This window comes from Mesorhizobium sp. B3-1-7, from assembly GCF_006439385.1.
Taxonomy (GTDB): Bacteria; Pseudomonadota; Alphaproteobacteria; order Rhizobiales; family Rhizobiaceae; genus Mesorhizobium.
In genome coordinates, this window is record NZ_VFTL01000002.1 from 165,949 (window position 1) to 221,778 (window position 55,830).

The window sequence follows — 55,830 nt, forward strand, 5'->3', positions numbered from 1 at the left end:
CGCCGGCTCGCGGAACGGGTAGACCCAGCGCTCGAACCAGCGATAGACGCCCTTCATCATTCGGCGGCTTCACCTTTCGTCGCCAGATCGTCGGCGACCGGTTTTTCCTCCAGCAGGAACCCGCCCGACTGGCGCCGCCAGAGCTGGGCGTAGAGCCCGCCCCTGGCGATCAGCGCCTCATGCGAGCCGTCCTCGACGATGCGGCCCTTGTCCATGACGACGAGCCGGTCCATCGCCGCGATGGTCGACAGGCGGTGAGCGATGGCGATGACGGTCTTGCCCTGCATGAGCTTGTAGAGGTTCTCCTGGATGGCGGCTTCCACTTCTGAATCGAGCGCGGACGTGGCCTCGTCGAGAATGAGGATCGGCGCGTCCTTCAGCATAACGCGGGCAATTGCGATGCGTTGCCGCTGGCCGCCGGACAGCTTCACGCCGCGCTCGCCGACAAGCGCCTCATAGCCGCTCTGCCCATGGGGATCGGTCAGCCCCGCGATCACATCGTCGATCTGGGCGGCTTTGGCGGCGCTGAACATCGCCTCGTCGCTAGCCGTCTGGCGCCCATATTTGAGGTTCTCGCGAACGGATCGATGCAAGAGCGAAGTGTCCTGGTTGACGAAGCCTATCGCCGTCCGAACGCTTTCCTGCGAGACGTTGCGGATGTCCTGCCCGTCGATCAGCACCTTGCCGTCTTGGACGTCGAACAGCCGCAGCACGAGATTGACCAGCGTCGACTTGCCGGCTCCCGAACGGCCGATCAGGCCGACCCGCTCGCCCGGCGCGATCTTCAGCGACAGATTGTCGATGACCCCGCCTTTGCCGTCCTTGCGCCAGTAATTGAAGTTCACCCGGTCGAACTCGATGCTGCCGGCGGTCACGACGAGGGCCGGTGCGTCGGGCTGGTCCTGCATGACGATCGGCCGCGCGATCGTCGTCATCGAGTTGCTGGCGACGCCGATCTGCCGGAAGACGTTGGCGCCGACGTCGAGGATCCTGCCGGAGATGTTGGCGATCTGCAGCGCGAACGGTATCGCGGTCGCGACGGCCGCGGTGGTCAAGGCGCCGGCGTTCCAGCCGACGAGCGCCAGCCAACTCACGGCAATGAGCAGCGCCGCGTTGAGGACGAACAGGGCCGACCACATCAGCGTGAAAACGCGCATCAGCTGGTAGAATGTGTCGGCGTGCTCGACGACTGCCTGCGAGACATATTTGTCTTCGTGCTCGCCGGTCGAGAATGTCTTGAGCGTCAGGATGTTGGTGTAGCTGTCGACCATGCGGCCGCTCACCTGCGACCACCGCTCCGACAGTTGGGACGAGCGTTGCGTGATCCTGGGCATCGCGGACCAGAAGATCAGGCAATAGAACACCAGCCACACCGCCACGACCGTCAGGAGAAGCGGATCGAGCCGCGCCAGCACGACGATGGCGACCGCAACGAAGACCAGCGCATACCAGACGGCATCGACGGTGAGGTTGACGCTCATCTCCATCGAATCGCCGCTTTGCATAACCTTGGTTCCGATGCGGCCGGCGAAGTCGTTCTGGAAGAACGACCAGTCCTGGCGCACGACATGCCAATGGCTCTGCCAGCGGATGAGGTCGATGAGGTTTGGCGCGATGGCATGGTTGCGGATAAGCGCGTCGATGACCATCGACAGCGGGCGCAGCAGCACGACGAACGCCATCAGCACGAGCAGCGGCCCATGGGCGGCGAAGAAGTCTCCCGGCCTGGTGCTGGAGAGCAGGCCCACGATCAGGCCGACGAAAATCGGCAGCATCGCGTCCACGATTGCCGCGACCGCAACGATGACGATGCGCAGCCAATAGGCGGTGCGAAACTGCCTTATGAAATACCAGTAGAACCGCCAAAGCCCCATTGGCGGCTGCCTGTCTTCGGCCAGCGCCACCGGCGAATAACGGCTTTCGAACCAGGTGAAGATGCGGTCGAGCATTTTTCTCTCATAGACGCCGGAAACTGCAATCGCGATCGCGTTACTCCGCTGCCATCTCGGATTCCGGCGCCTTGGCATCAACCTCGGTTGGCGCGTCATCGAGCAGGAAGCCGCCGGACTGGCGCTGCCAGAGCTGTGCATAGAGCCCGCCCTTGGCGACGAGTTCCTCATGCGAGCCTTCCTCGATGATGCGACCCTTGTCCATGACGACGAGCCGGTCCATCGCCGCGATGGTCGACAGACGGTGCGCGATGGCAATGACGGTCTTGCCCTGCATCAGCTTGTAGAGGTTCTCCTGGATCGCCGCCTCGGCTTCCGAATCGAGCGCCGAGGTCGCCTCGTCGAGGATCAGGATCGGGGCGTCCTTCAGCATGACGCGGGCGATCGCGACGCGCTGGCGCTGGCCGCCGGACAGCTTGACGCCGCGGTCGCCGACATGGGCGTCGAAGCCCTTGCGGCCGTTGTGGTCCGAAAGCCCGCCGATGAAATCGAGCGCCTCCGCCCGACGCGCCGCTTCGGTGAGCATCTCGTCGGTCGCGTCGGGCCGGCCGTAGAGGATGTTCTCCCTCACCGAGCGATGCAGCAGCGAGGTGTCCTGCGTCACCATGCCGATCTGCGCGCGCAGCGAATCCTGCGTCACCGCCGCGATCTCCTGGCCGTCGACGAGGATCCTGCCGCTTTCCAGGTCGTAGAAACGCAGCAGCAGATTGACCAGCGTCGACTTGCCGGCGCCCGAGCGGCCGACGATGCCGACCTTCTCGCCGGGCTTCACGGTAAGCGACAAGTTCTCGATGACGCCCTTCTGCTTGCCATAGTGGAAGCGGATGTCGTCAAAGCGGATCTCGCCCTGGCTGACACTGATGTCCTTGGCGCCCGGCCTGTCCTCGACCAGGCGCGGCAGCGAGATCGACTGGATGCCGTCCTGCACCGTGCCGATATTCTCGAACAGCCCGGACATCTCCCACATGATCCATTGCGACATGCCCCACATTCGCAGGACAAGGCCGATGACCACGGCGACGGCGCCAATCGTCACCGCCTGCCCCAGCCAAAGCCACAGCGAGATTGCCGTGACGGAGAACAGAAGCAGCGAATTCAGGATGTAGAGCAAGCCGTAGAGCACCGTCACCAGCCGCATCGAGCGGTAGACAGTGTCGAGGAAGCTCGCCATGCCTTCCCTGGCGAAGGTTGCCTCGCGCCGTGCATGCGAAAACAGCTTCACCGTCTGGATGTTGGTGTAGCTGTCGACGACGCGGCCGGTCATGGTCGAGCGCGCATTGGCCTGCTCCTCGCCGACCTTGCCGAGCCGTGGAATGAAAAAGCGCAAGAGCCCGATATAGCCGACCAGCCAGACGGCGAGCGGTGCGGCCAGCCGCCAGTCGGCCGCGCCGACAATGAAAAACATGCCGAGGAAGTAGACGATGACGTAGTTCAGCACGTCGATCAGCTTGATCACGCATTCGCGCACGGCGAGCGCCGTCTGCATCAGCTTGGTGGCGATGCGGCCGGCGAACTCGTCCTGGTAGAAGGCCATCGACTGCTTGAGCAGATAGCGATGCACCTGCCAGCGGATGCGCATGGGATAATTGCCCATCAGCGTCTGCTGGTTGAGCAGCGAATGCAGCCATACCGTGCCCGGCAGCGCGAACAGCACGACGAAAGCCATGCCGGCGAGCTTCCAGATCTCCGTCTGCAGGAAGGTTTCGCGGTTCTGCGCCGACAGCCAGTCGACGATGCGGCCGAGGAAGCCGAACATCCAGACTTCGGTGAAGGCGATCGCCGTCACCAGCACCGCATCGACGACGATGTAGGGCCAGGCGCCGCGCGTGTAGTGCACGCAAAACGCGATCAGCGTCCTCGGCGGCTCGACCGGCTCCGCGGCGGGAAACGGATCGAGCCTGTTTTCAAACCAGCGGAACATTCCAGGCACTCGACTTATCTGTGCGCTCACGCGGCGCGGGATTGATGGGCAAGGCTTTGCGGCCGCGCGGCATTGCGGGCCGGCGATACGGAATCATCCGCGTCGCCGGCCCTGTCCCGCGCAATATAGGGTTTCGCCGGCATTTCGCCGACAGGCTCGTTTGACGTCCCTGACGGCCCGGAACTTCCGGACGAAAGGGCGGAACCTGCCCGGCTCCTGTCGCCCGGCCGGATCATATGGATGATCCGGCGCACCAGCGTGGGCCGGCTGTGATCGGGCACCGCGCGCGAGAAATCGACGTCCGGCAGCATGCCGCGATGCGGCCTGCGCCGTTCCTCGGCATGTACCGCCGACGAATAGGTCTCGCCGATCAGCAGCGCCCAGGTAGCCACCTTGCGTTCATGCAGGCTTCTTGACCCCGGTATCTTGTAGGGATCGAACATTGGTCCGTCCTCCATATGCAAATGCGTTAAAAAGGGTGATGCGTCCTCGACCACCGGCATTCGGCCGAAGGCGCGGATCGAATCGGCCGGGACACGACTAGCGTCGGTCCCGACACGCTCAGCTGGGGCACGACGAACCTTTGGCAGTTTGAAAAACATCGCAAGATTCCTTCGAAGGCCGACAACTGGGTTCGGCGGGAATCGGTGCGATGAGGACTTAAAGTGTCAGAAGAATCGTCGTACCGAAACCGCCGGTGGGCATAGGGGTGCCCCGGAGAGGAGCTGGAAGTGCATGGTCATCATGTGGTCCCCCTCCTTCGGTTCGGGTTGACGATGGTGAGCATATACTCGACTTCGCAGAAAATGGCCACCCGCCAGTCCAGAAATCGCCGAAAGCCGCAGGCGCCTGTGGCCGATCTGCCACTTATTAGCAGGATACGGAAATGAACGATCGTCTCCGCATCGCGCTCTACCAGCCGGATATCGCCGGCAACACCGGGACAATCCTGCGCTTCGCCGCCTGCCTCGATATCGGCGTCGATATCATCGAGCCGGCTGGTTTCCCGCTCTCCGACCGGGCGCTGAAACGGGCCGGCATGGACTACCTCGAAATGGCGGCGCTTTCCCGCCATGCCGACTGGCACGCCTTCGAGGAGTGGCGAAAGACCGGCGCGCGCCGCCTCGTGCTGCTCACCACCAAAGCCACGGCCGCGTACACCGACTTTGCTTTCGCTGCCGGCGACATCCTTCTGTTCGGCCGCGAATCCGCCGGCGTGCCGGATCAGGTCCACCAGGCGGCGGACGCGCGACTGACCATTCCGATGCGGCCGGGCGCGCGCAGCATCAATGTCGCGCTGTCCGTCGCCATGGTCGCGGGCGAAGCTCTTCGCCAGCTCAGCTAGTAGCTTTTGCGCTTCCTCGCCATCGCGGGCTGTTGCCCCTTCCGCCGTCATTCTTGCCCAGGCGCACATCGCCTTCTCCTGCATTTGCCATATCGTCACTCTTTCGCTACAAGCTCAACTTAACTTGAGGTCAAGCGGGAATTTGAGAATGGCTCCGGTGAGGGAATTGACGGTCGGCCAGGTGGCGGTGCGCAGCGGCGTGGCGGTATCGGCGCTGCATTTCTACGAGGCGCGCGGGCTGATCCGCAGCCATCGCACTTCGGGCAACCAGCGGCGCTACAGCCGGGACGTGCTGCGCCGCGTGGCGATAATCCGCGTCGCCCAGGAAGTCGGCATCTCGCTTGCCGGGATCGCCCAGGCGTTCCAGTCCCTGCCCGAAGAGCGCACGCCGACGCGCGAGGACTGGAACCTGCTTTCAACGGCCTGGCGCGACGATCTCGACCAGAAGATCGCCCAGCTCAAGAAATTGCGCGACGGCCTGACCGACTGCATCGGCTGCGGCTGCATGTCGATCGACAAGTGCCCGCTGAGGAACAAGGAAGACCGGCTGGCCCGGGAGGGGACGGGGGCGAGAAGGCTGGCGGTGCGCTGACAGTCTGTCGCCAAGGTGCATTGAGATTCAGGTCAGGCCGAGCCGGAGTCGAAGACGGGCGCGAAGCGACCAAACTAGGTGACTTCCGAGAACCGGAGCGGAGCGTACTTAAAGTACGTGAGCACCGGAAGCGCAGGAAGCCGCCGTTTGCAGGCCGGCCTCACCTGAATATCAATGCACCTTAATCGGCCGCCGGCAACCGCCGCATGGTGAACTCGATCACGTCGCCTGGACGTTCGAACCAGCTTTCGATCTCGGTCCAGTAGGCCTGCTTCGGAAAACGCTCGAACCACTCCTTGGCCTTGAGGCGCGCATCCGGGCGCGGCAGCACGAAGGTTTCGCGCAAGAAACCGTCGCGCGGCTGGTTTTCGCGCTCAGCCCGTGAGCGCTCCAGCCTCTTCTTCAAGCCATCCAGCGGCGGTCTTGCCGGGGTGCGCACGAAGGAACTCCTTTGCACCTGGATCAGACAGGACTTGACCCTTGTCCTCAAGAGATTAGGGATCGCGCGCAGAAAAAACGAGTCATTTGTCAGGCAAGTGAAGCCTGTGACTGGAGACCGAATTGGAAAGACCTGATCTTCCGATGGGCCTGCCGGCCGATATCGAGCAGAAGAAGATGAAGGCCCGCCTCTGGTTCGAGGCCTTGCGCGAGCGCATCTGCGTCACCTTCGAGCAGATCGAGCAGGAGCTCACCGGCCCGCAAGCATCATGGTCGCCCGGCCATTTCGATAAGACCCCCTGGGAGCGCGACGAAGGCCGTGGCGGCGGCGGCACCATGTCGATGATGCGCGGTCGCGTCTTCGAGAAGGTCGGCGTTCACACCTCGACCGTCCATGGCGAATTCTCGCCCGAGTTCAGGAAGCAGATTCCCGGCGCCGAGGAAGACCCGCGTTTCTGGGCGAGCGGCATCTCGTTGATCGCCCACCCCTGGAACCCCAACGTGCCGGCCGTGCACATGAACACGCGCATGGTCGTCACCACGCGCCAGTGGTTCGGTGGCGGCGCCGATCTGACGCCGGTGCTCGACCGTCGCCGAACCCAGGACGATCCCGACACGATTGCCTTCCATCGCGCCATGCAGTTCGCCTGCGAGAAGAACGCCGCCGTCGCCGACTATCCCAAATTCAAAGCCTGGTGCGACGAGTACTTCTTCCTGCCGCACCGCAACGAGGCGCGCGGCATCGGCGGCATCTTCTTCGACTGGCTGCATTCGGACGAGGACAGGGGCGGCTGGAATGCCGATCTCAATTTCGTCCAGGATGTCGGACGCTCCTTCCTTGTCGTCTATGCCCATCTGGTGCGGGGCAACTTCAACCAGGACTGGACCGACGGCGAGCGCGACGAACAGCTGATCCGGCGCGGCCGCTACGTCGAATTCAACTTGCTTCACGATCGCGGCACCATCTTCGGCCTGAAGACCGGCGGCAATGTCGCCTCGATCCTGTCCAGCCTGCCGCCCGAGGTAAAATGGCCGTAACGATCCGGTGAGCCCCGCTCATGGCCGCATTGCTGTCCCATTCGCTGAATCTTGGCGGGCAATGTGGCAGGGGCGATATCTTTTTCGTCTAATATCCTTTTGAAAAAATTGATCTATTTAGGGTCGTCGGGTCGGGAAGCGCCGGCGGTCGAAGCGGAGATCACCTGTCTCCGCCGGCCGTGACTCGACGCGACTTGACGGCCCTGACCAGGAGGGTGCCTGACCAAACGGGTGCCCTTGTTTCCAGGAGAGTATGCCATGCGCAAGCTTATCGTGACGGCAGCAGCCGCCGCCTTTCTCGCCTCCGGTGGCGCCGCGTTCGCGGCGGTGAAGCACACCACCGGCACCGTCAAGAGCTTTGATGGAACGGCCATGAGCCTTGTTCTGGACGATGGGTCGACATTCAAGCTGTCCAAGGCCTTCAAGGATCCCGGCGTTCAGGCCGGCGAGAAGGTCCGCGTGTCCTGGGACATGAGCGGCAAGAACAAAATCGCCGAGGCCGTCAAGATCATGAAGTAACGACCTTGCTCTGAAGGTCCAGTTCTCAGGCAGCGGGGAAAGGCGGGGCATAGTGCTCCGCCTTTCCTTCCATTCCGGGATTGGGGACTTTCGATGCAACCGAACCGTCCGACACGTGTTATGGTAGTCCGGCAGAGCAACCGGAAGAGGCGCGCCGCCGTTTCCCTCCCGGACTGCCAAGAAAAAATCAGGGGCGGCCGGCCGGCCAAGGTCGAACCACCCGCGCTAGGAAAGGAAGAGTCATGAAGGAATTCCAATGCGGATCGCTGGTTCCCGGCTGTGACTGGCACACGCGCGCCGACGAGGAAGCGGAGGTCATGCGCCGCGCCGTCGAGCATATGCGCGAGACGCATGGCGAAACCGTTATTCGCGAGACCATGATCGAGGCGATCCGCTCGCGCATCCAGAAAGTTCGCGACGCCGCCTGATCGGGCCAGATCGCAGGCTTCCAAACGTCACCGGCCGACAGGCGCGATGGCGGGTCGTTGCTTCCGGCGCATCCCGCCCTTTTCGCCGGCGATCCTCCGATCGCCGGCGAAGTCATAGTTTATGCGTAATTCCAACGAATTCTTATATTCGTAACAGCTTAGATAACCTGGCGGTAACGATCTGCGTGCGATTCTCCCGCGCATGATCCGGCCAGAGGCGGCTGCCCGAGAAGCCCTTCGCCATCAAGGCGCTGTCCGGAATGGTGGGGCGAGGTGCTTCGCGCATGCGCGAGCGATCCGACATCCGAGGCGGTCTCTGCACGGCGGTGCTCCTGTCGTGCGCCTTCCTCTTGGCGTCCGCTGCGACAGCGCAGGAATGGACCACCTCGCTCGTCGATATCCATCAGGGTTCTCCGCTCAGCGACCGCGCCAGGGGCCTCGGCAACGGCGGCTATGAGCTGCAGAGCGGAAGCTGGATCTCCTTCAGCCGTTGGTATCACGCGAGCTGGGTCGACATGCATGTCGATCTTCTTACCCAGATCACGCCCGATACCGGCTTTCTTTGGGGATTTGGCACTGGGGAACAAGGCGAGAAATACAGCATCGAGCCCAGTCTCAAGCTTGGTTTTCTCACTCAGGTCCATCCCAATCCGAACAGCACCCTGTCCCTGTCGGTCACCTCGGTCATCGGCGGCAACCTGACCGAAAAGCCCTGCGAGGCCGACTACGGCGAGTTCGGAACCTACAGCGTCAACTGCCGGCTGGCGGCGGGCGAGACGGCGCCCGAGGAAACGCTGAAATATCTGGTCAGCGCGAAGCCGGAGAGCATGCATCTCTGGCTGAACTACCGTCTCACTTTCTGATCGGAGGGGCCGCGGATGAAATCATCTTGTCCCGAAATTCACGATCGTCCGTCCTGGTTCTGTCTGACTGGAGAATGAACATGTCGGTTAAGTCCTTGAAGTTCGGCCTCGCCGCTGCCCTTGCCATCCTTTCGGCACCGATGGCATCGGCGCAGGAAGCTCTCAGCCCGGACGAAATGGCTGCACTCTGCCATGGCGGCGGGTCGATCTGCGTGAGCGCAACGATCCCGGCCGCGCGGACGACGCAAGCCGTGCAGAGCTGGATGAGCCCCGACGTCGGCGCCGCGTGGGCAGCCGGCTACAAGGGCAAGGGCGTCACCATCACCATGGTCGACGACTTCAGCAGTTCGTCGCGCTTTTCCGGCAATTTCGGCATCGGCGTGCAGACCCAGCGGCACGGTGAATGGACGCGCGAGGAGGCCGGCATGATCGCTCCCGCGGCGACCATCCGCTCCAAGGATTTCTCGACGGGCACGGCCGTCCCGCTGGCCGCCGGCCGCAACGTGCTCAACCTCAGCTACGGCATGTACACCACCGCGGGTTACGGCGTGAACCAGATCGGCTGGGCCCCGGAGGAGGCGTCGATCATCTCCTATGCAACCAAAGGCTCTGCCATCGTCTCGAAGGCGGCCGGCAACGACGCGGTCGCTGTCGGTGGAGTCACGGGCGGGCAGCAGGACTACCTCGACCTTGCCCTGATCGGCAAATCGACGGCGATCTTCGTCGGCGCGCTTTCGACCAACGGCACGACGGCCAACAAGGCTCAGCTAGCCTGGTATTCCGACTATGCCGGCTCCAACACGGCTGTGCAGAGCCACTTCCTGGTGGTCGGCGTCGAGGGCAACAAGACCGGTCTTTACGGAACTTCGTTCGCCGCGCCGATCATCTCGGGCTACGCCGCGATCATCGGCAGCAAGTTCACCAAGGCAACGCCGGTTCAGATCACCAACGACCTGCTCAACACGGCCCGCACCGACACGCTGGTCAATTACGACCCGTCCATCTACGGCAAAGGCGAGGCAAGCCTCGCGCGCGCCCTGGCTCCCGTGGCGATACGTTGACGGGCGCCGGCGCTCCGGCCGTCTAAAGCTCCAGCGCCTGCGCGGCGCGTTCCATCAGCGCGCCGCGTTCCAGGGTGAAGCCTGACTCCATCCATTCCTTCTCGAGGTTCTTCAGCGTGGCGCCGAGCTTGGGCCCCGGCGACGCGCCAAGCTCGGTCAGGTCGGCGCCTTTGATCGGGAACACCGGCTTTTCCCACTTGAGCGTGAAATTGAGCAGGCGTGAAAAGCCGCCGGCTTCCATCATCGCCTGATTGTCCTCGACGGCACGCGTCCGCGCGGCGGCAAGCGCCAGACGAATACGGTCGAGATAGCTGTCGCGATCGCCGTAATAGAGTTTCTTGGCCAGTTCGGTCTCGGTCGCCTTGGCATCCGGCGCAACGGTCAGCGCCCAATGCCGCAGGCGATCGGCATCCTCGTTCGAAAGTCGCAGCCTCTCGCCAAGCGTCTTCATACGCACGGCATCGGGCGGGACGATCGCCTCCAGCCTCAGCACCGGATCGGCGATCCAGCCGAGATCCTCTCCAGCCTTGATCAGGCCATGGATGGCGTCGATGCCCCATTTCTCGCTTTCCGGCAGCACGGCGGTGAGCACGCCAGCCTGGCGCATCCACAAGAGCGCGCGCGAGGGATCCGGAGCCGACAAGAGCTTCTTCAGTTCGGACCAGACGCGTTCGGCTGAAAGCCGCGCAAGCCCATCCTTCAGCCTGGCGCAGGCCTTCAGCCCTTCCGCGTCCGGCCGTCCTTCGCCATACCAGGCAAAGAAGCGGAAAAAGCGCAGGATGCGCAGATAATCCTCGCGGATGCGCGCCTCCGCGTCGCCGATGAAACGCAGCCGCCGCGCTTCGATGTCGGCGATGCCGCCGACCAGGTCGATGACCGTGCCGTCCGCTTCGGCATAGAGGGCGTTGATGGTAAAGTCGCGCCGCTCGGCGTCGGCTTTCCAGTCACGTCCGAAAATCACTTTTGCCCGTCGCCCGTCGGTCTCAATATCGGCGCGCAGCGTCGTCACCTCATAGGGCTTGCCGCCCGCGACCACTGTGACCGTGCCATGATCGATGCCTGTCGGCACCGTCTTGAAGCCGACGGCCTTGGCGCGTCTGATCGTTTCCTCGGGCACCGTGGTCGTGGCGATGTCGACATCGGCGACCCGTTGGCCGATCAGCGTGTTGCGCACCGCGCCGCCGGCGATACGCGCTTCCTCGCCGCCCTCCTTCAGCGCGGCAAGCAGCTTCTGCAGATGCTTTTCGGCCAGCCAATCGGCCCTGCCCGAGAGAGACACCTCAGCGCTCACGCATAGAGCCTTTCATAGAGCGTGCGGACGATGCCGGCGGTGACGCCCCAGATGCGCTGGCCGCCATAGGGCATATCGTAGAAGAACCATTCGAGGTCGTTCCAGAAACGGCTGTCGCGCGCGTGGTTGGCGGGGTCCATCAGGAAACTCAGGGGCACCTCGAAGGCCGCATCGACCTCGTCGGCATTGAGCGTCAGCGAAAAACCCGGCCGCACGATGGCAAGCACCGGCACGATGCGGTAGCCGCTGCCGGAGACGTAGTCGGGCATGCGGCCGATGATCTCGATGAAATCCGGCTCGAGGCCGATCTCCTCGAAGGTCTCGCGCAGCGCCGTGGCCTCGGGGCCGGGATCGGTCGGATCGATCGTGCCGCCTGGGAAAGCCACCTGGCCGGAATGGCTGCGCAGCTTCTCGGCGCGCTTGGTGAGCAGCACCATGGCGCCCTTGGCACGGTCGATCACCGGAATCAGCACCGCCGCGTCGCGCAGCGGCTTGACATGTTTGAGCCTGGGATGGCCGGGATTGAAGCGATGGTCGCCGAAATCGTCGCCAGGGACGATCGCCGCCTGCGCCGCGACGCGGGCACGAAAGTCAGCGATCGAAAACGGCGCCGGCGTCACCTGGTCCATCACGCGCTCAGCCGCTTCAGTTTCTCGGCCGGCATGATCGGATAGACCTCGCCGCCCGAGCGGACGGCGAACATCGCCCTGCCGTCGATGTCGATCTCCTCGCCATGCTCGACCAGTTCATACATCACCGGCCGCGCCACCAGCGCCTCCAGCCGTCCGCGCACCAACACATAGGGCTTCAGTCCGCCGGTTTCGTCTTCGTCGACGAAGCGCAGCGGATGGCCGGGGCCGGCGGCGACGACGTCGCCGACATTGGTGCGGAAGGTGATAACCTGGTCGTTCCCACTTCCGGACACGTTCATTTCGACGGCGATGAAGGGGGCGTCGACGACGCGGATCCCGACCCGCTCGACCGGCGTCACAAGGTAGGTCTTTCCGTCGGCATCCTTGCGCAGCACGCTGGAAAAGAGCTGCACCAGCGGCATGCGGCCGATCGGCGTGCCGAGATAGAACCAGGTCCCGTCGGCCTTGATCTCCATGTCGAGGTCGCCGCAGAATTCCGGATTCCAGCGCTCGACCGGCGCCGGCCCCTTGCCGGCCCGGGCCGCGCGCGAGATCAGCGCCTCCAGGCCGCGTGCCTCGGTGGCGCCGGTCAGGCTCTGCTCGCCCGGACTCCGTTCGCCCGGTGTTTGTTCACGATGTTCGCTGCGTTCGGCCATGGTCACGAAATAGTCACTGTTGTCCCGATTGTCAGCCTTGTCCGTCCAAGTCTGTGATTTAAGTTCGAATACAGGCGCCAGGCGAGGCCGAATCGCGGCATTCTGCAGCATTGAGAGTGCAGGCCGGTATTTCCAACCACAAGGATCGAACGGCATGAGCGTGATGATCAAGGAAAGCCCGATCAGCGAAAAAGCGATGATCGAGGAAGCCGAAAAGGCGTTGGCCGACATCTCCAGGGTCCGCGACGCGGTCGGCCGGGTGATCTTCGGCCAGGAGGCGGTCGTCGAGCGCACGCTGGTGGCGCTGCTGGCGGGCGGCCATGCTCTGCTGGTCGGCGTGCCCGGCCTCGCCAAGACCAAGCTGGTCGAAACGCTGGGCATCGTGCTCGGCCTCGATTCGCGCCGCGTCCAGTTCACGCCCGACCTGATGCCGTCGGACATCCTCGGTTCCGAGGTGATGGAGCAGGACGAGTTCGGCAAGCGCTCCTTCCGCTTCATTTCCGGACCGATCTTCACGCAATTGCTGATGGCCGACGAGATCAACCGCGCCTCGCCGCGCACGCAATCGGCGCTGCTGCAGGCGATGCAGGAATATCATGTCACCATCGCCGGCGCCCGCCACGACCTGCCCGCGCCCTTCCACGTGCTTGCGACGCAGAACCCGCTGGAACAGGAAGGCACCTACCCGCTGCCGGAAGCCCAGCTCGACCGCTTCCTGATGCAGGTCGACATCCTCTATCCGGAGATCGAGGCGGAGCGCCGTATCCTGCTCGAAACCACCGGCGTCGACGAAGCCAAGGCCGACAATGTGCTGCAGCCGGCCAGACTGAGGGAAATCCAGACACTGATCCGCCGCATGCCGGTGCCGGAAAGCGTCGTCGAGGCGATCCTCAAGCTGGTGCGCTCGGCCCGGCCCGGCCAGGGCAATGCCGAGACGGACAAGCACGTCGCCTGGGGGCCAGGGCCCCGCGCCAGCCAGGCGCTCACCCTGTGCGCCCGCGCGCGCGCCCTATATGATGGCAGGTTGGCACCTTCGGTCGACGACGTCCGCGCCTTGGCCGAACCGGCGCTGCAGCATCGCATGGCGCTGACTTTCGCCGCCCGCGCCGAAGGCACTTCCGTGCGTGACGTGGTGGCGAAGCTGGCAAAAGGCATCTGATGGGTCGAATAGGCGAGGTCCAGGCACCGGTTGCGACGCGCGATGCGCTCGCCCGTGGCCGGTTGCGGGCTTCATTGGTGCCCGACCTGCTGGTCGAGGCGCGCCGTATCGTCAACACGGTGATCGCCGGCTGGCACGGCCGCCGCAAGCGCGGCATCGGCGAGAATTTCTGGCAGTTCCGGCCCTATGTCGAAGGCGATTCCTCGCGCATCGACTGGCGCCGCTCCGCCAGGGACGACCACACCTATGTGCGCGACCGCGAATGGGAGGCCGCGCACACCGTCTGGCTCTGGGCCGACCCATCGCCTTCGATGCTCTACAAATCGGCCGGCGTCAGCGTTTCCAAGGAATCGCGCGCGCTGGTGCTGGCGCTCGCCTTGGCCGAGCTTTTGTCGCGCAGCGGCGAGCGCATCGCCTGGCCGGGCCTGACGGACCCGTTCACAGCCCGCAACGGCGCCGAGCGCATCGCCGCCCAGCTGAGCCACGCCGCCGCGCTTCCCGCCAAGCCCGATCTGTCGGCCATCCGCCGTTTCTGCGACATCGTGCTTGTCAGCGATTTCCTCGATCCGGTCGAGGAAACCATGGCCTGGCTCGACGTGCTGGCGCGCCACGGCGTGCGCGCGCATCTGATCGAGGTGGCCGATCCGGCCGAGGAAACCTTCCCCTATGCCGGCCGCACCGAGTTCACCGATCCCGAGACCGGCGACAAGCTGACCGCCGGACGAGCTGAGATGCTGGCCGAGGAATACCGCCTGCTTTACCGGGCCCGCCGCGAGGAATTGGCCGCCTGGTGCAAGCGTCTCGGCTGGAGCTATACCGTCAACCACACCGACCGCCTCGCCTCCGAGGCGCTGGTGCGCATCCACATGGCGCTGACCGCCGACGGTAGCAATAATGTCGGAAAGGCGGTCGCATGAGCTGGCTGCCGCTTTCCTTCGGGGCGCCCCTGGTGCTGTGGGGACTTCTGGCGCTGCCGGTGATCTGGTGGTTGCTGCGGCTCACCCCGCCCAAGCCGCAAACGGAAGTGTTCCCGCCGTTGAAAATCCTCGCCCGGGTCCTGAGGCGCGAGGAAACCCCGCAGCAAAGCCCGTGGTGGTTGACGCTGCTTCGGTTGCTGATGGCGGCGCTTGTCGTGATGGCGTTGGCCGAGCCGGTCTTCAATCCGCGCGAAAAACTGCCGGCGGAAGGCGCGGCCCTGGCGCTTGTCATCGACAATGGCTGGGCAAGCGCCGCCGACTGGAACAAGCGCGTGGCCACCGCCGAGCGGCTGATCGCCGACGCCGGCTCGAACGGCGTGCCGGTCGTGATCGCCTTCACTGCCGAGAAGCCCAATGCCGAGATCGGCCCCTTCGATGCCTCGGCCGCGCTCGACCATCTGCGCGCGGCAAAGCCGCGGCCAATCCCCACCGACAGGCCCGCCGTCTACGCCCGTGTCGCCGCCGCGTTGGAGCGCCTGCCCGGCGCCAGCGTTGCCGTGCTCGCGGATGGCCTTGCCGCCAAAGGCGACGAGGCCGCTTTCAAGACGCTGCTCGAAAAGAACGCGACACGGCTGGTTTGGGCCATTTCCGACCGGCCTTCGCTGACCGGCCTGATTGGCGCCGACAACCAGGTCGACGGCTTCGCGCTGACCGCCATCCGCGCGCCGGGCGATCCGGCCCCGGCGCAGGTCACCGCAGGCGCCTTCGACGACAAGGGCCGCCGCATCGCCGATGCGACGCTGACCTTCGCGCCTGGCGAGGCCGCGACCACGGCCACGATGGCGGTCCCGTTCGAACTGCGCAACGATTTCGCCTCGATCGCGCTCGACGGCGAGCGCCAGGCCGGCGCCGTGCGCGTGCTCGACGAGAGTTCGAAACGCCGGCGCGTCGGCCTTCTGTCGCAGGCCGAGGCCGACCAGGCGCAGCCGCTTCTGTCGCCGCTCTACTATATCCGCCGCGCCCTGCAGCCCTTTGCCGATCTGGTCGAGCCGTCGAGCGCCGATCTCGCCGACGCCATTCCGCAGCTTCTCGACCAGAAGCCGGCGATGATCATCATGGCCGATGTCGGCACCATCCCGGAACAGGTCAAGCAGCGGCTGGTCGACTGGGTCGACAAGGGCGGCACGCTGATGCGCTTTGCCGGCCCGCGCCTCGCCGCGGCCGGCAATGACGACGACCTCCTGCCGGTCAGGCTGCGCAGCGGCGAGCGCGCGCTGGGCGGCGCGCTGTCTTGGACGACGCCGCAGGCGGTGACCGAATTCCCAAAGAACGGCCCCTTTGCCGATCTTTCACCGCCTTCCGAGGTGACAGTCAGCCGGCAGGTTCTGGCCGAGCCGACGCCCGACATCGTCGAGCGCACCTGGGCCACGCTTGCCGACGGCACGCCACTGGTGACGGGCATGAAGAAGAACAAAGGCACCCTGGTGCTCTTCCATGTCACGCCCGAGGCGACCTGGTCGAACCTGCCGATCTCCGGCAGCTTCGTCGAGATGCTGCGGCGCGTCGTGCAATTGTCGCGCAACCAGGGCGCCGCGATCGCCAATGCCGAAGCCGCCGCGGCGTCGCTCGCGCCCTACCGTATGATCGGCGCCGACGGCACGCTGACGCCGCCCTCGCCCGATGCGCGGCCGCTGGTGCCCGGCGCCGGTCCGCTGCCGGTGACGCTGGAAAACCCGCCAGGCCTTTACGGCTCGGAGACCGGTGTGTTCGCGCATAATTTGCTCAACGCTTCGAGCACATTCGCGCCGCTGGCGCGCCCGCAGGTTTCGCTGCCGGTGACAACCGTCCCCTATGCCTTCGACGAATCGGAAAACCTCAAAGGGCCGCTCGTCGCCATCGCGCTCCTGTTGATGGTGCTCGACACCTTGGCGGTGTTCTGGATGGGCGGGCTGCTGGCGCGCCGGCCGCGCCGCGCTAAAGCTGTAGCAACCGCCGCGGCCGTTCTGGTCGTGCTCGGTGGGCTCTTCGGCCACGCCGACGTTGCCCGCGCCGACGATTCGAAACCTGGCGACGCCCAGGCGATCGACGACATTTCGAAAACCCGCATCGCCTATGTGATCACCGGCGAGCCCGGCGTCGATTCGATCAGCCGCGCCGGCCTCGAAGGCCTCACGCGCTTCCTCATCGAGAAGACCGCGCTTGAGCCCGGTCCGCCGGCGGGCGTCGACATCGCCAAGGACGAGCTGTCCTTCTTTCCGCTGATCTATTGGCCGATCGACGCGTCGGCGCCTATGCCCAGCCAGGCGGCGATCGCCCGCATCGACGCCTATATGCAGCAGGGCGGTACGGTTCTGTTCGATACGCGCGACCAGTTCTCGAACGGCATCGGCGCCGGCTCGGCAAGCCCGGCGACCGAGCGGCTACGCGACATCCTCGGCAATCTCAACGTGCCGCCGCTGGAGCCGGTGCCGTCGGACCACGTGCTGACCAAATCCTTCTTCATCCTTCCGGAGTTCCCCGGCCGCTTCAATGGCAGCCCGCTCTGGGTCGAGGCCTCGCTCGAGGCCAGCAACACCGAGAACCGCCCGGTGCGCACCGGCGACGGCGTCTCGCCGATCATGATCACCGCCAATGACTTCGCCGGCGCCTGGGCCATCGACGAGAACGGCGATCCGATGCTGCCGACCGTACCGCCGGATCCGATGCAGCGCGTCTATGCGCTGCGTGCCGGCGTCAACATCATGATGTACATGCTGACCGGCAATTACAAATCCGATCAGGTGCATGTGCCCGTGCTGCTCGAACGGCTGGGGCAGTAGGTCATGAACTGGTCGATCTCCTTCGAACCGCTGGTTTCCTGGCCGCTGTTTGGCCTTCTCTTCGTGCCGTTGCTGCTGCTGGCGCTGGTCGGCCTGTGGTTCCGCCAACGCGGCTCGGCGCTGCGCTTCATCGCGTTGCTCGCGCTTGCCGCGGCATTGCTCAACCCGGTGTTCCTCGCCGAGGAACGCGAGGCACTGAAGAGCGTCGTCGCTCTCGTCGTCGATCGCAGCCAGAGCCAGGACATCGGCGACCGCGCCAAGCAGACCGACGAGGCGCTGGCCGGGTTGCAGCAGCGTCTTGCCCGCTTCAAGCAGTTCGATGTCCGTGTCGTCGAGGCCGGCAAGTCCGAAGCCGCCGACGAGCGCACCGAAACCAGGCTGTTCAGCGCGCTGGAGGGCACTTTCCGCGACGTGCCGCCGTCGCGCATCGGCGGCGCGATCATGATCACCGATGGCGAGGTGCATGATGCGCCGGCCGGCGCACCGGAGTTCAACGCGCCGCTGCATGCGCTGATCACCGGCAACGAGCACGAGAAGGACCGCCGCATCCGCTTCGAGAACGCGCCGCGCTTCGGCCTCGTGGGCAAGCCGCTCGACATGACCTACCGCGTCATTTCGACGGAAGGCGATGGCGCTCCGGTAGACGTGCGCGTCTCGGTCAATGGCGAGCAGGTCTCGGTCGAGCACGCGACCGTCGGCCAGCCGATGAAGCTCTCGGTCACCATACCCAATGCCGGCCGCAACATCGTCCAGCTCGGCATCGATCGGGAGCCCGGCGAACTGACCGACGCCAACAACCGGGCGATCGCTTTGGTCGACGGCATCCGCGAGAACCTGCGCGTGCTCTTGGTTTCCGGCGAGCCGCATGCCGGCGAGCGCACCTGGCGCAACCTTTTGAAGTCGGACGCATCGGTCGATCTCGTCCACTTCACCATTCTGCGCCCGCCGGAAAAGCAGGACGGCACGCCGATCAACGAGCTGTCGCTGATCGCCTTCCCGACGCGCGAGCTGTTCGTCGAGAAGATCAAGGATTTCGACCTGATCATCTTCGACCGCTACCAGCACCGCGACGTGCTGCCGATCCTCTATTACGATTACATCTCCGAATATGTCGAAAAGGGCGGCGCGCTGCTGATTGCCGCCGGCCCCGAATACGCCGGCGAAAACTCCATTGCCCGCACGCCGCTGAACGCCGCGCTGCCGGCCATGCCGACCGGCGAGGTGGTGGACAAGGCCTTCTATCCGCGCCTGACCGATCTCGGCCAGCGCCATCCGGTGACGCGCGGGCTCGACGGCTCGGCGAGCGAGCCGCCGCATTGGAGCCGCTGGTTCCGCACCATCGGCGTCAAGAATCCGGAAGGCGAAGTGGTGATGAAAGGCGCTGACGATCGGCCCCTGCTCCTGCTCGACCGCAAGGGCGAAGGCCGTGTCGGCATGCTGCTCTCCGACCAGGGCTGGCTGTGGGCGCGCGGCTTCGAGGGCGGTGGCCCGCATGTCCAGCTTTATCGCCGCATCGCCCACTGGCTGATGAAGGAGCCGGAACTGGAAGAGGAGCGGCTGACCGCCGACGGCCGCGGCATGATGCTTGAAATCCGCCGCCAGACGATGAGCGACGACCCGGGTCCCGCCCAGGTCATCACGCCGTCCGGCAAGGCGGTGACGGTCAAGCTCGGGAAAGCCGAGCCCGGTATCTTCACCGGCAGCCTGCAGACCGGCGAGATCGGCCTCTACCAGATCGGCAATGGCGACCTTACCGCGCTTGCCCATGTCGGCCCGATCAACGCGCCGGAATTTTCCGACGTGATCTCGACCGAGGACAGGCTGAAGGCGCCTGCCGAGGCGACCGGCGGCAGCGTGCGGCGGCTGGCTCCGTCGTCGACGCTCGGCAATCTCGCCGGCGGCGTGACGCTGCCGTCGATCATCCCTGTCCGCTCTTCCGCGGCCGCTTCGGGCGACGACTGGATCGGCCTGCGCACCACCGACGACAGCACGCTCAAGGCCGTATCGCGCGTGCCTCTGTTCGGCGGCTTCCTCGGCCTCGGCCTGCTGCTGCTCGCCATCGGCTCGATGTGGTATCGCGAAGGGCGGTGACACCACTTTCTTCCTTCTCCCCTTCTTGTGGGAGAAGGGAAACTCCTCCGCCCTACTCTTCGGGCTCGGTGGTGAACAGCAGCGGATAGCCCTTGGCCTTGCCGGCGTCGGTCGCCCGCGTCGCCTTGGTCTCGGCGATATCCTTGGTGAACACCGCGACGACGCAGACACCGCGCGTATGCGCGGTGATCATGACGCGGTGCGCCTGGTCTTCGCTGAGTTTGAACTCGCCCTTGAGCACCGTCACCACGAACTCGCGCGGCGTGAAATCGTCATTGACGAGGATGACCTTGTAGAGTTTCGGCCGCTCGGTCTTCGGCTGCGGCTTGACGCGGGGCTTGATGACGGTTTCTGGCATCGGATCCGGCGGCGAGGAACTGAGTTCTCGCTCTCATTTTGTCACGCTGAAAAACACCCGTCCAACCCTCCGCGTGGATAGCGACGGATTGGACGTTCGATATTATGTGGGGAAGCGCCGCCGATGGGTCAACGGTCCTGGCGTCCGACCGGACGGCGCAACGGGGTGCCCGATCTGCCTGAACCGACGTCGCCATCCATGCCCGAGCCGCGCTCCATGAAGGCAAAGAATATCCAGCCGGCCAGGCCGATCAGCGTTATGCCGGTCAGCACGAGCAGCATCCAGGACTGTGCCGGGGTGATGTAGTCGAAGCTCGAGGAGATCAGTGGAGCGAAAAGCTCGGGTTCGGTCCTGCCGCTGGCGGGATCCGGCACGGGGCTTGCGGTAAAGATGATCAACGATCGTGCCGCCCCGGTGGCGATCAGGCCGCCGAGCGTCAGCGAGCGCATCAGGGACGAAAACCGCTTCCTCATGCGGATTGTCCTACAGCACCGGCATTGCGATCGGGTTAAGGATCGGGAGCGGCGCGGCGAAATCTGCCGATGCCAGGCTTCGGTCGCCGGAAGACCGCTCCAGCCGGAACCGGCCGGAGCGGTTTTGAAGGATCAGGACTGAAAGCCTGGATTAGGACTTCTTCGCCGGAGCCTTCTTGGCCTTCTTGACCGGGCACTTGTGCGTCTTGGTCACCTTGCAGGCCTTCTTGGCAGCGACTTTCTTCATCGGCTTCGCAGCGGTGCTGTCGGCCGGAGCAGCCGTGGTGGTCGCGGTCGAGGCAGCCGGGGCGGCGGTCGTCGTGGCGGCGGCGTTACCGAGAGCCGGCATCGCGAAAGCGAGAGCAACACCGAGGCCGAGGGCGGAGAGGATGGACTTCTTCATGGCTTCATTTCCTTTTTCTTGCAGGTCTGGATGAGCGTCACTGAGCAGGATCGATCGGTGTCACTCCAAGCAGCTTCAAAGCGTTTGCGAGCATCCGGATTCCCTGCGCCTGTTTCTTGTTGGCGCAGAACCGGTTTCCCTTTCTTTGCAGTGCTTTCGCCGCGGTGACCTGCGTTGCCGCGGCATGGGTTTCGAGGGCTTCGTCAACCTGACGGCTCAGATTGGTGCAACGCTCGGTCCGGGTGAGCGGCGCGACCTTAGCGGTGGAGGCGCCGGCCGCTGCTGTGATGAGCGATATGCTGAGCAAAGCACCCGTCACGCTGATCCAGAACCTCTGCATTGGTCTTGTCCGTTACTCCGGAAACTTGCGTCGCAGCCGATGACCTGACCGCCACGGCACCGGTTATGCTCTTGAAATTTTTCACCAGTTTTTCCCGACTGTAGAATTTTGTTTCTGGATTGTTTCTGGGGAATCCGGCCGGCGCTACGATCGAGGCCACTGGCCAAGATGTGGCCCGAATTCTATCGTGTGAGAGACCGGCGAAGGATGCACGGCCAACAGAATCATAGGTTTCGAGTGAAATCGGACGCACACATACTGATCGTCGACGACGACAAGGGCATACGCGACCTGCTGCAGGAGTTCTTCCAGAAGCGCGGGCTGCACACGACGGTGGCTGCCGACGGCATCGAAATGGAAGCGGTCCTGCGCCGCACGCCGGTAGACCTGATCGTTCTCGACGTGATGCTGCCCGGCAAAAGCGGGCTTGAGCTTTGCCGCGAGATCCGCGCCAACTACACCACGCCGATCATCATGCTGACCGCGGTCACCGAAACGACCGACCGCGTTGTGGGCCTTGAAATGGGCGCCGACGACTACGTGCCAAAGCCCTTCGACCCGCGCGAGCTTTTGGCCCGCATCCGCGCCGTGCTGAGACGCAACGGCAGCGCCGAGCCGCGTCGCCCCACGGCCAAGCAGATTTACCGCTTTGCCGGCTGGACCATGGATTGCGCGAGGCGCCGACTGACGGCGCCGGACGACGTCCGGGTGGAACTGACGATGGCGGAGTTCAACCTGCTGCAGACCTTCGTCAAGAGCGCGCAGCGCGTGCTTACCCGCGAGCAGCTGATCGAGCTCTCCGGCGGCGACACCGGCTACAGCTTCGACCGCAGCGTCGACATTCTGGTGAGCCGCCTGCGCCGCAAGATGGAAGACGATCCGAAGACGCCGAAACTGATCCTGACCGTGCGCAGCGGCGGCTATCAGTTCCTGCCCGAGACGACGTCCGAATGAGACGCTTCCTGCCGCAGACCCTGCCAGTCTGGGTGCTGCTCATCGTCATTGCCGGCCTCATGCTCAGCCAGGTGACGACGCTCTACATCGTGGCGCGCGACCGAGCCGCCGCCAACGGCGTCGTCGATCTCTACCGGCTGAACGACCGCGCCTATTCGCTGGTGCAGCTGATGCATGACGCCACGCCCGAAGAGCGCAAGGCAACCGCGTCCGGCCTGTTCAACTCGACCTATGCGCTGACGGTTTCGGACACGCCCGCCGTCACCTCTTCGATCGCCGGCGACGATCAACTTGCCGAGTTGGAGGACATCCTGGTCGGCCGCCTGTCGAAGTTCGGCATCACCGATGCGCGCGTGCGGCGCGATCCGGCCACCCAGGAGGCGGATGTTCCCGATGGCCAGGCGGTGAACAAGGATGTCGGCCAGGTCGAGCGCGACCTCCTGGTCCTGGCCGCGGATTTCGCGCAGAGCGACAAACTGACCGCCTCGCTGCGCTTTTCCGACGGCCAGTGGCTGAATTTCACTGAGCCGATCACGCCGGCGGGACCGATTCTCAGCCTCGACAGCCTGCCGCTCTATTCGCTGATCGCCGGTTTGATCGTGGTCATGTCGATATGGTCGCTGCGCCGGCTGACCGCGCCCTACCGGATGATGGAAACGGCGGTGACCCGCATCGGCAACGACCTGAAAAGCCCGCCGATCGCCGAAAGCGGCAGCCGCGAGATCCGCGCCGCCGCAAAGGCGATCAACGCCATGCAGATGCGGCTGCGCGATTATGTCGAAGACCGCGAGCACCTCGCGGCGGCGCTGGCGCATGATCTGCGCACGCCGCTGACCCGGATGCGCCTGCGCCTCGAACTGTTGCGTAGATCCCCCACGCGCGAGGCGCTGGCGCATGACCTTGCCGACATCGAAAGCATCGCGAGCTCGGTCATCGACTTCGCCAAATTCGAGGTGACCGAGGAAAAGGCCGAGCGGATCGATTTCTGGTCGCTGGTGGAATCGGTCGCGGACTCCTTCGACGGCGCATCCTTCGACGAAGACGTGGTCCCGTCGCGCGGCCTGATCTGCATCGCGCGGCCGGTGGCGCTGCGGCGCTGCATCACCAATCTCATCCAGAACGCGGTGACCTACGGCAAGAAGGCGCATCTCGGCGTGCGGCGATCGGGCGACACGATCACGCTCTCGATCCGCGACGAAGGCCCGGGCATCCCGCAGGAGAAGCTGGACGCGGTGTTCGGCTCCTTCGTGCGGCTGGAGGAATCGCGCAACCGCACCACCGGCGGTCTCGGCCTCGGCCTCACCATCGCCCGCAACATCGCCCGCGGCGCCGGCGGCGAGGTCGATCTTTCCAACTACCCCGGCGGCGGCCTGCTGACGGAGCTGCGGCTGCCGGTGGCAGCTTGAGTCAGGAGCGGCGTCGGTCCGCCGTCCGCGCCTCGATCAGTCGAACCATCCTTGTGATAGTGTGGTCGGCCTGATCACGAGGGAAGACACGCCCATGTTCTACGCCGTCCTCGCCTATCACGTGGAAGACACTGTGCAGTCCTGGACGCCCGACGAGGACGCGGCGCTGATGAAGGACCTGCTGGAGGTCAACGACAGGCTGACTCGCGACGGCAAGCTTGGGCCTGCGGCAAGGCTTGGCCCGACGGCGGGGGCGGTAACTTTGCGCGGCCCGGCCGACGCCATGGTGATCGATGGCCCGTTCGCCGAGACCAAGGAGCAGTTGCTGGGCCTCTATGTGCTTAACTGCGCGAGCCTTGACGAGGCGATCGCCGCCGCGCGCGATCTCAAGCGCGTCAACCCAAGCGCCGTCTACGAGATCCGACCGATCGCGCTTTATCTGCCCGGCGCGCCGCTGACGGTAAGCTGAGACGGGTTCCCGAGCGTGCCTCAGGCCGGTGTCGCGGCCTCGATTTCCCGTCCCAGCCGGAGCATCTCGCCGACCACCAGGTCGAGATCGTCGCGGCGCGTGCGGTGATTGGCAATCGCCACCCTCAGGCAGTGCCGGCCGTGCACGGTCGTGTCGGACAGGGCCGCGATGCCCTCCTCCTGAAGTCTCAGCATGATCTCGGTGTTGAAAGCCTTTAGCCGCTCTTCGGACGCGCCCGCCAGCCGGTGGCGGAAGCTGACGATGTTGATGGTGGTCGGCGCCATCAGCTCCAGCGCCGGCTCCGCCTCGATCAACCCGGTGAGGTGGCGGGCCTGGGCGATGTTCTGGTCGATCAGCCGGCCGAATTTTTCGACGCCATGCTCCTTCAGCGCCATCCAGATTTTGAGCGCCCGGAAGCCGCGCGATGTCTGCAAGCCGTAATCGTGCAGCCACTCTCCGGACGCGAGGCCGCGCGGCGTCGATTCCAGATATTCCGGCGTGACGGCAAATGTGTTGCGGTGCGCGGATGCGTCCCGCACCAGCGCGCAGCCGGCTTCGAACGGCGCGTGCAGCCATTTGTGCGGATCGAGCGCGATGGAATCCGCCCGCTCGATGCCTGCGACGAGCGATCGGCTCTCGGGCGCGATCGCGATCAGCGCGCCGATGCACCCGTCGACATGGAACCAGAGGTCCTCTTCGGCCGCCACGCTCGCCAGCGCCTGAAGGTCGTCGACGGCGCCGGTGTTGACGGTGCCGGCGGTGCCGATCACGCAGGCCGGCTTGAATCCCGCCGCGCGGTCCTCCGCGATTGCCGCCTTGAGCGCGGCGATATCGATGCGCAACCCGGCGTCGGTCGGGATCCGCCGCAACGCCCGGTTGCCGAGGCCCAGCAGCTCCATGGCCTTACGGTGGCAGGAATGCACCTGGTCCGAAGCGTAGTAGCGCAGCGGCCTGGGGATGGCGCCGACGCCACGTTCGCGCACGTCGACGCCTGCCTTGACGTTGCGCGCCACGGTCAGGCCGATGATGTTGGCCATCGAGCCGCCGCTGACCAGTGTGCCGCTGGCCGAGGTCGGGAAGCCGACCATCTCCTTCATCCAGTTGACGACCTGGCTGTCCATCAGTCCGGCGGCATGGTTGCCGCCGCCGAGATTGGAACCCTGGATCGCCGCCAGGAAGTCGCCGAGCGCGCCGGTGAAGTTGCTGGACCCCATGTACCAGGACCAGAAACGCGGATGGACGTTACCCATCGGGTAAGGCATCAAATTGCGGGCGACGTCGTCATAGACGTCGGCCGCCGGCGCCGGCGAGCGCGGCAAGGGTGCGCCGAAGAATGCCCGCACCTCGGCCGGCATCCCGCGCCAGACCGGCCGGTCGCGGACATCCTTGAGATAGGCGATGGCATCGTCGAGGATCCGGTGCGACAGCGCTCCCACCTCGGCCCAATCCGGTGGATCGAGCGTTTCTTCCGCGTTCGTCGCTTCCTGAAATGTATCCATCTCGCCTCTCCCGCCGGCGCGGGTCGACCCGCGCGTAAAAGAATGACGCCGCCATGCGGGGCGGCGTCGCGGTCGGCGTTGTCAGGCTTCGAATTGACAGCTCGGCGTCGAGCGCGACAGCGCTGTTTCCTCGGCGTCCATGTCGGCCTCGATGCCGTCGAAAAGCGGCGTCGACATGTAACGCTCGCCTGTGTCGGGCAGCATGCACAGGATCACCGACCCGGCCGGCGCGGTGCCCGCGATCTGCCGCGCCACCGCAAACGTGGCGCCTCCGGAGATGCCGGTGAAAATGCCTTCCTGCTGCGCCAGCGCCTTCGCCCATTTGATGCCTTCGGGACCGGAGATCGGCACCACCTCGTCATAGTAGCGCTGGTCGATCGCCTCCTGCAGCACATTGGGAATGAAGTCCGGCGTCCAGCCCTGGATCGGATGCGGTTCGAAGGCCGGATGGCTGGCGGCCGGCGCGCCGCCGGCACCGCGCTCTTGGCGCTTGCCGCTGCCGATCAGCTGCGCATTCGCCGGTTCGGTCAGCACGATCTTGACCTCCGGCCGCTCTCGGCGCAGCACGCGGCCGACGCCGGCAACCGTGCCACCGGTGCCGTAGCCGGTGACCAGATAGTCGAGGCGCGACCCGGCGAAATCATTGATGATCTCGCGCGCCGTCGTCGCCTCGTGGATGGCGGCATTGGCCTCGGTCTCGAACTGGCGCGCCAGGAACCAGCCATTGGCTTCGGCGAGCTCGACCGCCTTCTTGTACATGCCGAAACCCTTCTGGGCACGCGGCGTCAGCACCACCTTGGCGCCAAGCATGCGCATCAGCTTGCGGCGCTCGATGGAGAAGCTGTCGGCCATCGTCACCACCAGCGGATAGCCCTTCTGCGCGCAGACCATGGCAAGGCCGATGCCGGTGTTGCCGCTCGTCGCTTCGATCACGGTCTGGCCGGGCTTGAGCTTGCCGCTGCGCTCGCCTTCCTCGATGATGTTGAGCGCCAGCCGGTCCTTCACCGAGGCCGCCGGGTTGAAGAACTCGGCCTTCACATAGATCGTCGCGTGACCCGGACCGAGATTGTTGATGCGGATGACCGGCGTGTCGCCGACCGTATCGAGAATGCTGTCGAACAAACGGCCGCGCCCGGACGTGGTTCTGATTTTCAATTGATGCAACATGGCTTTCTCCTCGATGTCCTCACGTGCCGGTTACAAACCGGCAGCTTTGGCGGCGCGGTTTCGACACCTGGCCGCGATAGGTTGCTTGATCTGCCGCAAAAGCGGCAACGGCGGCGTTCCGGCACGGAATGGGGCTGCCGGCTGCCTCCTGTCATCTTTGGTGATAGACTATGGACCAACTGGCCAGCGTTGGAGAAAGTGTGGAAACATACGTGGAATCCACCCGATCGAGCCTGAACGGCCCCGTTGGCCTGTCCGTAAGGCTGCTCGGGCAACTGACGATTGCACGCGATGGAGTGCCCGTTACCTTGCCCTCGTCGCGCAAGCTGCGCGCTCTGCTTGCCTATCTGGCGCTGGCGCCCCACCCTGTCAGCCGCAGCCGCCTTTGCGAACTTTTCTGGGACGTGCCCAACGATCCGCGCGGCGAGCTGCGCTGGTGCCTGAGCAAGCTGCGCGCCGCGCTTGACGACCCGGATCGGCGCCGGGTCGAAACCCATGGCGATACGGTGACGCTTCGCCTCGACGGTGTCCATGTGGACGCGCTGGATGCCGCCGCGGCGGTGGCCGAAGGTGTCGAGACGCTCGATCTCATGCGGTTAGAGGCGCTTTCGCAACATTTCGCCGGCGACTTTCTCGACGGTCTTGAGCTCGATCGCAGCCCGCATTTTGGCAGTTGGCTGACGGCGCAGCGCCGCCGTTTCAGCGCGTGCCATGTCGCCGTCCTGGAGCACATCATCGGTCTTGTCCCGCCCGGAGCCGACGAGGCCGGCGCCTATATCGACAAATGGCTGGAGCTCGCACCCTTCGATGGCCGTGCGCATGTGGCGCTACTGGAAAATCTGGCCCGGCGCGGACAGATCGGCGCCGGCGAGGACCATCTTGCCACGGCGGCGGAGCTGTTCCACTCGGAAGAGCTGGATTTCACGCCATTGCGCGAGGCGTGGCAGGAGATAAGAGCCCGGAACGCCGGCGCAATGCCATGCGCCCGATCCGGGCCGGCTTTCCCGGTCTCGGAGCCGCCCGTCGCCGCTATCGAATCCGAGCCTGTTGCGACACGCCGGGCGTCGCTCGCGGTGATGCCGTTTGCGGAGAGCGCCGGCGCTGGCGGCTTCCGCGGCGGCCTCGCCGACGGCCTCACGCATGACATCATCACGCGGCTTGCCAAGCTTCGCGATTTCTTCGTCATCGCCCGCGGCTCGGTCTTCGCGCTCGCCGAGAAGAATATCGCGCCGGAAGATGCCGGACGCAGGCTGAATGTCGACTATGTCACGACGGGCTCGGTGCGCAGCCGGCCGGGCCGTATCGTCGTTTCCATTGAGCTCGTCGAGGTGCGCACGGCGAGAATCGTCTGGGCCGAGACCTTCGAGCACAATCCCGACGACATCTTCATCGTTATCGAGGATATCGGCAACAGCATCGTCTCCTCGATCGCCGCCGAGATCGCGACGGTGGAGCGCAACCGCGCATTGCTGAAAGCGCCAAACTCGCTCAATGCCTGGGAGGCCTATCATCGTGGCCTCTGGCACATGTATCGCTTCACTCGCCAGGAAAACGAGCTGGCGCAGCATTTCTTCGGCGAGGCGTTGAAGCTCGATCCCACTTTCGCGCGCGCCTATGCCGGCATGTCCTTCACCCATTGGCAGAATGCCTTCCAGCGCTGGGGCGAGCGCGATCGCGAGACCGCGCTTGCCTTCGAAAGCGCCGGCCGGAGCCTTTTGGTCGACGACCGCAACCCTTCCGCCCATTGGGCCATGGGGCGGGCGCTGTGGCTGCGCGGCGAGCAGGACGGTTCATTGCTCGAGCTGGCGAGCGCCGTCGACCTCAGTCCCAATTTCGCGCTCGGCCACTATGCGCTGTCCTTCGTCCATTCGCAGTCGGGCGACCCGCAATCGGCGATCGGTTCGTCCGATCATTCGCGTCATCTCAGCCCCTTCGATCCGCTGCTGTTCGGCATGATGGGCGCCCGCGCCATGGCGCATGCGCGGCTCGGCGAATACAACGAGGCCGCGGAATGGGCGCTGAAGGCGGCCGCGAGGCCAAACGCTCATGTCATCATCCTGGCGATCGCCGCCCATTGCCTGGCGCTGGCCGGCCGGCGGGACGAGGCGCGGAATCACGCCGCCATGATCCGCAACACCTTTCCGAATTATCGCGCCGACGACTTCATCGCGACATTCCGTTTCGACCGGGATGGCGAGGCTCTCTTCCGGAATGGCGCGAAGCTGATCGGGCTGAATTGAATCCAATCGGGCCTAATGCATGTCGCGCAAAAGTGTGCAGCGGTTTTGCGATAACGACATGCATGAAAACAAAGGCTTAAAAGCGCGTCGCGCGACGCGCTTTAATGCATCAGCGGCCCGCTGGCCTTGCGCCAGGCGTCGATGCCGCCCTGGATGTGGCGGGCACTGGCGATACCGACATCCTGCGCTGCCTGCACCGCCATCGCCGAGCGCTCGCCAAAGGCGCAATAGAACAGGATCTGCTTGCTGGTAGACTTCGCCAGTTCATGCAGCATGCCACCGGCGGCGATGTTTTCCTGCAGCCGCGCATAGGGCAGATGGATCGCGCCGGGAATGACGCCGTGCCGCTCGCGTTCTGTCTGCTCGCGCAGGTCGATCAGCGCCACGTCGGGCCGCCCGATCATCGCCAGCGCCTGCTCCGCGCTCACCGCCCAGCCGCGGCTGGCGATATCGTCCTGGTGCAGCCCGACCCGCATGTTGGCCGGCACGGCCACATCCATCATTTTCGGGTTGGACAGATTGAGATTGTTCATGATGTTCACATACTCGTCGACCGACTTGACCTGCAGGCGCGGATTGAAGGCCTTTTCCTCGCCGATCGTCGACACGGTCTCGCCCTTGTAGTCATGTGCCGGGAAGATCAATGTCTCGTCGGGCAGCTTGAGCAGGCGGCCGAAGATCGATTCATATTGCTGGCGCGGATCGCCGTTCTGGAAGTCGGTGCGGCCGGTGCCGCGGATAAGCAGCGTGTCGCCGGTGAAGACCCGGTCCGGCAGGATGAAGCTGTAGGAATCGTCGGTGTGGCCGGGTGTGTAGATGACGTCGAGCGCCAGTCCCTCGATGCCGAGCTTGTCGCCGTCGGCAAGCCGCATCGACACCACGTCGGCCTTGGTCTGCTCGCCCATCACGGTCACGCAATGCGTCTTGTCGCGCAGCGCGCCGAGGCCGGTGATGTGGTCGGCATGAAGATGCGTGTCGACCGCCTTGACCAGCCTCAGGTCCAGCTCATTGACCAGCTGCAGATAGCGCTCGACCTTCTCCAGCACGGGATCGATGATCAGCGCCTCGCCGCCGCGCCGACTGGCAAGCAGATAGGAGTAGGTGCCCGAGACGGAATCGAAGAGCTGACGGAAGATCATCGTCGCATACCCCGCTGCATTTACACCGCCGGGCATCGCCCGCGCGGTCATAGCAATATTCTACTGCACGAGCTTCTGGAATCGGAATGGATTTCGAAAAATATATATGCCGGTAGACGACCTTCCCTGCGGCGGCGGGGTGCCAGCCTTCAAATGCGGTCCGGGCTGGTCGATCCGCTCCCTCAAAAAGCCTTGCTGAGACGGGCCTGGCCGCGGACGGTGAAGGCATTGTTGGTCCCGTAACCCGCCTCGAAGCCAGCATTGAGCGTCATGCCGGCGCTCACCTCCGCCGCGACGTCCGCGCCGGCAAAGCCGCGCAACACAAATTTTTTGCCGCCGGCGGGAAAAGAGATGTCCTGGCCGAACAATGTCGCCGAAACGTCATCGCTGCTTTGCGCGATAGCGTCGATCCCCGCTCGAAGCGTGGTTTGCCAGGTCTGGCTTGGCATGCTGACGGGCGCCAAAGCCAGCGCGAGCTGGCCACGCGCCTCGAAGACGTTGACGTTGCGCCGCGCGACCGCGAGATCGCCGTTCGAACCGGTCTCGGTGTAATCGTCGAAGAACAGCCCGGCGTAACGCAGCCGCACGCTGGGTATCAGCGTACCGGACGAAACCGGCAGCCGCGTGCCGAGCGTAACCGACGGGCTGAGGAAGACGCCGTTGAAATCCGCCCGCGCCGTCTCGATGCCGTCGAGCACCAGATTGTTCGCGACACGGCGGCGGCTGCGCTCCTGGAGCACGCCGGCGACGAATGCCGCTTCGGCAAAATTGACGCCTCCCTCATAGCCGAGATAGCCGCCCGCGAACACGCCCCGATGGACGATCTCCTGCGCGTCGTCATCGACCTCGGTCGATCCGGCGGCGCCTCCGATGAACAAGCCACCGAGGAACCCGTCGCCCGAGCGCGTTTCGGCGCCGGCGACCATGCCGCCAAGCGCCTCGCTGAATCCGGCCGATGCGCCGGAACCGCCCTGGGAGCGTAGCCCGCCGAATGTCGAGATCCAGGCGTCTGGACCTTTTTGCGGCGCAGGCAAATCGTCGCTTGGAGCGGACATGCGCGCCTCGGCAACACCGGCTATGCCGTCGACAAGGTCCTCGACCAACGGCCCGCTGCTGGCAAACCCGGTGATGTCCACCACCGCCACGCTGGCGCCGCTCGTCACGAACGGCCTGCCACCGGTCAGCACGGTTTGCGGCAGGCCGCTTCCTGAAAAGCTCATGACGGCATTCAGTGCAGGGCCGAAGGTGACGGTGTTGCCGCCGCCGGAAAAGACGATCGGCCCCTGAATGGCCGTCCCGCCCAAAAGATTCAGCACCGCGTCGGGCGCGCCGAAATAGATCGCCACGCTCTGGTCGCCGAAGACTCGGCCGGAATTGGTGACGACAGAGTTGCTGCCCTGGGCGGCGATGGCAACACCGCCCACGCCCCCCACGATGACCGAACCCGAATTGACGATCGTGGCGTTGCCGAACAGGGTGCCTATGCCTGTCGAGGCTGTCCCGAAGACATCGACCGTGCCGCTGTTGGCAATTGCGATGTCATTGCCGCTGGCGCCGATGCCGACGGAAGCCAGCCCCGACACAACGATCGACCCGGAATTTTGCAGTTGAAGACCGTTGCTCTGCCAGATGATCCCGGCGGCGGCGGTCCCATAGGCCTCGATCGAGCCGCTGTTGTCTATCTCCAGGTCCGGCCCATCGCCGATTATGCCTGCGGCGGCCGTGCCTGAAACGCCGATAAAGCCACGGTTGTCCACCCGCCCGCCCAGGGCGTCGCTGATGATGCCGTATGTGGCGACGCCAAGCGCTTCGATCGAGCCGTTGTTCACGATGTGCGCATTGCCGCCCTCCGACAAGATGCCGATGGAGGCATCGCCTATCGCCAGGATGGCTCCGTTGTTGAGGATGGTCGCGCTGCTGTCTTGCGAATGCACATTGGCGGCGGTGCCGCCCAAGGTTGCAATCAACCCGTCATTGGTGAGCCGCTGGTTCGAGTTGAGCATCCGCACGGCATCGATGCCGGCGCCGAATGTCTCGATCGCCCCGTTCGGCTGCACGATGCCGGTATCGCCGGCAGCGGCCATCGTCTGCTGGCTGGCGACGACGCCATTGCCGATGACAAAACCTTGGGAAAACGCCGCGCCGCTTGCGAGCGATATCCCGGCGAACATCGACAGCGCTACCGCGCCTGGAACCCCTGTGCGCGACGTCGGCATCACCCCCTCGGCGCATGGGCATACAACAGATAGATTCTGCGCTGGAAGGAACCGGAAAACAAGCCGCGGGCAGCGCGCCCAGACCGGAGACCCGGGCGCCTTCGAAGAAGCCTATCGCCGCAGCACCGCGCTCAGCACGTCGCGGATGCCGATCGCGCCGACGAAGCGCGAGCCTTCGTCGAACAGCGCCACCGGCGCCGTCTGCGAGCGGTGCATGGCGAGCATCACCGTCTTCAGCGGTGTGCCGGGGTTGGCCCAGAACACCTGGGCCCCCTCCTCCGGCTGGGCCTCGACATCGGCGCAGGAGACCCACACCGCCGGCTTGCCGTCGCGTTCGGCCGCGGCCACCAGGCCGTGGTCGTCGATCTTGAAGCGCGTCGTCTTGCGCCGGTCCAGCCACACCCAGCCGTTCTCGCCCTGTTCGAGATCGCGGCGATCGCGCATCACATTCCATGCCGTCAGCACCGAGAGCGGATTCACATTGGCGATGAAGTCGCGGACATAGTCGTTGGCGGGCCTAAGCACGATGTCTTCCGGCGCGCCGGTCTGGACGATGCGGCCGCCCTCCATGATCGTGATGTGGCTGCCGATCTTCAGCGCCTCCTCGAGGTCGTGGCTGACGAAGATGATGGTCTTCTTCAGCTCGGCCTGCAGTTGCAGCAACTCATCCTGCAGCTTGGTGCGGATCAGCGGGTCGAGCGCCGAGAACGGCTCGTCCATCAACAGGATCGGCGCCTCGGTGGCGAAGGCGCGCGCAAGACCGACGCGCTGCTGCATGCCGCCCGAAAGCTCATGGGCATATTTCTTCGACCATTGGTCGAGATGGACCAGCTGCAGCTGCTTCTGCACGCGCGCCTTGCGTTCCGCCTCCGGCACGCCGGCAAGCTCGAGGCCGAAGCCGACATTTTCCTCGACCGTGCGCCAGGGCAGCAGGCCGAACTGCTGGAACACCATGGCCACCTGCTTCTGCCGCAGCCGCCGCAAGGTCGCCTCGTCGCAGGTGACGACATCGACGGTGCGGTCGCCGTCCTTGACCAGCACCTGGCCTCGCGACACCACATTGAGCCGGTTGACGGCCCGCAGCAGCGTCGACTTGCCGGAGCCGGACAGGCCCATCAGCACCGATATCTCGCCTTCATGCACGGTGAGGCTGGCGCCGGCACAACCCAGCACGTTACCGGTCTTCTCAAGGATTTCGGCGCGCGTAGCGCCCTTGTCGATCATCGCCAGCGAACCTGCCTGATCGGCGCCGAAGACGATGTCCACATTCTTGAAATCAACCGCGACGGTCATTTCTTGCCTCCAACGCCGATGCGGGTCATGCGGTCGAGCACGATGGCGAGCACGACGATGGCGAGGCCCGCCTCAAGCCCGAGATCGATGCGGCGCGAGCCGAGCGCGCGGTTGATTTCGGTGCCGAGGCCGCCGGCGCCGATCAGGGCGGCGAACACCACCATCGACAGCGACAGCATGATCGATTGCGTCAGGCCCGCCATGATGGTCGGCAGCGCCGACGGCAGCTCCACCTTCCACAGAAGCTGGCGCTTGGTGGCTCCGAACGCCTCGCCCGCTTCGACGATCGCCTTGGGCACTGAAACCACGCCGAGATGCGTGAGGCGCACGGCTGTCGGGATGACGAAGATGATGGTGACGATGAGGCCGGGTGCGTTGCCGAGGCCGAACAGCGTCAGCACCGGGATCAGGTAGACGAAGGTCGGCAGCGTCTGCATCAGGTCGAGCACCGGCAGCATGACCCGGTAGACCTTCGGCTTGTGCGCGGCCCAGATGCCGAGCGGCACGCCGATCGCCATGGCCATGGCGGCGGCCGCAACCACCAGCACCAGCGTCTGCACGGTCTGCTTCCACAGATTCTGGTTGATGATGAAGATCAGACCCAGGAAGACGCCGATGGCGAGCGGCCGCGAACGCTGCAGCAGCCAGGCGATGATCGCGATGACCAGCGCCAGAAGTACGGGCGGGACCATCAGCAGCAGATCCACCGCCCCGTCGAGGATGAAGTTCAGCCCGTTTGAAAACGCCCGGAAGATGGTGTCGAAATTGTCGGTCAGGAAGCCGAAGAAGGCCTTGCCCCACGGCCCGATCGGGATTTTGTAGTCGGTCAGGAATTTCGAAATCGGATCCATCTTTCCCCTCTCGGCTTTGCCGCGCTTGCCGCACGGTCAGCTTCTCGCAGCTTAACGCATGTCACCCAAAAGTGTGCAGCGGTTTTGGGAAAATGGCATGCGTAAAACAGAGACTTAAAGCGCGATGCGCTTTAAGAAAAAAGGGCAGCCTTTTCTATCTGGCTGCCCTCTTCCGGATCATCGTTCCGGATTCAAAGCCGGCTCAACCTCCGAGCGCGGTCTTGACGGCAGCGGCCGCGTCGCCGCCATCGAAAGTGGTGACGCCGGCAATCCAGGGCGCGACCGCGTCAGGATGCTTCTTCAGCCAGTCCGTCGCCACCGTCTGGGCGTCGCCGCCCTTCAGGATCGCGTCCATCATCTCGCCTTCCATGTCGAGATTGAACTTCAGGTTGGCGATGAACTTGCCGGCGTTCGGGCATTCGGTGGTGTAGCCCTTGCGCACATTGGTATAGACGGTGGCGGCGCCGAAGCCGCTATCGCCCATGCCGTCGAGATAGGTGATCTTCATGGCGCCCATCACCGGATGCGGCGTCCAGCCGAGGAAGGCGATCCACTCGTTGTTCTTCATCGACTGCTCGGCCTGCGTCAGCATGCCGGCTTCGGACGACTCGACCAGTTCGAAGCCTTCGAGGTTGTCCTTCGGGTTCTTGATCATGTCGAGGATGATGCGGTTGCCGTCATTGCCGGCCTCGATGCCGTAGATCTTGCCGTTGAACTTGTCCTTGAACTTGCCGAGATCGGTCAGTGTCTTGACGCCGGCATCCGCGACATAGGTCGGCACGACGATGCCGTAGCCTGCACCGGTCAGGTTGGTGCTGATCGTCTCGACCGACCCGTCGGCGGTGTAGTCCTTGATGTCGTTGGTCATCGACGGCATCCAGTTGCCGAGGAAGACGTCGAGGTCCTTGTTCTTCAGCGAAGCCATGGTCACCGGCACCGAGAGCTGGATCACCTGCGGCTCATAGCCGAGCGCGGTGAGCAGCACCGAGGCCAGCCCCGTGGTGGCCTGGATGTCGGTCCAGCCGACATCGGAAAGCCGAACCGCCTTGCAGCTCGCCGGATCGCCGGCATAAGCGGCGGTCGTGGACAGAAGCGCCGCGAGGCCGAGGCCTGCGACGAAAGATTTCATACGCGACATGAACTTTCTCCCATTGCAATTCTTAAGGCAAAGCGAAGTCACGGTTCTTGCGCCCGCCTTGTTTCGTCAGCCAAACACCATTTTGATGTTGTTTCAAGCGGTTCAACATCACGATGAACGGCGCGCGCTGGTCATTAAGCGACATGACACCCTTTTGAGCGACATGGAGTTTTTGAACGGCAGGGAGTTTTTGGTGGACGGAGCCGGTGCCCTCTCCCCGCGCGGCGGCAAGTCGGCTTAAAAGCACCTATGGCCAAGCTTTATTTCCACTACGCGACGATGAACGCCGGCAAGACGACCATGCTTTTGCAGGCATCCTACAACTATCGCGAACGCGGCATGTCGACGATGCTGTTCGTCGCCGGCCATTACTGCAAGGGCGACACCGGATTGATCTCGTCGCGCATCGGCCTCGAATCCGAGGCCGAGATGTTCCGCGGCGGCGACGACCTCCATGCCAGGGTCGCCGAGCGCCACCGGCATGCCCCGGTGCATTGCATCTTCGTCGATGAGGCGCAGTTCCTCGAGGAGGAGCAGGTCTGGCAGCTCGCCCGCATCGCCGACCGGCTGAATATTCCGGTCATGTGCTACGGCCTGCGCACCGATTTCCAGGGCAATCTCTTCTCCGGCTCGCGAGCGCTGCTCGCCATCGCCGACGACCTGCGCGAGGTGCGCACCATCTGCCGTTGCGGGCGCAAGGCGACGATGGTCGTGCGGCTGGGTCCCGAAGGCAAGGTGGCGAAACAGGGCGATCAGGTGGCGATCGGCAAGGATGTCTACGTCTCGCTCTGCCGCCGGCATTGGGAAGAGGAGATGGGCCGCGCCGCGCCTGACGACTTCATCGGCTTTGTGAGCGGCTGAGCCGGAAGGCTGCCTAGAGCCGGATGTCGTCCGAAAACCGCTTCAAGCCTTGACCGGCGCCGGCGAAACGGGCATCGCCGCTGCAAGATATTTGCCGGCGCTGTTTCATGGCCGTTCGCAAAAACAAGACCTTAAGGCATATCAGCCAAAGCTGTTCGATGATGGTGCGCGTTACTAGGCGCCATGCGTATGCTTGCCTTGCCTTTCAAGGATCCAACCAATTCTTTTGTTTCGACGCTTCTCCTTGTCTTCCTTCTTTCAATCCCTTGAAGCCCCACATATATTCGCCGCCACGACACGGAACCGGATGCCGAAGCGGGAGGCCCCAATGGCGACATTGCAGAATTTCGATGCCGAAATTGCCAAGACCAAGCAGGTCGTGCAGGACATGCGCAGCAAGATCGAGCAGTCCGGCACCGTGCTCGACACGCTCGCCCAGGCCGACAAGAAGATCGGCGACGCCAATTTCGACATCGAGAACGCCCGCATCGAGGACGTGCTCAAGCAACAGAAGGTCATGGAAGGCAACATCGCCGACCTGATCATCGGGCTGGAGGACGCCACCAATGTCTTCGGCGCCGAATTCGAAAGCATGAAGAACTACACCGGCTGGGAAAACTTCGTCGGTGTCTTTTCGGCGCAGCGCAAGCAGCGCATGCGCACCGACCGCGTCCGCAACATGTCGCTGGCCGGCAATCTGCAGGAGCTTTTAGCGAAGTCGGACACCATCGTCGGCATCCTGAAAGCGCAAAAGCAGGTCCTCGACCAGCGCTACAAGACCTCGGAGACCAGCCTGTCCCAGGTTATCGAGCGCCGCAAGGTGACGATGACCAATCTTGAAGCGGTGCAGAAGCGCATCGAGGAATTGAACCCTCAGCTGCTCGATATCGAAAACAAGATCGCCGCCTCCACAACCCAGAAGGAGCGCACCGAGCTAGAGGGCGAACGCTCGAAGATGGCGACCGAATACAACGAAAAGCAGGCCAAGGAACAGGAGCTGCTGGCCGAAAGCCAGACGCTGGAGCGCTATACTTCGATGTTCCAGACCTTCGTCGATTCGCTCAACAACCAGATCGCCGCGCAGTCGACGCTGATCAACAAGCTGACCATCGACACCGAGCAGCGCATCGTGCTGTACAAGGCCTTGGAAGATTCGCTGAAGACCGCCGCCCAGCAGGACGTCGCCCACAAGATCAACACACTGGGCAGCCAGGTCGACAACACGGCCGAGGAGACGATGGCCGGCATCGGCGCCGCCTCGCAGAAGCACATCGGTGACCTCTTGGAGATGCACGAGAAGAACATGGTGGCTTCAGCCGACATCCAGCGCCGCAAGAAGCTCGCCGACGATGCCTTCGCCCGCCGCTTCGACGATGTGATGAAGAAGCACAATTCGGCAAACTACGTGCAGTCGTAGGCGGGCGCCGCTGACTTCATTTCCACGGCAGCCACATGACACCTGAAAACGACGCGGCGGCACGCTATTTCTCCGCCATCACAGCGGCGCTGAGCGGGCTGGAAGTATTTATGCGCGACGACCGCTCGCCGCTTTACCGGCACGGCATCGTCGCCAGGATCGTCGCGGAGTATATCGCGCGGCTGGACAAGTCCTTTGCCTGCTGGCGCAACCGGCTGGGCTTCATGGACACGTTCCGCATTTCGCGCGCCGACAGCGGCTATCCCGTTTTCCAGAACCTGCTCGAGCTGGAAAACGACCGCCAGCAGGCCGATGCCCGCCTGGCCAACATCCCGCAGGCGGGCGAACTGCGCGAGGAGATGGCCGACTTCATCCTGCGCCACAAGGAGTTTCCCGAGGCGCTGCAGAAATCGATGGCCGAGCGGCTCTATCTGGAGGACGTCAAGAGTGAGGCGACCTTCGGCCCGTTTACCCTGGCGCAGACGGCCAAGGTGTCGGTCAACCCGAAGACCATGCGGCCTTATTATCTCGTCCACTGGGCGACGTTCGACGGCAGCGCCAACCTGCCGCTGGTCTATATGGTGACGGTGGAGGATTCTTCCGAAAACATGGTGCGCCAGCTGGTCGACAGCAACGGCAAGCTCAATGAGCGGGTGGATATCCCGCTTCCCGTCGACGGCCTGCTCAACCCGGAGCTTGCGCACCGCTTCGACGATTTCACCGAGAAGAACTCGGCCTATACGCTCTCGCCGGCGACGATTGCGGTCAATCTCGACAAGGATTTCGAGCCGCTGCATCCCAAGCAGCTGCGGCGCGTGGTGCTTGGCCCCTTCTACTCGGCCGGCATCACCGACAACAATTCGACAGTGACCGAGGTGCTGGCCAAGGTGCGCAAGCCGGAAAACGCCTGGCTGCTTACCTGGACCATCCAGGAGGTCTTCTCCAAGGCCGAGAAACCCGGCCGCAAGGGCCTGTTCTCCAGCGAAAAGACGACGCAGGAATTCTTCATCAACACCGACGACCTCGAAGCGGCGCGCCAGGGCGTGTCGAGCTACGAGAACCACGCGCTGATCCCGCACGAGGCCTACCAGGCGCTCTATGCCGCGGATGAGGCGCAAAAGATCTTTTCCGGCTACAAGGTCCACATCCTGTCCAACGGACAGGTCATCAGCGACGTCTGACCGTCAAACCGCGGAGCATCCTTCATGGACACCGGCCTGACAACGATCTCGGAAGCCGCAATCGAAAAGCACCGCGCGACCGCGCAGAGCTTCATCACCCGCATCGTCGTGCTGGAGGACCCCTCGCGCGAATCCGGCACCGCGCTTGCCGGCACCAACCGACGCTTCGTCTCGACCGTGTCGGTCGGTTCGGTGCGCCGCACGCGCGAGGTCGAGCTGTCGAAGACGGTCGCGGCCATCCACCCCGACGACCAGCTGATGAGCATCCCGCAGCACACGCTGCTCTACCGCGCCCGCCGCGGCCTGGCGATCGCGCTCGCCATATCCGACGTCTTCGCCGAAGGCTCCGACCTCGAAAGCCTGCAGGCAAGGAACGTCCGCGCGCCGCTCGAAGGCGACGAAGCCGCGAGGTTCAAAAAGCTTCTGTCGGCGTCGGCTTACGTATCGGCCTTCAGCTTCGCTTCCTACCTGTTCCAGCTGATCGACAGCGACGGCGAGGCGCCGAACGACAGCCCCGAACCCGACTTCCTGTTCGACACCCCGCAGGACGCGGTGAAGTCGATCGTCGCCGGCCTCGACAAGGCGATCGCCGGCTCGAAGGACGATGCGGACCTGATGACGCGGGCGCGGGCCTTTGCCCGGGTCGCCATCGACGGGCTCTTGGCGCGCAAGGGCCGCTTCGACGGCATCGGCCCATTCGAGAACGCGCATATCCGCATCGATGTCGACGATTTCACCCTCGACGGCTTCGACGTCGCGCCCGGCAAGCGCGCCAAGCCGCTGGTGATGACCTTCAAGAAGCCGGAAGAGGTCGTCGGCAACCACATCGCCAAATACCAGTCGGTCAAACTTGCCAAGATGCTGATGGCCTATGATTTCGAGCGCGAGCTCAATCCCTTCGTCGAGCTTGGCGGCTTCCTCTTCACCTTCATCGGCGACGGCGCGCCGGGCACCGGCAAGACGACGCTGATCCAGATGATCGCCGGCCTCGTCAATGGCTACTGTCAGGTCGCAGGCTATCCTTTTGCTTACGAGAATTTCGGCGTCGACCAGATCTCGTCCTATCAGGGCAAGTCCGGCCAAAACTGCCGCCAGTTCATCAATAACGTGCTCAATCCGCGCGTCATCGGCTTCGGCACCATCGACGACATCGACCAGGTGGCGGCGCGCCGTTCCGACGACCGCGCCTCGGCCGGCCAGCAGGAGATCACCGGCGTCTTGATGGACGCCTTTGCCGGTGCATCCACCGTGGTGCGCGGCAACTGCTCCTTCGGCATGTTTTCCAACTATCCGGAAAATGTCGACGATGCGCTGCGCCAACGCGCCGGCGCGCGATGGCTGGTCGATGGCCCGCAGACCCGCGACGACTATATCGACATCTTCGTGCTGCTTGCCGGCAAGAACCACAAGATCCCGCTCGGCGAGCACGAGCTCTATGCCGCGCAGGAGATCCAGCGTGCGGTGAGCGAGGCCTATGAAGAGCATGAGAAGCCGCGGGAAGACGGGCTGATGAAGGTCTATGAGCGCTACATGAAGGAGAACGGCGCGCCCAAGACCATGGCCGATGTCGGCACCTACCTGCATATGATCAAGGACGCCGAGCCGCGCTTCACCGGCCGCGCGATCAAGAACGTCACCGATGCCATCAAGATGCGCGCCATGGATATCGAGCTGCCGGACGACTGGTTCGAGAAGCCGGAAGCCTTCATGCACAAGAGCTACGACGACAAGAAGGCGATGATCGAGGAACTGCGCGGACCATTCTCGATGGACATGGTCATGCAGGAGATCAACCGCTACGCCGATTCCGAGTTCCGTTATTCCGACAAGTCCGACGATGCCGCGGTGGAGAAGCTCCTGCGCGACGCAAGGCTGCGCGAGCGGGCGGCGCGCGAGATGGAGGAATTGAAGAAGAAGGGGCTTTGGTGATCTTTTCCTTCTCCCCGTTTACGGGGAGAAGGTGCCCAACGGGCGGATGAGGGGCAGCGCCATGCGTGGCAAAAATGGGCCAAAGGTTGCGAGAGCCCGTCAGCTTCGGAAAGTCGAAAACGATGCGGAGGAAAAGCTGTGGCATGAACTGCGAGGACGGCGCTTGAACGGCTACAAATTTGTTCGCCAGCTACCGATCGGCCCTTATTTTGCGGACTTCGCCTGCCGTGAAGCCAATCTGGTCGTCGAGGTCGACGGCAGCCAACATGCCGGCCGATCTAGGGATCGATACAGAGACGAGACGATGAACGAAAACGGTTGGTCGGTGTTGAGAGTATGGCACGCAGATGTTTTGACCGGCCTTTCGAGCGTGCTGGACACAATTGTTGCAGCCTTGGATGGTCGGCTGGATCGCAAAATGATCGGTGTCGATGCGAAGTTTCTGCCGGCCGCACCCTCGGAGCAGGGACGATGAGCGTCGGCGCCGCCCCTCATCCGCCCTTCGGGCACCTTCTCCCCGTGAACGGGGAGAAGGAAGAATGACCCACGCCAAAAAGCCCGATCTTCTGCGCGACAACGAGCTGATCTACGGCCGCTTGCTCACCATCGACGAGCCGCACCTCATCCAGCGCTACAACAAGGCGCTTGCCGCCTTCGGCCTCGAGCCCACCAAGCTCGCAAGCTTCCAGATCGACCGCACCGGCTTCTCGCCGGAGATCGCCGAGGAATGCGGCGACTATGACTATCTCGACCCCAACGAGGTCAACCGCCGCTTCATCATCCTGACGCCGTCGCAGATCGACCTGCCGGTGGTGCATACCGCCTTCTCCAACACCTCGCAGCTGATGTTCGAGTTCATGTCGAAGAACCAGCGCGCCATCGACGCGCTGACCATCAAGGACGTGATCTACGGCGAGATCGAGGACTCGGTTCCCAAGGTCAACGACATCGAGGACCTGCTGTCGATCAACCAGGTCGAGTTCAAGGTGCTGTCGGCAGAGGACGTGCTGGGCAAGGCGGCCGAGCTCGGTAAGCTGGTCGACCGGCTGAAGCAGGAGCCCGACGCCTGGCGCGACAACGCCATGCTCCAGCGCATGGTCGATCTTGCCAAGGTCTGCGGCGACATCCGTGAGAACGCGCTGGTGCCGGACCAGGTTATCTTCCGTCACAACGCCTACTGGACCAGCCATTTCGGCGGGCTCTACGTCTTCGTCGACCCCGATATGACGACGGTGATCAGCGATCCGGCCGCCCCCGGCTTCCGCCGCTCGCGCCCCTGGCAGGTAAGCTATCTGTCGATCAACGACGCCGACAAGGTGTTCCGCTTCCTGGCCGCCACCGGCCGGCTCGACCTGCCGCGCGCCTCATGGATCGAGGCTTCCGGCTATCTCGAGCATCGCGCAGAAATGGTCGTGCGCGCGCTGATCCGCGACGCCGAGCCCAACCGCAATCTGACCGATGTCGACAAGGTGTGGCTGCAGACCTGGATCCACGGCCATGCCGATCTGATCGCCCAGGACGGGAACTTTCCCTTCCTCAATTCCGCCAAGCGCGAAATCGCCCAGTTCGGCCATCTCAAGATCGAGGATGTGCCGCCGCGCCAGCGATTCCTGGTCGTGCGCGCCAAGCCCGACCACCCCGATGCCTGGCTGACCAACCAGTTGATCTCGGATTTCGTGCCGCAGGACTTCGTTTCGCGTTACGTCTTCAACAAGCCGGGTTTCTACAAGGACTATGACGGCTTCAGCGACGCCTGGAGAAGCCATGTTGTGGACGTTCTGAAAACCACATATTTGAAGGAAAAGGCGGCGTTCCGTGCGCGCCTTTACGGCTTGACTGACTAGAACGAAATGAACCGTCATTTCGTTCTAACTTATTGTTTTGGCGCATGATGTTATCCAAAAAGTCTGCAACTTTTTGGCATCATGCTAGGGGGTGCCACAGCCATGCTCGACCCGATCGTGAACTTCTTCACCCAGATATTCCAGTGGATCGGCCGCGGCATCGGCTTCGTCATCGGCGTCATCCTGTGGCCATTCATGTGGGTCGGGCGCTGGTACGGGCAACGCGGCTGGATTCTGAAGGCCGTGGTCGGTCTTGCCCTCCTGGTGCTGATCGGCCTCTACGCCAATTTCTTCTACGCTACCCAGTGGTGGAACAATTTCAACCCGAACTATCCCGACACCTACACGTTCGAGAAGCGGAACGTGTCGGCGGGCGAGCAGGTTTCGGCCGGCAGCGGCACCGATACGGCCAAGACCTGCGGCAACTCCGCCATCGCCCAGGTTGCCGCCGATCTGACGGACTTCAACGTCAACCAGAATGCCTGGATCTCGTCGATGATCCTCTACAAGCTCGGCCTGTTCGGCATCGATTGGGACAACACGCCCTGGATGGACAACAAGGCGTCCTTCCAGCGCGGCATCAACCAGGCGGTGCGGCGCACCGCGACCGAGCTTGCCGACAATCTCGGCCGCGTTCGCACGACCTCGCAGATCGACGCCGACCTGCAGGACGCGCGCGGCAATCTGCAGTTCGACGAATACACCTGGTATTTCGGCCTGAACCCGTTCGGCCCCAAGACGCCGACGCCGAGCTATTATCGCGACGCTGTGCGCAAGCTGCGCTCCTTCAACGCCCGTCTCGCCACCTGCCAGGCGACCTTCGACGCCCGCGCCGACAATCTGAAGCAATATATCGACCGCATCGCTTCGGACATCGGCTCGACCTCGGCCATCCTCAAGGAACGCGCCGAAAACCACAACAATGGCTGGTTCGATACCCGCGCCGACGACCGCTTCTGGTTCGCCTATGGCCAGCTCTACGCCTATTACGGCCTGATGAAGGGCGCCCAGGCCGACTTCGACGACGTGATCAAGGAGAAGCACCTGCAGAATCTGTGGGACACGATGGACCAGCAATTCGTCTCGGCGCTGCGCATCCAGCCCTTCATCATCGCCAATGGCCGCGAGGATGGCTGGCTGTTGCCGACGCATCTGACGACGATGGGCTTCTACATCCTGCGGGTGCGCTCCAACATGGTCGAGATCAGTAACGTGCTGACGCAGTAGCAGCCTCTTCGACCAAGATAGCGATGGTGGATTTGCGCCGTCGCTTCTGTCGCTTTTCGCGTATTCAGCGGCTGTTTTGAGACGGCGGAACGGCCTTCGCTCTGGCTTCTATACGCCGCAAACGACTGGGGTCGAAGACCCGAACAGGGTCGCACCGGGAACAGCAATATTCTTTCTTTACAGGAAACATAGTTGCATGAAAGTTGACGCCCAGGCAGCGACAGGGTTAGAAAACACCCCTGCGCCCGTGCGGCGTTCCAAACATGCACAATTGATCAAAACAGTCCCTTCCAACGCCCAATCCAGAGGAAAGCCGTCATGGCCGAAGTGAAGTCCGACATCGAGATCGCGCGCGCCGCCAAGAAAAAACAAATCCAGGAGATCGGCGCCAAGATCGGCATTCCGACCGAACACCTTCTGCCCTATGGCCACGACAAGGCAAAAATCTCGGCCGAGTTCATCAAGTCGGTCAAGGGCAACAAGGACGGCAAGCTGATCCTGGTCACCGCCATCAACCCGACGCCGGCCGGCGAAGGCAAGACGACCACCACCGTCGGCCTCGGCGACGGCCTGAACCGCATCGGCAAGAAGGCGATCATCTGTATCCGCGAAGCCTCGCTCGGCCCGAATTTCGGCGTCAAGGGTGGCGCCGCCGGCGGCGGCTACGCGCAGGTCGTGCCGATGGAGGACATGAACCTCCATTTCACCGGCGACTTCCATGCCATCACCACCGCGCACAATCTGCTCTCGGCGCTGATCGACAACCACATCTACTGGGGCAACGAGCTCGGCATCGACACCCGCCGCGTCGCCTGGCGCCGCGTCATGGACATGAACGACCGGGCGTTGCGCGAGATCATCTGCTCGCTCGGCGGCGTCGCCAACGGCTATCCACGCGAAGCCGGCTTCGACATCACCGTCGCCTCGGAAGTGATGGCGATCCTGTGCCTGGCCACCGACCTCAAGGACCTTGAGAAGCGCCTCGGCGACATCATCGTCGCCTACCGCCGCGACAAGTCGCCGGTCTATGCCCGCGACCTCAAGGCCGACGGCGCCATGGCGGTGCTGTTGAAGGACGCCATGCAGCCCAACCTGGTGCAGACGCTGGAGAACAACCCGGCCTTCGTGCATGGCGGCCCGTTCGCCAATATCGCGCATGGCTGCAACTCCGTCGTCGCCACCACGACGGCGCTCAAGCTCGCCGACTATGTCGTCACCGAAGCCGGCTTCGGCGCGGACCTTGGTGCGGAGAAATTCTTCGACATCAAATGCCGCAAGGCGGGCCTGAAGCCGTCCGCTGCGGTCATCGTCGCGACCGTGCGCGCCATGAAGATGAATGGCGGCGTCAAGAAGGAAGACCTCGGCAAGGAAAACATCGAGGCGGTCAAGAAGGGCTGCGCCAATCTCGGCCGTCACATCGAGAACATCCGCCAGTTCGGCGTGCCGGCTGTGGTTGCCATCAACCACTTCTATTCCGACACCGAGGCCGAGATCCAGGCGATGAAGGACTATGTCGCCTCGATGGGCGAAGAGGCGATCCTGTGCAAGCACTGGGCCAACGGTTCGGCCGGCATCGAGGACCTTGCCAACAAGGTGGTGGCGCTCGCCGAATCCGGCGCCTCCCAGTTCGCGCCGCTCTATCCCGACGCCATGCCGCTGTTCGAGAAGATCAACACCATCGTCCAGCGTATCTATCGCGGCTCGGAAGCGATCGCCGACAAGTCGGTGCGCGATCAGCTCAAGGCGTGGGAAGAAGCCGGCTACGGCAATCTGCCGGTCTGCATGGCCAAGACCCAGTATTCCTTCTCGACCGACCCGAACCTGCGCGGCGCGCCGACTGGCCACACCGTGCCGGTGCGCGAGGTCAGGCTCTCGGCCGGCGCCGGCTTCGTCGTCATCATCTGCGGCGAGGTCATGACCATGCCCGGCCTGCCCAAGGCGCCGTCTTCGGAAAAGATCTTCTTGAACGAGGCCGGCCAGATCGAGGGCCTGTTCTAAAACTTCGTTCGAATTGAACGACCAAGGGCGCCGCCTCATCGCGGCGCCCTTTTTGTTTCGCCGGCCTTCATGCCACCGTGGGCGAGCCGAACTTCTTGATGCCGGCGACCGACATCGAGACGAACTGGTCGAGGATGGCGAAGAAGATATCGAGGCTGAAGCCGAACAGGAAAGCGAAGGTGAACAGGCTGAATCCTATGCCGGTCACCTCGCCGCCGAGCTTGGTCCCCGGCGCCATGAACCAGGCGAGGATCATGCCGGCAAGCCCGCCGAGCGCGATGCGGTGAATGAGCCGGGACAGCGGCGGATTGGGCAAAAGCGGGTTCAGGATCATGCGCATGTGGAACATGATGCCGCCAAGCGCGCCGTAAAGCGCGGGCAGGATCCACAGCGCATAGGGGCTGAGGACCTCGCTGAGCGTCTTGGCCTGCAGTGTCAGCGTCGAAATCGAATTTGGCGTGATGGTGATGACGCCTTCGCACTGCAGATCGCGTGTCGCCTCATCGAAATCCGCGTTCACATCTTCGGCCTGGCCGGCGATGCCGGTGGCGCTTACGGCTTGCGTGCCGCCTTCGGTATTGCCGTTGTTCCTGCAATCGAAATCCGACTGCTTGAGCGGCTGGCTGTTCCCGGCCCCGCTTTGCTGTTGCGCCAGCGCGATTTGCTGACCGCAGAACTGGTCTATGGCCATCTGCCGGGGGTTGGAGAAATCGATTGGCGCGCCCGCCTTGGCCGACGAAGCCGAAAGCTTGCAATAGGCCCATTGCATGCCCCAGAGCGGGAATGGCGCTTCCTGTGTCATGAACCCCTGCGCCCGCACCAGCAGCGAGGAAAAACGTTGATCAAGCGAATGCAGGCTGTCGACGGAATTGTAGTAGGCATCCTTGAGAAGCGTCAGATCGGTCGCCGACGCCTGCTGGGCGGCGGCCGAGCTCAATTGCTTCTTCGTCGCCCAGACCTGCCGGATCGACTGTCCGAACCGGGCGCTGAAATCGTTGTTATCGATCTCCTGCAGTTCTGCATTGATCGAGACACCCCTGTTGTAGACATAGGTCAGCTTGCCGATGACGATCATCATCGTCACCGACAGGGCTATGAGAAAATAGGTCGCGAGCGCGGTCCGCCGCGACATGTCGCCCGGCGACCAGCCGGTGCGGAGCGCGGCCAGCGTGGAAAACGGCACGGTGTTGGAGCAGTCGTTGAACACTGTCTGAAGCTTGACGACCTCGGGCTGGCTTGCGGTCGCGTCATTGAGCTTTTCCGCATCGCCGATGGCGGCGAAGAGCGCGCTGTCCTTGAACACGCCGTAGCGGCCGTAGCCGGCAACCAGCTTTGCGTCGGCAAGCAACCCAGAGACAAGAGGATCGTGGGACGTCGTCATCGCTTCCCCCGACGACTAGCCAAGATAGCCCGGCACGAAGCCATATTGCGACGGGCACCCGCAGGGATAGCCGGACGGTCCGGGCGGCTGCGCCCAGCACCAGAAGAACTGGGTGAAGCAGATCGTCCCCGGCGCATGCGGCGGGACTTGCGCAAGAGCGGGCCATGGCAGCAGCGCCGCGCCGACGGCGAGGGCCAGGACGACCATGGTTCGTGCCACGCGCGCCTTCAATCCAGCCCCCAAAAAGCCAACCGCGCTTACTCACATGCGCGGTGACTTTCCGAAAATACCGGAGCGACGTCCGTGAAATGGCTCACGCTCTGCTGGATATTTGGCGCGCCAAGAAAAAGGCGCCGCATCCAGGCGGCGCCTTGCCGTCCGAAAGCGGTTCAAGCTAGGCGGCATTACGCTGCAGGGCACGCTGGTTCGATGCATAGATCGTGTCGCGCTCGGGCAGGGCGCCGGTCTTCAGGCAATCGATCCACTCGGCGGTCTTCAGCACCGCGGCGAAGCGCGACTGCAAGACGACGCTCACCACCCGGTGGATGTCCTCGGCCGATGCATAGCCGGCGCTGTTGGCATAGGGCACCGAGCCGCTGGCATCGGAAAGGAACTCGACGGCAAAGCCCATATGAACCGCGTGGATGATGGTCGACAGATCGCAATTGTGGGTCATGTAACCGACGACCGCGATCGTATCGATGGCGTTGGCGCGCAGCCCGGCCTCGAGATCCGTGCCGGTGAAGGCCGAAGGCAGCATCTTTTCGACATAGTGATCGCGGCCGCGCCTGGCCATCTCGGGATGCAACTCGCCGCCATGGCTGCCCTTGGCGAAGATCGGCGAGGTCTCGGGCGCCATCTGCCTGACCACGACGATCTTGATGCCGGCCGCCGCGGCGGCATCCATGGCGCGCGCAACATTGGCGATCGTCTCGGTGAATGGCGGATGTTGGATAGCGAGATTGCCGCCATTGTAGTCGTTCTGAACATCGACGACGACAAGCGCGCGGCGTGGCTGGGTGGCGGGAGCTGACATGGCGGTTTCCTTTCGATCGTGTTGATGGGTCAAAGCTAGTCGGCTGGTTCGGCTCCAGAAAGTGGCCCGATTGACATCATTCGAAAGAATTGGGACATTCGACTTTCAACGGAACGATATTTGTCATGAAGAACCCGATCATCGCCGCCGTCGCCTTCGACGGCATCAGCCCGTTTCATCTCTCCGTGCCGTGCCTGGTGTTCGGCGCGGACCGCACCAAGCTCGGACTGCCGCGCTTCGACTTCCGTGTCTGCGCGATGGAGGAGGGACCCATTCATACCGATGCCGGGCTGAGCATCCTGGGGCCGCATGGACTTTCCGCGCTAGACGAGGCCGACATCGTCATCATTCCGAGCTGGAAGGATCTCGAGGCTCCGCTGGCCGCGCCGTTCAAGGATGCGCTGCGACGCGCGCATCGGCGCGGCGCGCTGATCGTCGGCTTGTGCCTCGGCACCTTCGCCATTGCCGGCGCCGGATTGCTGGCCGGGCGCAAGGCGACCACCCATTGGGCTTATACCGACCGGTTGCAGGCGCTGCATCCCGATCTCGCGATCGACGCGGACGTGCTCTATGTCGACGACGGCGACATCATCACGTCGGCCGGCGTCGCCGCCGGGCTAGACTGTTGCCTGCACATCGTGCGCGCCCGCTATGGCGCGGAGGCCGCCCTTCGGCTTGCCCGCCATGTCGTGCTCTCGCCGCACCGGCAAGGCGGGCAGGCACAGTTCATCGAGCGCCCGCTTGCGCCGACGCCGAACGCGGACCGGTTCACGCGTGCTCTCGACCGGGTGCGGGCAACGCTCGGCGAAACGCACAGTCTCGACAGCGTCGCCGATAGGGCCGGCCTCACGCGCCGCACCTTCACCCGCCGCTTCCAGAACTCGATCGGCACCAGTTTCGGCGACTGGCTCGCCGACCAGCGCGTGGCACTGGCGCAAAGGCTGCTGGAGCAGACGGAAAAATCGATGAACATGGTGGCCTTCGAAGCGGGCTTCGGCAGCGCTACGTCGCTGCGCCAGCATTTTGCCGCGCGGCTCGGAACCTCGCCGATGCGGTACAGACGCGAGTTTTCGGGGCGGGTCGATCAGGACGAGCGCATGAAGCACGCGTCTTGAGAACAGCAAGGGGCACCACGTCGACGCGGCGCCCCTTGCATTCCCCAGTCTCATTCTTCAGGCAACGTCTTCCGGCGATGGCGCGCGTTTCCGGCCGGTGACCATCGCCCGAACCAGGTTCTCGCCATGGCGCAGGCTTGCCAGAACCACGCCGCCGACATGAAGACCGATCAGCACCAGGATACCATTGCCCAGAACCTTGTGCGTGTCCTCAACCCAGGCCACGCCCCACCAGGCGTCGGTGGTCTGCATCCATCCGGTCAGCGCAATTCCCGCGATGCAAATCACAAGTGCCAGCACCATGGCGCCGCCAGCAGGATTGTGGCCGAGATATCGCCTCTCACGGCCATGCGCCACGTCGGCGAGATACGATCGCACCATACGCGGTCCGCGCACGAATTGATCGAAGCGCGTATACCCGGACCCGGCCAGCCCCGCGACCAGGCGCGAGGCGATCAGGACTCCGGCGCAATAGCCGGCCAGCTCATGCACCTTCATGATCTCCCCGGAAGAAAGCCACGCCACGGCAATGCACAGAACCAGCGACCAGTGGAAGAGGCGAACATAGGAGCTCCAGACCCCGACCGAGGTTTCCCGTGTCGAAACGGTGGCGTTCATGGCGATCAACCGTCGTCGGAATCGGCGCCGACCGACTCCAGCGTCTTGGGATTGAACACGCCTTCCAGCCTCTTGCCGCTGGCGTCGACCGCCTTGGCTTCGTAGCAGCCGTTTTCGGTCTTGATGCTGCGGACCTTCCAGCCCTCTCCTTCCAGCTTCTTCTGCAATGCCTCGCGCGGCTGCCACTGGTCGGTCGGCACGTTGCATCGGTCTGCTGCGAAGGCTGGCGCGGCCAGGCCCAGCGCCAGCGCGGTCAGGACGATTGTTCTCATATCGGTTTTCTCCATCGGTTGATTCCGATGCCGAAAACCTGCGACCGAAAGCTGACAGCAGCCTGAACGCCGGCCGGTTCGTGCAAATGCCGCACTTGGAGAGCAGACGCGCCGATTGATGGGACTGGCGTTCAGGCTACTGTCAGTATCGTTCTGCATAGGACGAATGGGTCAGGCAGCGGAGGCGGCGTGCGTGTTCTGTTGATCGAGGATGATCGGGTGCTGGGTGAAGCCGTGCGCGACCACGTGGCCGCCGATGGCCATGCCGTCGATTGGAGCGGCACACTTGAGGAAGCCCGTGAGCATTTGCGTGTCGTGACGTATCAGCTGATGCTGCTCGATCTGCATTTGCCGGACGGCAAGGGCCTGGAATTCCTCAAGGTTTTCCGCCGCGGCGGCCACCGCACTCCGGTCATAATCCTCACCGCTCGCGATCAGCTCTCGGACAGGATAGACGGGTTGAATTCCGGTGCGGACGATTATCTGGTCAAGCCATTCGATCTGGGCGAATTGTCCGCCCGCCTGGCGGCGGTGGCGCGCCGCTATGTCGGGAATCCCAACCCGCTCATCCGGATCGGGCCGGTCGAGGTCGACACTGCCCATCGCCGCGTGCTGGTCGGCGGCAAGGAGATCCAGTTGACCGCCCGCGAATGGACCGTGCTGGAACAATTTCTCGGCCGGCCAGGCGTCACGGTCAGCAAGGGTCAGGTAGAGGACGCGCTTTACGCTTTTGGCGCCGAGGTGGAGAGCAATACCGTCGAGGTCTATGTGAGCCGCCTGCGCAGAAAACTCGGCCGCGACGTGATCGCGACCGTGAGGGGGCTGGGCTATCGCCTTGTGGCCCGATGAGCTGGCGATTCAGCCTTGTCGGACGGCTGGTCGCCTCGTTGATCATCGTAACCGTCATGTTTGGAGTTGTGGCTGCCGCCACCGGAACCTTCACGCTTCATCGCGAAATCAACGAGGCGATGGATAATTCGATGCAGGAGGCGGCCCGCAGGTTGCTGCCGCTCGTCATTGACGACCTCTTTGGACGCGAAACGCTTCAGCCTCCGCGCGAACTGGCGGAGGCTGTCTCGCAAGAAGATGACCAACGGCTGATCTACCAGGTGCGGGACAGCCAGGGTCGGATAATGCTCCATTCCCACGGCGCGCCAGCCACTCCGCTGACGACCGGGCTCGCGCGAGGCTTCTCGCAAGAGGCGGGATGGCGCGTCTACACCGAGCCGGCGGTAAGCGGCACCTTGTTCGTCCAGGTCGCCGAGAGCGACCAGCGCCGCAACGAAGAGACGTTGGAAGCCGCCGCCGGCTTCCTCGTACCGATGATTGCCCTGACACCGCTCAGCGCGATACTTGCCTGGCTGACCCTGACACGGTTCATGCGCCCGATCGGAAAGCTGCGTGCCGACATCAGCGCCCGCGATGGCGACAATCTCGCCGCGATCGACACCGAGCATCTCCCCGTCGAGCTTGCGGCAATCGCCAGGTCGGTCAACAGGCTGATGCGGCGGCTCCACATGGCAATGGAAGCCGAAAAGGAATTCACCGCCAACGCCGCCCACGAACTGCGCACTCCGATCGCCGGAGCGTTGGCCCAGGCCGAGCGGATGATCGCCGAGGCAACCGACGATGCGGGTATGAAGCGCCCGCGACAGATCAAGGCGTCGCTCGTCAGCCTGTCCAACCTTTCGGAGAAACTCATGCAACTGGCGCGCGCCGACGCCGGAATTGCCGCCGGAAAATCGGCTGATCTGGGCGCAGTGGTTGCGCTTGTGGTCGCGGATTTCGAACAGCATGCCGAGAACGAATTCCGGTTGAGCCTCAAAAGGCCGTCAAAAGGCAAGGTGGAGGTGGCCATCGACCCCGACGCGCTGGCGATCGTGACGCGCAACCTGATCGAAAACGCCCTTCGACACGGCGCCCAGGGTCGAACGGTGGTGATACGTGTCGACGACAGCGCGGGGTTGAGCGTGATCAACGGAGGTCCCGTCGTACCGGCGCCCGACAAGCTGCTGAGACGCTTCGAACGCGGAACGACGCCTTCTAGCGGCTCGGGTCTCGGCCTGGCGATCGTCGGCAAGATCCTACAGCAGACTGGCGCGACACTGAGCCTGAATTCGCCGGCTTCAGGCCGCGAAGACGGTTTCGAAGCGACGATCCGGTTTGCTTGCGCCACAGCAATTCCAGGAACCCTGCGCGACGGTCTTCCGTCAGGAAGCGCATAGAACAGCATACCGGAACGCTCGAACCACGGTGCGCTCAGCGAGGCGCAATGCCTCGCGCCGGGTTGCCGACGACGGTGGTGTTCGCCGGCACGTCGCGCGTCACCACCGCACCCGCGCCGACGATGGCGCCCTCGCCTATTCTGACGCCGGCGAGGATGACCGCGCTGCCGCCGATCCAGGCATTGTCGCCGATCATCACGGGCCTGGCGATCTCCAGCCCGGCCAGCCGGCCGGAGGCCTCGCGATGATGCTCGGCGCAGTAGATCTGCACATTGGGCCCGAGCAGCGTTCCCTTGCCGATGCGCACCGGCGCGGTATCGAGGATGGTGCAGGCGGCATTGAGGAAGACGCCATCGCCGAGGAACAGGTTGAAGCCATAGGCGCAATGGAACGGCGCCTCGATGCGAGCCCCCACGCCCACGCCGCCGAGCAGCGCCCGCAAGGCCGGAGCGATATTGCCGCGCTGCCGGGGCGGCAGGCCGTTGTGCTCGAACACTGCATCGCGCGCCGCAACGCGTAATGCCTCCAGCTCATCGTCGATGCAGGTGTACCATTCGCCCGCCGCCATCTTCATGCGTTCGCTTGTCGTCATGGTGGCACCTCCAGGTTTCGTCTGCTGCCAAAGCATAATCGCCAAAGCATAATCGATCGTCTGACAAAAGCCCCGTAGCCAAACGCTTGGCTTATGCTAGCCTGCCGTTGCGAGACTGTACGAGGGTCTCTTTGAGGGGGCGATCATGCTTTACATTCTTGCACTGCTGATAGGCGTCATTGCCGGCCTGCGCGCCATGACCGCGCCCGCCGCCGTCGCCTGGGGTTCCTATCTCGGCTGGCTCCCGGTCGCAGGCACCTGGGCGAGCTTCATGGGTCACTGGATTGCCGTCGGCATCTTCACCATCCTGGCAATCGTTGAGCTGGTCACCGATCAGCTGCCGTCGACGCCGAGCCGGAAAGTGCCGCAGCAATTCGGCGCGCGCATCGTGACCGGCGCCTTCTGCGGCGCAGTCATCGGCGCGACCGCCGGCGCCACCATCGGCGGCCTGGTCGCGGGCGCGATCGGCGCGGTGATCGGCACGCTGGGCGGCGCCGAAGCGCGCGGCCGGCTGGCGGCCGCCTTCGGCAAGGATCCGCCCGCCGCCTTCATCGAGGACGCGGTGGCGATCATCGGCGGGCTGCTCATCGTGGCGGCGGTCGCATGAGCGCAAAAAGCTTCGACGCCATCGTCATCGGCGCCGGCCAAGCCGGCCCGCCGCTTGTCGGCCGGCTCGAGACCGCCGGCATGAAGGTCGCGCTGGTCGAGCGCAAGTTCATCGGCGGCACCTGCGTCAACACCGGCTGCATGCCGACCAAGACGATGGTGGCGAGCGCCTATGCCGCGCATCTCGCCCGTCGCGCCGCCGACTACGGCGTCGCGCTCTCAGGCCCCGTCGGCGTGGACTACAAACGGATCAAGGCGCGCAAGGACAAGGTCACCAACGACGCCCGCGGCAATCTCGAAAAATGGATCGCCGGCATGAAGGGCTGCACGCTCTATCGCGGCCATGCGCGTTTCGAATCCGCCGACACTGTGCGCGTCGGGGACCAACTTCTGACCGCGCCAAAGATCTTCCTCAACACCGGCGGCCGCGCCTCGGTGCCCAACCTGCCCGGCGTCAACGACGTACCCTATCTCACCAATGCCTCGATGATGGACCTCGATGTGCTGCCCAGCCATTTGATCATCGTCGGCGGCAGCTACATCTCGCTCGAATTCGCGCAGATGTTCCGCCGCTTCGGCTCCGAAGTCACGGTGATCGAGAAGGCGCCGCGGCTGACCGGCCGAGAGGACGAGGACACGTCCGCGGCCATCCTGTCCATCCTCGAAAACGAAGGCATCACCGTTCATGTCGGCGCCGAGGATATAAGCTTCGCCAAACAAGGCAGCGACATCGCCGTCACCTTCTCCGCCGACAAGCCGCCGGCCATCGGCTCGCATGTGCTGCTGGCACTGGGGCGCGTTCCGAACACCGACGATCTCGGCCTCGACAAGGCCGGCGTCGCGGTCGATCAGCGCGGCTTCGTCGTCGTCGACGACCAGTTGCGCACCAATGTGCCCGGCATCTGGGCGATGGGCGACTGCAACGGCAAGGGCGCCTTCACCCATACCTCCTACAACGACTTCGAGATCGTCGCCGCCAACCTGCTTGACAACGATCCGCGCAAGGTCAGCGACCGCATCGAAGCCTATGCGCTCTATATCGATCCGCCGCTTGGGCGCTGCGGCGTGACGGAAGCCGCCGTGAAGAAATCCGGCCGCCGCGCGCTGGTCGGACAGCGGCCGATGACGCGTGTCGGCCGCGCGGTCGAAAAAGGCGAGACGCAAGGCTTCATGAAGATCCTGGCCGATGCCGACACCGGCGAAATCCTCGGCTGCTCGGTGCTCGGACCGGGCGGCGACGAGGCTATCCACTGCGTGCTCGACCTCATGTATGCCAAGGCACCGATCTCGACGCTGGCGCGCGCCATGCACATCCACCCCACCGTCTCGGAGCTGCTGCCGACCATTGCCCAGGAGCTGAAGCCGCTGGTTTAGGTTAAGTCCAGGAAAAGTGCGAAGCGGTCAGGCTCGGCGACTTCGCCGCAGCCGTGAAACAAAGGTCTCTGAGCCCAGCCGGGCGCTCTTCCGTTTCTGCATTGCTGCGTTGCAACAATGGCGCTTGTGCGCCGGGCATATCCAGCGCCAGTCTAAATTTTGAACCGATTCAGTCCGGACATCCCATGCCGCTGCCGATCCTAGCGCTCGCCATTGCATCCTTCTGCATCGGCACCACCGAATTCGTCATCATGGGCCTGCTGCCGGAAGTCGCGGCCGATCTCGGCGTCTCGATCCCGTCCGCTGGCCTTCTGGTAACCGGCTATGCGCTGGGCGTCGTCTTCGGCGCGCCGATCGTAGCCATGGCAACCGCCCGCCTGCCACGCAAGCCGGTGCTTGTCGGCCTCGCCACCCTCTTCGTCATCGGCAATCTCTTCTGCGCCATCGCGCCGAACTACTGGCTGCTGATGGCGGCGCGCGTCTTCACCG

The 55,830-nt window shown here is 64.0% G+C and carries 55 protein-coding genes (2 of these 55 cut by a window edge); 30 read left to right on the plus strand and 25 right to left on the minus strand.

Features of this window, described 5'->3' with window-relative positions; translation table 11 throughout:
• The 4 genes in view from FJ417_RS02655 to FJ417_RS02670 are tightly spaced (at most 40 nt apart) and all read right to left on the minus strand, a layout consistent with a single transcriptional unit that may run on beyond the window.
• Positions 1 to 60, minus strand: partial view of an ABC transporter ATP-binding protein gene (locus FJ417_RS02655; RefSeq protein ID WP_140645755.1) — the 5' end (the start) only. The gene continues 1,824 nt to the left of window position 1, outside the view; the window shows 60 of its 1,884 coding nt (coding positions 1-60); it begins with the start codon at positions 58 to 60; its stop codon lies beyond the left edge, outside the window.
• Positions 57 to 1,949: an ABC transporter ATP-binding protein gene (locus FJ417_RS02660; RefSeq protein WP_140782366.1), complete on the minus strand. Its 1,893-nt coding sequence runs from the start codon at positions 1,947 to 1,949 to the stop codon at positions 57 to 59. The genes FJ417_RS02655 and FJ417_RS02660 overlap by 4 nt, the downstream gene beginning before the upstream one ends.
• Before the next feature lie 40 nt (positions 1,950 to 1,989).
• Positions 1,990 to 3,870, minus strand: a complete 1,881-nt coding sequence (locus FJ417_RS02665; protein ID WP_140782367.1) for an ABC transporter ATP-binding protein — start codon at positions 3,868 to 3,870, stop codon at positions 1,990 to 1,992.
• Positions 3,871 to 3,896: 26 nt separating this feature from the next.
• Positions 3,897 to 4,313: a hypothetical protein gene (locus FJ417_RS02670; RefSeq protein WP_246687385.1), complete on the minus strand. Its 417-nt coding sequence runs from the start codon at positions 4,311 to 4,313 to the stop codon at positions 3,897 to 3,899.
• Between the two features lie 443 nt (positions 4,314 to 4,756).
• On the opposite strand from FJ417_RS02670, the gene FJ417_RS02675 reads away from it, so the two are divergent.
• Both FJ417_RS02675 and soxR read left to right on the plus strand, forming a co-directional pair.
• The gene (locus tag FJ417_RS02675) at positions 4,757 to 5,215 is read left to right on the plus strand and encodes a tRNA (cytidine(34)-2'-O)-methyltransferase (RefSeq protein ID WP_140703933.1); all 459 of its coding nucleotides are present in this window, start codon (positions 4,757 to 4,759) and stop codon (positions 5,213 to 5,215) included.
• Positions 5,216 to 5,363: 148 nt separating this feature from the next.
• Complete coding sequence (soxR, locus tag FJ417_RS02680) at positions 5,364 to 5,807, plus strand: redox-sensitive transcriptional activator SoxR (RefSeq protein WP_140703935.1); 444 nt, start codon at positions 5,364 to 5,366, stop codon at positions 5,805 to 5,807.
• A gap of 181 nt (positions 5,808 to 5,988) precedes the next feature.
• Here soxR and FJ417_RS02685 read toward each other — a convergent pair whose 3' ends face one another.
• A complete protein-coding gene (locus FJ417_RS02685; protein WP_140645749.1) occupies positions 5,989 to 6,246 on the minus strand; it encodes a hypothetical protein in 258 nt (85 codons plus the stop codon).
• A 122-nt stretch (positions 6,247 to 6,368) separates the two neighbouring features.
• Between FJ417_RS02685 and hemF the strand changes: the two genes are divergently transcribed.
• The 5 genes from hemF (at position 6,369) to FJ417_RS02710 (ending at position 10,154) form a co-directional block, all read left to right on the plus strand.
• Entirely contained in the window at positions 6,369 to 7,283 is a 915-nt protein-coding gene (gene hemF / locus FJ417_RS02690) for an oxygen-dependent coproporphyrinogen oxidase (protein ID WP_140703937.1), read from the plus strand.
• A 258-nt stretch (positions 7,284 to 7,541) separates the two neighbouring features.
• Positions 7,542 to 7,802, plus strand: a complete 261-nt coding sequence (locus FJ417_RS02695; protein ID WP_140645747.1) for a DUF1344 domain-containing protein — start codon at positions 7,542 to 7,544, stop codon at positions 7,800 to 7,802.
• 242 nt (positions 7,803 to 8,044) lie between these two features.
• A complete protein-coding gene (locus FJ417_RS02700) occupies positions 8,045 to 8,230 on the plus strand; it encodes a DUF1059 domain-containing protein (RefSeq protein ID WP_008877709.1) in 186 nt (61 codons plus the stop codon).
• Between the two features lie 284 nt (positions 8,231 to 8,514).
• A complete protein-coding gene (locus FJ417_RS02705) occupies positions 8,515 to 9,093 on the plus strand; it encodes a hypothetical protein (protein ID WP_140782369.1) in 579 nt (192 codons plus the stop codon).
• 80 nt (positions 9,094 to 9,173) lie between these two features.
• Positions 9,174 to 10,154: a S8 family serine peptidase gene (locus FJ417_RS02710; RefSeq protein ID WP_140782370.1), complete on the plus strand. Its 981-nt coding sequence runs from the start codon at positions 9,174 to 9,176 to the stop codon at positions 10,152 to 10,154.
• Between the two features lie 22 nt (positions 10,155 to 10,176).
• On the opposite strand, the gene FJ417_RS02715 is transcribed toward FJ417_RS02710, so the two are convergent.
• Genes FJ417_RS02715 through FJ417_RS02725 form a run of 3 tightly spaced genes read right to left on the minus strand, consistent with a single transcriptional unit; the run spans position 10,177 to position 12,733 of the window.
• Positions 10,177 to 11,445, minus strand: a complete 1,269-nt coding sequence (locus FJ417_RS02715; RefSeq protein ID WP_140782371.1) for a CCA tRNA nucleotidyltransferase — start codon at positions 11,443 to 11,445, stop codon at positions 10,177 to 10,179.
• The gene (locus FJ417_RS02720) at positions 11,442 to 12,074 is read right to left on the minus strand and encodes a CoA pyrophosphatase (RefSeq protein ID WP_140645743.1); all 633 of its coding nucleotides are present in this window, start codon (positions 12,072 to 12,074) and stop codon (positions 11,442 to 11,444) included. The genes FJ417_RS02715 and FJ417_RS02720 overlap by 4 nt, the downstream gene beginning before the upstream one ends.
• A complete protein-coding gene (locus FJ417_RS02725; protein WP_140645777.1) occupies positions 12,074 to 12,733 on the minus strand; it encodes a DUF1285 domain-containing protein in 660 nt (219 codons plus the stop codon). The genes FJ417_RS02720 and FJ417_RS02725 overlap by 1 nt, the downstream gene beginning before the upstream one ends.
• Positions 12,734 to 12,887: 154 nt before the next feature.
• On the opposite strand from FJ417_RS02725, the gene FJ417_RS02730 reads away from it, so the two are divergent.
• The 4 genes from FJ417_RS02730 to FJ417_RS02745 are packed head-to-tail and all read left to right on the plus strand — an operon-like array spanning position 12,888 to position 19,719.
• A complete protein-coding gene (locus FJ417_RS02730; RefSeq protein ID WP_140782372.1) occupies positions 12,888 to 13,892 on the plus strand; it encodes a MoxR family ATPase in 1,005 nt (334 codons plus the stop codon).
• Positions 13,892 to 14,809, plus strand: a complete 918-nt coding sequence (locus FJ417_RS02735; protein ID WP_140782373.1) for a DUF58 domain-containing protein — start codon at positions 13,892 to 13,894, stop codon at positions 14,807 to 14,809. The genes FJ417_RS02730 and FJ417_RS02735 overlap by 1 nt, the downstream gene beginning before the upstream one ends.
• Positions 14,806 to 17,628, plus strand: coding sequence for a DUF4159 domain-containing protein (locus FJ417_RS02740; RefSeq protein ID WP_140782374.1), 2,823 nt, complete (start codon positions 14,806 to 14,808; stop codon positions 17,626 to 17,628). Before FJ417_RS02735 ends, FJ417_RS02740 begins: the two co-directional genes overlap by 4 nt.
• Positions 17,629 to 17,631: 3 nt before the next feature.
• Positions 17,632 to 19,719 carry a hypothetical protein gene (locus FJ417_RS02745; protein ID WP_140782375.1) on the plus strand — a complete coding sequence of 696 codons (2,088 nt, stop codon included), beginning with the start codon at positions 17,632 to 17,634 and terminating at the stop codon, positions 19,717 to 19,719.
• A 52-nt stretch (positions 19,720 to 19,771) separates the two neighbouring features.
• On the opposite strand, the gene clpS is transcribed toward FJ417_RS02745, so the two are convergent.
• The 4 genes from clpS to FJ417_RS02765 all read right to left on the minus strand — a co-directional run bounded on the left by clpS (position 19,772) and on the right by FJ417_RS02765 (position 21,293).
• The gene (gene clpS, locus FJ417_RS02750; protein WP_140645738.1) at positions 19,772 to 20,077 is read right to left on the minus strand and encodes an ATP-dependent Clp protease adapter ClpS; all 306 of its coding nucleotides are present in this window, start codon (positions 20,075 to 20,077) and stop codon (positions 19,772 to 19,774) included.
• 128 nt (positions 20,078 to 20,205) lie between these two features.
• Positions 20,206 to 20,550, minus strand: a complete 345-nt coding sequence (locus tag FJ417_RS02755) for a hypothetical protein (protein WP_140645737.1) — start codon at positions 20,548 to 20,550, stop codon at positions 20,206 to 20,208.
• Between the two features lie 151 nt (positions 20,551 to 20,701).
• Positions 20,702 to 20,953 (minus strand): hypothetical protein, encoded by a 252-nt coding sequence (locus FJ417_RS02760; protein WP_140645736.1) that lies wholly within the window; start codon positions 20,951 to 20,953, stop codon positions 20,702 to 20,704.
• A gap of 37 nt (positions 20,954 to 20,990) precedes the next feature.
• Positions 20,991 to 21,293, minus strand: a complete 303-nt coding sequence (locus tag FJ417_RS02765) for a hypothetical protein (protein ID WP_140645735.1) — start codon at positions 21,291 to 21,293, stop codon at positions 20,991 to 20,993.
• 237 nt (positions 21,294 to 21,530) lie between these two features.
• On the opposite strand from FJ417_RS02765, the gene FJ417_RS02770 reads away from it, so the two are divergent.
• The 3 genes from FJ417_RS02770 (at position 21,531) to FJ417_RS02780 (ending at position 24,122) form a co-directional block, all read left to right on the plus strand.
• The gene (locus FJ417_RS02770) at positions 21,531 to 22,247 is read left to right on the plus strand and encodes a response regulator transcription factor (protein ID WP_140645734.1); all 717 of its coding nucleotides are present in this window, start codon (positions 21,531 to 21,533) and stop codon (positions 22,245 to 22,247) included.
• Complete coding sequence (locus FJ417_RS02775) at positions 22,244 to 23,653, plus strand: ATP-binding protein (RefSeq protein WP_140645733.1); 1,410 nt, start codon at positions 22,244 to 22,246, stop codon at positions 23,651 to 23,653. Before FJ417_RS02770 ends, FJ417_RS02775 begins: the two co-directional genes overlap by 4 nt.
• 94 nt (positions 23,654 to 23,747) lie before the next feature.
• Positions 23,748 to 24,122: a YciI family protein gene (locus FJ417_RS02780; protein ID WP_140703959.1), complete on the plus strand. Its 375-nt coding sequence runs from the start codon at positions 23,748 to 23,750 to the stop codon at positions 24,120 to 24,122.
• 20 nt (positions 24,123 to 24,142) lie between these two features.
• On the opposite strand, the gene FJ417_RS02785 is transcribed toward FJ417_RS02780, so the two are convergent.
• Both FJ417_RS02785 and FJ417_RS02790 read right to left on the minus strand, forming a co-directional pair.
• Positions 24,143 to 25,621 (minus strand): aspartate aminotransferase family protein, encoded by a 1,479-nt coding sequence (locus FJ417_RS02785; RefSeq protein WP_140782376.1) that lies wholly within the window; start codon positions 25,619 to 25,621, stop codon positions 24,143 to 24,145.
• Positions 25,622 to 25,702: 81 nt separating this feature from the next.
• Entirely contained in the window at positions 25,703 to 26,788 is a 1,086-nt protein-coding gene (locus tag FJ417_RS02790) for a pyridoxal-phosphate dependent enzyme (RefSeq protein ID WP_140653316.1), read from the minus strand.
• Positions 26,789 to 26,958: 170 nt separating this feature from the next.
• On the opposite strand from FJ417_RS02790, the gene FJ417_RS02795 reads away from it, so the two are divergent.
• Positions 26,959 to 29,028, plus strand: a complete 2,070-nt coding sequence (locus FJ417_RS02795) for a transcriptional regulator (protein ID WP_246687386.1) — start codon at positions 26,959 to 26,961, stop codon at positions 29,026 to 29,028.
• A 101-nt stretch (positions 29,029 to 29,129) separates the two neighbouring features.
• Here the strand turns inward: FJ417_RS02795 and FJ417_RS02800 are convergent, their stop codons facing one another.
• The 5 genes from FJ417_RS02800 to FJ417_RS02820 form a co-directional block, all read right to left on the minus strand.
• Positions 29,130 to 30,167: an MBL fold metallo-hydrolase gene (locus tag FJ417_RS02800; RefSeq protein WP_140782377.1), complete on the minus strand. Its 1,038-nt coding sequence runs from the start codon at positions 30,165 to 30,167 to the stop codon at positions 29,130 to 29,132.
• Positions 30,168 to 30,349: 182 nt separating this feature from the next.
• Positions 30,350 to 32,383: an autotransporter outer membrane beta-barrel domain-containing protein gene (locus FJ417_RS02805; protein WP_140782378.1), complete on the minus strand. Its 2,034-nt coding sequence runs from the start codon at positions 32,381 to 32,383 to the stop codon at positions 30,350 to 30,352.
• 111 nt (positions 32,384 to 32,494) lie between these two features.
• On the minus strand, positions 32,495 to 33,676 hold the full coding sequence (gene choV / locus FJ417_RS02810; RefSeq protein ID WP_140782379.1) for a choline ABC transporter ATP-binding protein: 1,182 nt from the start codon (positions 33,674 to 33,676) through the stop codon (positions 32,495 to 32,497).
• Positions 33,673 to 34,527, minus strand: a complete 855-nt coding sequence (gene choW / locus FJ417_RS02815; RefSeq protein WP_140546562.1) for a choline ABC transporter permease subunit — start codon at positions 34,525 to 34,527, stop codon at positions 33,673 to 33,675. The genes choV and choW overlap by 4 nt, the downstream gene beginning before the upstream one ends.
• A gap of 202 nt (positions 34,528 to 34,729) precedes the next feature.
• On the minus strand, positions 34,730 to 35,665 hold the full coding sequence (locus tag FJ417_RS02820) for a choline ABC transporter substrate-binding protein (protein ID WP_140645725.1): 936 nt from the start codon (positions 35,663 to 35,665) through the stop codon (positions 34,730 to 34,732).
• On the opposite strand from FJ417_RS02820, the gene FJ417_RS02825 reads away from it, so the two are divergent.
• From FJ417_RS02825 to FJ417_RS02865, 9 genes are all read left to right on the plus strand, one after another.
• Complete coding sequence (locus FJ417_RS02825; protein WP_140645724.1) at positions 35,664 to 35,906, plus strand: hypothetical protein; 243 nt, start codon at positions 35,664 to 35,666, stop codon at positions 35,904 to 35,906. The two genes, FJ417_RS02820 and FJ417_RS02825, sit on opposite strands and share 2 nt — an antisense overlap.
• Before the next feature lie 8 nt (positions 35,907 to 35,914).
• Positions 35,915 to 36,526, plus strand: a complete 612-nt coding sequence (locus FJ417_RS02830; RefSeq protein ID WP_140782380.1) for a thymidine kinase — start codon at positions 35,915 to 35,917, stop codon at positions 36,524 to 36,526.
• Between the two features lie 328 nt (positions 36,527 to 36,854).
• Positions 36,855 to 37,943 carry a hypothetical protein gene (locus FJ417_RS02835; RefSeq protein ID WP_140782381.1) on the plus strand — a complete coding sequence of 363 codons (1,089 nt, stop codon included), beginning with the start codon at positions 36,855 to 36,857 and terminating at the stop codon, positions 37,941 to 37,943.
• A gap of 35 nt (positions 37,944 to 37,978) precedes the next feature.
• Positions 37,979 to 39,124, plus strand: a complete 1,146-nt coding sequence (locus FJ417_RS02840) for a hypothetical protein (RefSeq protein ID WP_140782382.1) — start codon at positions 37,979 to 37,981, stop codon at positions 39,122 to 39,124.
• Between the two features lie 24 nt (positions 39,125 to 39,148).
• A complete protein-coding gene (locus tag FJ417_RS02845) occupies positions 39,149 to 41,053 on the plus strand; it encodes an ATP-binding protein (RefSeq protein WP_140782383.1) in 1,905 nt (634 codons plus the stop codon).
• A 61-nt stretch (positions 41,054 to 41,114) separates the two neighbouring features.
• A complete protein-coding gene (locus tag FJ417_RS02850; protein ID WP_140782384.1) occupies positions 41,115 to 41,528 on the plus strand; it encodes a DUF559 domain-containing protein in 414 nt (137 codons plus the stop codon).
• Between the two features lie 64 nt (positions 41,529 to 41,592).
• Positions 41,593 to 42,897, plus strand: coding sequence for a DUF6638 family protein (locus FJ417_RS02855; protein ID WP_140782385.1), 1,305 nt, complete (start codon positions 41,593 to 41,595; stop codon positions 42,895 to 42,897).
• Between the two features lie 102 nt (positions 42,898 to 42,999).
• Positions 43,000 to 44,124, plus strand: a complete 1,125-nt coding sequence (locus FJ417_RS02860) for a DUF2333 family protein (protein WP_140645717.1) — start codon at positions 43,000 to 43,002, stop codon at positions 44,122 to 44,124.
• A gap of 318 nt (positions 44,125 to 44,442) precedes the next feature.
• Positions 44,443 to 46,122 carry a formate--tetrahydrofolate ligase gene (locus FJ417_RS02865; protein ID WP_140645716.1) on the plus strand — a complete coding sequence of 560 codons (1,680 nt, stop codon included), beginning with the start codon at positions 44,443 to 44,445 and terminating at the stop codon, positions 46,120 to 46,122.
• A gap of 67 nt (positions 46,123 to 46,189) precedes the next feature.
• Here FJ417_RS02865 and FJ417_RS02870 read toward each other — a convergent pair whose 3' ends face one another.
• From FJ417_RS02870 to FJ417_RS02880, 3 genes are all read right to left on the minus strand, one after another.
• A complete protein-coding gene (locus tag FJ417_RS02870; RefSeq protein WP_140782386.1) occupies positions 46,190 to 47,503 on the minus strand; it encodes a hypothetical protein in 1,314 nt (437 codons plus the stop codon).
• Positions 47,504 to 47,518: 15 nt separating this feature from the next.
• Positions 47,519 to 47,722 (minus strand): hypothetical protein, encoded by a 204-nt coding sequence (locus tag FJ417_RS02875; RefSeq protein ID WP_140782387.1) that lies wholly within the window; start codon positions 47,720 to 47,722, stop codon positions 47,519 to 47,521.
• A gap of 175 nt (positions 47,723 to 47,897) precedes the next feature.
• The gene (locus tag FJ417_RS02880; RefSeq protein WP_140782388.1) at positions 47,898 to 48,539 is read right to left on the minus strand and encodes a cysteine hydrolase family protein; all 642 of its coding nucleotides are present in this window, start codon (positions 48,537 to 48,539) and stop codon (positions 47,898 to 47,900) included.
• 125 nt (positions 48,540 to 48,664) lie between these two features.
• Between FJ417_RS02880 and FJ417_RS02885 the strand changes: the two genes are divergently transcribed.
• Positions 48,665 to 49,654, plus strand: a complete 990-nt coding sequence (locus tag FJ417_RS02885) for a helix-turn-helix domain-containing protein (RefSeq protein ID WP_140782389.1) — start codon at positions 48,665 to 48,667, stop codon at positions 49,652 to 49,654.
• Positions 49,655 to 49,711: 57 nt separating this feature from the next.
• Here FJ417_RS02885 and FJ417_RS02890 read toward each other — a convergent pair whose 3' ends face one another.
• Together FJ417_RS02890 and FJ417_RS02895 are read right to left on the minus strand one after the other, a co-directional pair.
• Complete coding sequence (locus FJ417_RS02890; protein WP_140704327.1) at positions 49,712 to 50,272, minus strand: cytochrome b/b6 domain-containing protein; 561 nt, start codon at positions 50,270 to 50,272, stop codon at positions 49,712 to 49,714.
• 5 nt (positions 50,273 to 50,277) lie between these two features.
• Positions 50,278 to 50,544: a PepSY domain-containing protein gene (locus tag FJ417_RS02895; RefSeq protein ID WP_140653284.1), complete on the minus strand. Its 267-nt coding sequence runs from the start codon at positions 50,542 to 50,544 to the stop codon at positions 50,278 to 50,280.
• A gap of 189 nt (positions 50,545 to 50,733) precedes the next feature.
• Here FJ417_RS02895 and FJ417_RS02900 point away from each other — a divergent pair, with 189 nt between their 5' ends.
• The gene (locus FJ417_RS02900; RefSeq protein ID WP_140782390.1) at positions 50,734 to 51,393 is read left to right on the plus strand and encodes a response regulator transcription factor; all 660 of its coding nucleotides are present in this window, start codon (positions 50,734 to 50,736) and stop codon (positions 51,391 to 51,393) included.
• Entirely contained in the window at positions 51,390 to 52,769 is a 1,380-nt protein-coding gene (locus tag FJ417_RS02905; protein WP_140782391.1) for an ATP-binding protein, read from the plus strand. The genes FJ417_RS02900 and FJ417_RS02905 overlap by 4 nt, the downstream gene beginning before the upstream one ends.
• Before the next feature lie 34 nt (positions 52,770 to 52,803).
• On the opposite strand, the gene FJ417_RS02910 is transcribed toward FJ417_RS02905, so the two are convergent.
• On the minus strand, positions 52,804 to 53,361 hold the full coding sequence (locus FJ417_RS02910; protein WP_140782392.1) for a sugar O-acetyltransferase: 558 nt from the start codon (positions 53,359 to 53,361) through the stop codon (positions 52,804 to 52,806).
• A 145-nt stretch (positions 53,362 to 53,506) separates the two neighbouring features.
• On the opposite strand from FJ417_RS02910, the gene FJ417_RS02915 reads away from it, so the two are divergent.
• The 3 genes from FJ417_RS02915 to FJ417_RS02925 form a co-directional block, all read left to right on the plus strand.
• On the plus strand, positions 53,507 to 53,968 hold the full coding sequence (locus FJ417_RS02915) for a DUF4126 domain-containing protein (protein ID WP_140703992.1): 462 nt from the start codon (positions 53,507 to 53,509) through the stop codon (positions 53,966 to 53,968).
• Positions 53,965 to 55,341 (plus strand): FAD-containing oxidoreductase, encoded by a 1,377-nt coding sequence (locus FJ417_RS02920; protein ID WP_140782393.1) that lies wholly within the window; start codon positions 53,965 to 53,967, stop codon positions 55,339 to 55,341. Before FJ417_RS02915 ends, FJ417_RS02920 begins: the two co-directional genes overlap by 4 nt.
• A 185-nt stretch (positions 55,342 to 55,526) precedes the next feature.
• Positions 55,527 to 55,830, plus strand: the 5' portion of a protein-coding gene (locus FJ417_RS02925; protein WP_140782394.1) for an MFS transporter. It continues 869 nt past the right edge of the window; the window shows 304 of its 1,173 coding nt (coding positions 1-304); it begins with the start codon at positions 55,527 to 55,529; its stop codon lies off the right edge, out of view.

Excerpts from the sequence above, each read along its gene's own strand:
- FJ417_RS02660 (WP_140782366.1), bottom strand. The coding sequence starts at position 1,949 with ATGCTCGACCGCATCTTCACCTGGTTCGAAAGCCGTTATTCGCCGGTG.
- FJ417_RS02665 (WP_140782367.1), bottom strand. The coding sequence starts at position 3,870 with ATGTTCCGCTGGTTTGAAAACAGGCTCGATCCGTTTCCCGCCGCGGAG.
- FJ417_RS02670 (WP_246687385.1), bottom strand. The coding sequence starts at position 4,313 with ATGTTCGATCCCTACAAGATACCGGGGTCAAGAAGCCTGCATGAACGC.
- FJ417_RS02675 (WP_140703933.1), top strand. The coding sequence starts at position 4,757 with ATGAACGATCGTCTCCGCATCGCGCTCTACCAGCCGGATATCGCCGGC.
- soxR (WP_140703935.1), top strand. The coding sequence starts at position 5,364 with ATGGCTCCGGTGAGGGAATTGACGGTCGGCCAGGTGGCGGTGCGCAGC.
- FJ417_RS02695 (WP_140645747.1), top strand. The coding sequence starts at position 7,542 with ATGCGCAAGCTTATCGTGACGGCAGCAGCCGCCGCCTTTCTCGCCTCC.
- FJ417_RS02700 (WP_008877709.1), top strand. The coding sequence starts at position 8,045 with ATGAAGGAATTCCAATGCGGATCGCTGGTTCCCGGCTGTGACTGGCAC.
- FJ417_RS02705 (WP_140782369.1), top strand. The coding sequence starts at position 8,515 with ATGCGCGAGCGATCCGACATCCGAGGCGGTCTCTGCACGGCGGTGCTC.
- FJ417_RS02710 (WP_140782370.1), top strand. The coding sequence starts at position 9,174 with ATGTCGGTTAAGTCCTTGAAGTTCGGCCTCGCCGCTGCCCTTGCCATC.
- FJ417_RS02720 (WP_140645743.1), bottom strand. The coding sequence starts at position 12,074 with ATGGACCAGGTGACGCCGGCGCCGTTTTCGATCGCTGACTTTCGTGCC.
- FJ417_RS02725 (WP_140645777.1), bottom strand. The coding sequence starts at position 12,733 with ATGGCCGAACGCAGCGAACATCGTGAACAAACACCGGGCGAACGGAGT.
- FJ417_RS02730 (WP_140782372.1), top strand. The coding sequence starts at position 12,888 with ATGAGCGTGATGATCAAGGAAAGCCCGATCAGCGAAAAAGCGATGATC.
- FJ417_RS02735 (WP_140782373.1), top strand. The coding sequence starts at position 13,892 with ATGGGTCGAATAGGCGAGGTCCAGGCACCGGTTGCGACGCGCGATGCG.
- FJ417_RS02740 (WP_140782374.1), top strand. The coding sequence starts at position 14,806 with ATGAGCTGGCTGCCGCTTTCCTTCGGGGCGCCCCTGGTGCTGTGGGGA.
- FJ417_RS02745 (WP_140782375.1), top strand. The coding sequence starts at position 17,632 with ATGAACTGGTCGATCTCCTTCGAACCGCTGGTTTCCTGGCCGCTGTTT.
- clpS (WP_140645738.1), bottom strand. The coding sequence starts at position 20,077 with ATGCCAGAAACCGTCATCAAGCCCCGCGTCAAGCCGCAGCCGAAGACC.
- FJ417_RS02755 (WP_140645737.1), bottom strand. The coding sequence starts at position 20,550 with ATGAGGAAGCGGTTTTCGTCCCTGATGCGCTCGCTGACGCTCGGCGGC.
- FJ417_RS02760 (WP_140645736.1), bottom strand. The coding sequence starts at position 20,953 with ATGAAGAAGTCCATCCTCTCCGCCCTCGGCCTCGGTGTTGCTCTCGCT.
- FJ417_RS02765 (WP_140645735.1), bottom strand. The coding sequence starts at position 21,293 with ATGCAGAGGTTCTGGATCAGCGTGACGGGTGCTTTGCTCAGCATATCG.
- FJ417_RS02775 (WP_140645733.1), top strand. The coding sequence starts at position 22,244 with ATGAGACGCTTCCTGCCGCAGACCCTGCCAGTCTGGGTGCTGCTCATC.
- FJ417_RS02780 (WP_140703959.1), top strand. The coding sequence starts at position 23,748 with ATGTTCTACGCCGTCCTCGCCTATCACGTGGAAGACACTGTGCAGTCC.
- FJ417_RS02785 (WP_140782376.1), bottom strand. The coding sequence starts at position 25,621 with ATGGATACATTTCAGGAAGCGACGAACGCGGAAGAAACGCTCGATCCA.
- FJ417_RS02790 (WP_140653316.1), bottom strand. The coding sequence starts at position 26,788 with ATGTTGCATCAATTGAAAATCAGAACCACGTCCGGGCGCGGCCGTTTG.
- FJ417_RS02795 (WP_246687386.1), top strand. The coding sequence starts at position 26,959 with ATGGACCAACTGGCCAGCGTTGGAGAAAGTGTGGAAACATACGTGGAA.
- FJ417_RS02800 (WP_140782377.1), bottom strand. The coding sequence starts at position 30,167 with ATGATCTTCCGTCAGCTCTTCGATTCCGTCTCGGGCACCTACTCCTAT.
- FJ417_RS02805 (WP_140782378.1), bottom strand. The coding sequence starts at position 32,383 with ATGCCGACGTCGCGCACAGGGGTTCCAGGCGCGGTAGCGCTGTCGATG.
- choV (WP_140782379.1), bottom strand. The coding sequence starts at position 33,676 with ATGACCGTCGCGGTTGATTTCAAGAATGTGGACATCGTCTTCGGCGCC.
- choW (WP_140546562.1), bottom strand. The coding sequence starts at position 34,527 with ATGGATCCGATTTCGAAATTCCTGACCGACTACAAAATCCCGATCGGG.
- FJ417_RS02825 (WP_140645724.1), top strand. The coding sequence starts at position 35,664 with ATGAACTTTCTCCCATTGCAATTCTTAAGGCAAAGCGAAGTCACGGTT.
- FJ417_RS02820 (WP_140645725.1), bottom strand. The coding sequence starts at position 35,665 with ATGTCGCGTATGAAATCTTTCGTCGCAGGCCTCGGCCTCGCGGCGCTT.
- FJ417_RS02830 (WP_140782380.1), top strand. The coding sequence starts at position 35,915 with ATGGCCAAGCTTTATTTCCACTACGCGACGATGAACGCCGGCAAGACG.
- FJ417_RS02835 (WP_140782381.1), top strand. The coding sequence starts at position 36,855 with ATGGCGACATTGCAGAATTTCGATGCCGAAATTGCCAAGACCAAGCAG.
- FJ417_RS02840 (WP_140782382.1), top strand. The coding sequence starts at position 37,979 with ATGACACCTGAAAACGACGCGGCGGCACGCTATTTCTCCGCCATCACA.
- FJ417_RS02845 (WP_140782383.1), top strand. The coding sequence starts at position 39,149 with ATGGACACCGGCCTGACAACGATCTCGGAAGCCGCAATCGAAAAGCAC.
- FJ417_RS02850 (WP_140782384.1), top strand. The coding sequence starts at position 41,115 with ATGCGTGGCAAAAATGGGCCAAAGGTTGCGAGAGCCCGTCAGCTTCGG.
- FJ417_RS02855 (WP_140782385.1), top strand. The coding sequence starts at position 41,593 with ATGACCCACGCCAAAAAGCCCGATCTTCTGCGCGACAACGAGCTGATC.
- FJ417_RS02860 (WP_140645717.1), top strand. The coding sequence starts at position 43,000 with ATGCTCGACCCGATCGTGAACTTCTTCACCCAGATATTCCAGTGGATC.
- FJ417_RS02865 (WP_140645716.1), top strand. The coding sequence starts at position 44,443 with ATGGCCGAAGTGAAGTCCGACATCGAGATCGCGCGCGCCGCCAAGAAA.
- FJ417_RS02870 (WP_140782386.1), bottom strand. The coding sequence starts at position 47,503 with ATGACGACGTCCCACGATCCTCTTGTCTCTGGGTTGCTTGCCGACGCA.
- FJ417_RS02880 (WP_140782388.1), bottom strand. The coding sequence starts at position 48,539 with ATGTCAGCTCCCGCCACCCAGCCACGCCGCGCGCTTGTCGTCGTCGAT.
- FJ417_RS02885 (WP_140782389.1), top strand. The coding sequence starts at position 48,665 with ATGAAGAACCCGATCATCGCCGCCGTCGCCTTCGACGGCATCAGCCCG.
- FJ417_RS02890 (WP_140704327.1), bottom strand. The coding sequence starts at position 50,272 with ATGAACGCCACCGTTTCGACACGGGAAACCTCGGTCGGGGTCTGGAGC.
- FJ417_RS02895 (WP_140653284.1), bottom strand. The coding sequence starts at position 50,544 with ATGAGAACAATCGTCCTGACCGCGCTGGCGCTGGGCCTGGCCGCGCCA.
- FJ417_RS02905 (WP_140782391.1), top strand. The coding sequence starts at position 51,390 with ATGAGCTGGCGATTCAGCCTTGTCGGACGGCTGGTCGCCTCGTTGATC.
- FJ417_RS02910 (WP_140782392.1), bottom strand. The coding sequence starts at position 53,361 with ATGACGACAAGCGAACGCATGAAGATGGCGGCGGGCGAATGGTACACC.
- FJ417_RS02915 (WP_140703992.1), top strand. The coding sequence starts at position 53,507 with ATGCTTTACATTCTTGCACTGCTGATAGGCGTCATTGCCGGCCTGCGC.
- FJ417_RS02920 (WP_140782393.1), top strand. The coding sequence starts at position 53,965 with ATGAGCGCAAAAAGCTTCGACGCCATCGTCATCGGCGCCGGCCAAGCC.